This is a genomic window from Williamsia sp. R60 (genome assembly GCF_054063855.1).
Map to the genome: position 1 here is coordinate 115344 of NZ_JBSSGR010000004.1, position 57671 is coordinate 173014.

A 57671-nucleotide genomic window follows, 5' to 3' on the forward strand; every position below is an offset into this window, starting at 1 on the left:
CCGGTCAGCGCGAGCACACGACGTCCGGTGAGCAGCTGTGCCAGCTCGTCGATCCGTTGGGGCAGATCGGGGTCCGGTGCGGTGGGCTGGGCCGGTGTCCAGCGAATGGGGCGGGTTCGCACCTCGTCCAGAATACCCCGACCGCGACAGCACCCCGGTGACGAGAACTCGGCACCCCCGTCGGGGTGCCGAGTTTCTTGCTGGCTCGTCTCGGGTGACGGTCGGAGGGCCCGGGCATCTGACGCAATCGCACAAGCGCCAGCACAACGCTACCCAGCGAAGCCCGGGTTCAGGGCCCGCCATCCGGCGAACCGGTCAGGTGCCGACGGTGACCAGCGGGTAGACGCCGTTCTCGTCGTGGGTTTCGGTTCCGACCACCGGCGGATTGAACACACAGAGCATACGAAGCTCGGTGTCAGCGGTGACCGTATGCCGTTCGTGCCCGTTGAGGAGATACATCGTGCCCGGCCCGAGCGGGTACACCTCGCCGGTCTCGCGATCGGTGAGGGTCCCGGTGCCCTCCACCAGCCACACCGCTTCGACATGATTGGCGTAGTGGAACTCGTTGACCGAACCTGCCTTGATGGTCGTCTCGTGGAAGGAGAAGCCCACCTTGTCGCCGCCGAGGACGATGCGCTTGGAGCGCCAATTTCCGTTCTCCGCCTCGACATCACGTTCGGTGCCGGTGATTTCCTTGGTGGTACGTACGATCACGTGTAGTCCTTTCGCGCGCTTGGGTTTTCGTCGAGTCGGGCTGGCTCAGGCGCTGAGCACCTCGGCTGTGGCCTGGCCGAGGATCGCCAGCCCTTGATCGAGCTCTTCGATGGTGATGGTCAGCGGCGGCAGCAACTTGACGACCTGGTCTGACGGGCCGGAGGTCTCGACGAGCAGCCCACGGTCGTACGCGAGTGCGCACACCTTGCCCGCCTTTTCGGCGTCGTCGAACACCAGTCCCTGGACCATGCCCCGACCGCGGGTCGTGATGCCCTGGTGCGCGCTGCACAGCGAGATGAACGAGTCGCGGATCCGCTCACCTTTGGCGATGACCTCGTTCTCGAACTTGTCGTCCGACCAGTAGGTGTCGATCGCTTTCTTGGCGGTGACGAAGGCGGGGTTGTTGCCGCGGAAGGTGCCGTTGTGCTCGCCCGGTGCCCACACGTCGAGGTGCGGCTTGAACAGTGTCAGGGCCATGGGCATTCCGTAGCCGCTGATCGACTTCGACATCGTGACGATGTCGGGCTCGATGCCGGCGATCTCGAACGAGAAGAACGGTCCGGTCCGGCCACAGCCCATCTGGACGTCGTCGACGATCAAGAGGATCTCGCGCCGCTTGCACAGTTCGGCGAGGGCCCTGAGCCACTCCGGCCGGGCCACGTTGACGCCGCCTTCGCCCTGGACGGTCTCGACGATCACGGCTGCCGGACGGTTGAGACCGCTACCCGAGTCGTCGAGAACGCGCTCGAACCAGCTGAAGTCCTCGACGACACCATCGAAGTAGTTGTCGAACGGCATCGGAGTGGCGTGCACCAGGGGAATACCTGCGCCGGCGCGTTTCATCGAGTTGCCGGTGACCGAGAGTGCTCCCAGGGTCATACCGTGAAATGCGTTGGTGAAGTTGATGATCGATGTACGACCGGTCACCTTGCGGGCCAGCTTCAGAGCGCTCTCGACGGTGTTGGCACCGGTGGGTCCGGGGAACTGGACCTTGTAGTCGAGTCCGCGCGGCAGCAGGATCTTGTCCTGGAATGCCTGCAGGAACTCGCCTTTCGCGACGGTGGACATGTCCAGACCGTGGGTGATGCCGTCGTTCTCGATGTAGTCGAGCAGGGCCGACTTGAGGATCGGGTTGTTGTGCCCGTAGTTCAATGCACCGGCGCCGGCGAAGAAGTCGAGGTACTGCTTGCCGTCGCGGTCGGTGAGCCATGCGCCCTTGGCCTTTGTGAAAATTGCCGGCCAGCCGCGGCTGTAGCTACGAACCTCGGACTCGCGGGTCTCGAAGATGTTGCTGGAAAACGTTTCTTGGATGGATGCAGTCATGTCTGTCGTGTCCTCCGGGTGTGCCTGAAGCACAGTAGGGTGCGAAAAATACAGCTGTATTCCAACTGGTGACGATGTGGCGGCCGGGTCGGTCCCGGCTCTGCCGTGAAGTGACCACGGGTAGCGGTGGTCGAATGCGGTGTTGCTAACCGCGACAGATCAAGTCGAGCGTCGCGGTGCGACGGCGTACAGATCTTCTGGTTCGTGGTCGTCCGGGAAGTCGGCAGGGGAGAAGAAGCTCTCCTTGGTGATGTTCATGCCGCGGCGTTCGGCCAGGGCGGTGAACAGGGCCACCGACGCCTCGTTGTCCGGACTGATCGTTGTGTGCAGGGTGGTGATGCCGCGCGGCTCCAGCCGATCCATCAACTGGGACAGCATTTTTCCGGCCAGACCGAGCCCCCGTTGGTCGGCGTCGACAGCGACCTGCCAGACCATCACCACATCGGGGAGTTCGGGGCGAAGGTAACCGGTGACAAAGCCGACGACGCGTCCGTCCACTTCGGCGACCACCGATGTCTCGGCGTAATCCTTGCACCACAGAAGGTAGGCGTAACTCGAGTTCAGATCGAGAACTTGCGAGTCACGGGCGATTTCCCAGAGCCGGACTCCGTCGGAAACCTTTGGCGAACGAAATGCCACCGCGTCCGGCGCGGCGGTTAGGGTAGCGCTGATCTGAGTTGGGCTCATATCGAATTTGAAGTTAACAACGTGTCACACGAAAGTCACCCGGTTGTCGAAATTGGCCGCAAAAGCGCCGGTATAAGCCCTGTTCAACCCCGGTTTGTGAGGTGGCTCACAAAAACTTGCAGGCTGCAAGTAGTTGGGCCGCCCGACCCGGGTTCCGGGGCCGGGCCGGACACCCGAAACAATGGACGCATGACCCGCATCATCGCCGGCTCGGCCCGCGGTCGCCGACTGTCGGTGCCCGCCGCCGGCACCCGGCCGACCACGGACCGGGTGCGGGAATCGATGTTCAACATCTTGGCGGCCCGCATCGACTTCACCGGGCTGATCGTGCTCGATCTGTTCGCCGGAAGCGGTGCGCTGGGGCTCGAGGCGTTGTCGCGGGGGGCCGAATCGGTGACGTTCGTGGAGGCCGATGCCAAAGCGGTGAAGATCATCGAGGCGAATATCAGGGCGTCGGGGTTGTCGGGCGGGCGGGTGATCCGCCGCCGAGCGGCTGAACATCTCGAGCGCAGCGGCGGTGCCTACGACCTCGTGCTCGCCGACCCGCCCTACGATCTGCCCGAAGATGAGGTTGCGCACCTGGTTCGGCAGCTCGCGGACGGGGCGGTCTCCGACGGGGGACTGGCCGTGCTGGAGCGCGCTGCTCGCGCGGCTGACACCCGGTGGCCGTCCGAGTTCGATGACGTCATCATCCGCCGGTATGGGGAAACCCGAGTCGAAGTTGCCCTGTACCGCCCGCCACATGGGTGAGTCGGCTGCCCGCAGGCTGATAACTTGACTCCCATGTCGGGAGCTGTTTGTCCGGGTTCATTCGACCCGGTGACCTCGGGTCATCTGTTCGTCTTCGAGCGGGCCGCCGCCCGGTTCGATGAGCTGGTGATCACCGTGATGGTCAATCCGAAGAAGAGTGGTCTCTTCACGATCCCCGAACGCATTGCTCTCCTGAGGGAGACCACCTCGCACCTGCCCAACGTTCGGGTCGACAGCTGGCAGGGATTGCTCGTGGACTATGTGCGTTCGCAGGGGATGGACACGATCGTGAAGGGCCTGCGCGGCGCCGTGGATTTCGAATACGAGCTGCCGATGGCGCAGATGAACCGGGATCTCACCGGGGCCGAGACCATTTTCATGCTGACCGACCCGCGTCTGGCCCATGTCTCGAGCTCGCTGGTGAAGGAAGTCGCCACCCTCGGTGGACCGGTCACCGAGTTCCTGCCGCCGGTGGTCCACGAACAACTGCTCGCCAAACTCTCCGCTCGTTGACCGGTCGGTCCGGGCAGGCCGCCGAGCGGGTCAGATCCTGGTTTGGTACCACGACACGCCCCGTAGGTTGACGAGTCTCAGGCGTACCAGTGGGCACAATAGTCACAGAATTAACACCAACCACTGTTTGCACGCGGGCGGGGACCTAGTAGGTCACCGGCCGATGTCGCGACGAGGAGTGAGGTAGCTGTGTACCGGGTATTCGAAGCGCTGGACGAATTGGGCGCCATCGTCGAAGAAGCGCGCAGTGTGCCGATGACTGCGGGTTGCGTGGTTCCCAGAGGCGACGTGCTCGAATTGCTCGACGACGTCAAGGACGCCATCCCCGGCGACCTCGACGACGCGCAGGACGTCCTCGATCAGCGCGACAAGCTGATCGGCGACGCGCGGATGCGCGCCGACACCCTCGTCGGTGAGGCCACCGCGGAGTCCGATTCGTTGCTGGCGCATTCGCGTGCAGAGGCCGATCGCCTCCTGTCGGAGGCAAAAGCGCAGGCCGACCGCATGGTTGCCGAGGCACAGTCGCACTCGGGACAGCTGCTCGCGGACGCCACTGCCGAAGCCGAACGGGTGGCATCGGCGGCCCATCGTGAATACGAGTCCGTGACCGGTCGTGCGCACGCCGAGGCCGAACGCATGATCGCCTCGGGCAACGCGAACTACGAGCGCTCGGTGGCCGAGGGCATCGCCGAGCAGCAACGGCTAGTCTCCGAGACCGAGGTGGTCCAGGCTGCTCGTGCCGAGTCCGAGCGGGTCATCGACGCGGCACACGTCGAGTCCGATCGTCTGCGCGGCGAATGCGACATCTACGTGGACAACAAATTGGCCGAGTTCGAGGAACTCCTCACCGGGACGATTCGCTCGGTCAATCGTGGTCGGCAACAGCTTCGGACAGGCGCAGGCGTGCACGACTACGCCGAGCATGTTCACCGTGGGGATTTCGGCACCGGAATGGCGGTCTGACCACCGCGTCTTGATCGGCGGCGCGGCGCGGCGTCAGGATTGTCGCATGCAGTGATCAGGGGCGTATCGTGGTTCCCTGTGTCGCAGCGTGAGAGTAATTCAACCCGCCACGATCGCCCCGCCACCGGCCCGTTCAGTCTGGACATTCGCAGTCTCGGACGACGTGCCGGTTCGATGCAGGAGGTGCATCGTGCCATCACCTCTGCCCCTCGCATCGGGCTGGACATGATCGCGATCCCGGCCGGCAGTGACATCGACCTCGACTTGCGGCTCGAAGCCGTGTCCGAGGGTGTTCTGGTCACCGGGTGCGTCAGTGGTGAAACCGAAGGGCAATGTGTTCGCTGCCTCGAGCCGATCGCGGGAACGTCGAGCGTCTATCTGACCGAACTGTTCGCCTATCCGGACAGTGTGACCGACGAGACCACCGACGCCGACGAGGTACATCGCATCGTCGATGACACCATCGATCTCGAACAGGCCATCGTCGACGCGGTGGCGCTCGACCTCCCCAATACGCCGCTGTGCTCGCCTGACTGCCCCGGGCTGTGTCCCGAATGCGGTGTACGCCTGGCCGTTGCGGACCCCGGCCATCACCACGACAAGATCGACCCGCGGTGGGCTGGTCTTGCCGCGAAGTTCGCCGAGGAACCCGAGTCGAAGAAGTGACCGAAACCGACCGTGGTGCCGCGCAAGTGCACTCCGATCATGCCGATCTGCTTGCCGCACTGGATATCTCCCTGTCCGATGAGATGCTCACCCTGGCTCTGACCCATCGTTCCTACGCGTACGAACACGGTCGCCTGCCGACCAACGAACGGCTGGAGTTCCTCGGTGATTCGGTGTTGGGGGTGGTGATCACCGAGCAGCTGTACCGCACCCATCCCGATCGCCCCGAAGGCGAGCTGGCCAAGATCCGGGCGAGTGTGGTGAACATGCACGCCCTCGCCGATGTCGCGCGTGGACTCGGACCCGGCGGGCTGGGAGCTCACCTACGTCTGGGCCGCGGTGAAGAGATGACCGGTGGCCGGAACAAGGCCAGCATCCTGGCCGACGGCATGGAGGCGCTGATCGGTGCGGTCCATCTCGAGCACGGTCTCGAAACCGCTCGCGCGACCGTCCTGAAGCTTTTCGAGCCGGCACTGAACCGGTCTGCCGCCCTGGGCGCCGGACTCGACTGGAAGACCTCGTTGCAGGAACTGACCGCCGAGAAGGGACTGGGGGTGCCTGCCTACCAGATCACCTCGACCGGACCGGACCATTGCAAGGAGTTCACCGCGACGGTGGTTGTCGCGGGTGACCCGATGGGGTCAGGAGTCGGGCGGACCAAGAAAGAAGCCGAGCAACTCGCGGCCTCGACGGCCTGGAAGGCGATCTCCGGATCCGGAGACGATGCCTGAACTGCCCGAGGTGGAGGTCGTTCGGCGCGGTCTGCTCGCCCACGTGGTCGGTCGGCGCATCGTCTCCGTCGACGTCCTGCACCCACGGGCGGTCCGGCGGCATCTGGGCGGTCCACTCGACTTGACCGGCCTGCTGTCCGGGGCGACCGTCACGGCTGCGCGTCGTCGCGGCAAATACCTGTGGCTGCAAGCAAACCCGGCCGGTGGCGCCGACGCACTGGCTCTTGTCGTACACCTGGGAATGAGCGGTCAGATGCTGGTGCAGACCGCCGGTGCCGAGGACGAGAAACACCTGCGAATCCGGGCGACACTCGACGATGGCAAGGAACTCCGCTTCGTCGACCAACGCACATTCGGCGGCTGGATGGTCGACGACCTGGTCGAGCTGCCGTCTCATCGTTCGACCACCGGGGGGCCAGGGCCGGCGTCGATCACGCACATCGCGCCCGATCCGTTTGACCCGGACTACGACCCCGATGCCGTTGTCCGGCTGCTCAAGGCCAAGCACACCGAGGTCAAACGTGCGCTGCTGGATCAGACCGTGGTGTCGGGTGTGGGCAACATCTATGCCGACGAGGCATTGTGGCTCAGCAAGATTCATGGCAGGCGGCTCACCGACAAGTTGAGCGTCAAGGCATTACGGTCGGTGCTCGACAACGCCAAGGACGTGATGGAGCGAGCACTCGATCAAGGTGGGACGTCATTCGACGCCTTGTACGTCAACGTCAACGGACAGTCGGGCTACTTCGAACGCTCACTGAACGCTTACGGGCGTGAAGGGCAGCCCTGTCGTCGTTGCGGCGCGACGATGCGGCGGGAGGCGTTCATGAACCGCAGCTCGTTCAGTTGCCCACGCTGCCAGGTGCGTCCACGCATCTAGACCGTGATGACTAGGGCATCATCGGGGCATGACCCTGGATCTGACACCCGATGAATTGCTCACCACCACCCGAACGGTACGTAAACGCCTCGACCTGACGCGGCCGGTGCCCATCGAACTCGTCCGTGAATGTCTGGAGGTCGCGTTGCAGGCGCCGTCCGGTTCCAACCGGCAGGGCTGGCAGTGGCTGGTGATCACCGACCCGGAGCTGCGCGCGGCAGTCGGCCGGATCTACGGCGAATTGACCGAGGAATACCTGAACTCTCGCCATTCGGCCGCGGCCCTGTTCGCCGATGACCCGAACCGGGCGCCGGTTCAGCAGCGAGTCGGTGGCAGTGTGGCGTGGCTGGGTGAGCACATGGGCGAGGTGCCCGTTCTTGTCGTCCCGTGCATCAAGGCGGGCAAGACCCTGCCGCCGGACAATCAGGCCGGATTGTGGGGCTCCCTGCTGCCCGCTGCATGGAGTTACTGCCTGGCGGCGCGCGCTCGTGGCCTCGGAACAGCCTGGACCACACTGCATCTGCAACGTGAGGCCGAGGTTGCCGACCTGCTGGGCGTGCCGGCGGGATTTCACCAGGCGGCATTGATCCCGACGGCGTACTACACGGGTGAGACCTTCAAGCCGGCGCCGCGAGAACCGCTCGACAATGTGATCCACTTCGACCGGTGGTGAGCCGGCGGTCCGGGCCATGGCAAAGAACCTTCGCTGGAACCGGGACGCCGTAAAAAACTCGTGAAGACCGCAGGTCGCAACGTCGAAAGACCGTTAACGCCGTCGATCTGATCGGGCGGCGGATACATGCTTGCACCACCAGCCGGACTCGTCGAAGTAGTCCGGCACGTGTGCAGGAGTGGAACGTGGCAGATCTTGCCTTCATGGCAGCGGTTTTCGGGAGTTTTGCGTTGTGCCTCGTCGTGGTGCGGGTGGTCGCGGCGCGGGGTGACCGATGACCGCCGAGGGCGTGACCAATGTGGTGCTCGTGGTCGTCGCCATCGCCGTGGTGCTGTACCTGGCTGTCGCTCTCGTGTGTCCCGAGAGGTTCTGACCCGTGGACTCCACAATGGCCGCAGTTGCCCAGGTGGGCATCGTCATCCTCATCTTGGCCGCCGCGTACGTGCCGCTCGGTGACTACATGGCACGGGTGTTCCGGAGCAGCCGCGACCTCGCTCCTGAACGACTCATCTACCGACTGGCGCGGATCGACTCGGCACGTCAGCAGACCTGGGTCGGCTATGCGGTCGCCGTGCTTGCCTTCTCGTTCATCAGCGTTGTGTTCCTCTATGTCCTGCAACGGGTCCAGGGGATCCTGCCGTTCGGAGACGGCCGTCCGGGTGTCAGCCCGGCGATGGCCTTCAACACAGCCATCTCGTTTGTCGCCAACACCAACTGGCAGTCGTATTCGCCTGAAGTGGTGATGGGAAATCTGACGCAGATGATCGGTCTGGCCGTCCAGAACTTCTTGTCGGCCGCAGTCGGGCTGGCGGTCGCCATCGCGCTGATACGCGGCATCGTCGCCGCGGGCGGGGGCAAACTGGGCAACTTCTGGGTTGATCTGGTGCGCGGCACACTACGGATCTTGTTGCCGTTGGCCGGGCTGATGGCGCTTGTGTTGCTGACCCAGGGAGCGGTCCAGTCGCTGCGGAGCGGCTTCGACTTCGTAGGTCTCGACGGCTCGAACGGCCATAGCGTGATCGGCCCCTTCGCGTCCCAGGAAGCCATCAAGATGCTGGGCACCAACGGCGGCGGAACGCTCGCGGCCAACTCCGCCCATCCGTTCTCCAATCCGACACCTTTGAGCAATATCGCCGAGGTGATCGCGTTGCTGATCATCCCCGTGTGCCTCACCCGCACCTACTCGACTCTCGTCGGCGACCGCAGGCAGGGTGTGACCATCCTGGGTGTCATGTCCGTCATCTGGGCGTCCATGCTCGCACTCGTGTGGTTCTTCGAGTCGAAGACCAACGGCGTTGCAGCCCAGGCGGCCGGCGCGATGATGGAAGGCAAGGAGCAGCGGTTCGGCGTGGCCGGCTCGGCACTGTTCGCCGTCTCCACCACAGGAACCTCGACCGGCGCCGTCGATTCGGCACATGACAGCTTTTCGGCTGCCGGTGGCGGCGCACTGATCTGGAACATGTTGCTCGGCGAGGTCGCTCCGGGCGGTGCCGGCTCCGGGCTCTACGGCATGCTGATCCTGGCCATCATCGCGGTGTTCGTCGGTGGCCTACTGGTGGGCCGCGGTCCGGAGTTCCTGGGGAAGAAGATCGGCCAGGGCGAGATCACCATGGCTGCGTTGTACGTGCTGGTGATGCCCGCTCTGGTGCTCGTCGGAACGTCCATCACCGTGATCCTCGAGTCCACCAGCACTTTTCAGGGCAATGCAGGTGACCCCGGCACCCCGGGTTCGGTGCACGGCTTCTCCGAGGTGCTGTACGCCTACGCCTCAGCTGCGAACAACAATGGCAGCGCCTTCGGTGGTCTCACGGTCACCAGCGACTGGTTCCAGACCTCCTTGGGGGTGGCCATGCTGCTTGGCCGCTTCCTCCCGATGATCTTTGTGCTTGCACTCGCCGGCCGCCTCGCGGCTCAACGACGACCTGCGGTACCCGAGTCCTCTTCCGGGGGCGCAGTGGCGGTTCGGACTCGGGATCGGGTGGCGACGCTGCCCACCCACGGGCTGCTGTTCGGCGGATTACTCACCGGCACGGTACTTCTCGTTGCCGGACTCACATTCTTCCCAGCGATGGCGCTGGGACCGATCGCAGAGGCATTGGCATGAGCACGATCCTTGATGAACCCTTGCCGGAGACGGTATCCACCACCACGGCCGATCTGGTCGGCAGCGGAGCGTTCGATGCACGCCAGCTGATCAGCGCGGTGCCACAAGCCATCCGAAAGTTGAATCCCAAGGACCAAGCGCGTAATCCGGTGATGTTCGTCGTGTATCTCGGCGCGATCATCACCACTGTTCTGGCGGTGTGGCAGCCGTCCTGGTTCGCTTTCGGCGTGGTCTTCTGGCTGTGGTTCACGGTGCTGTTCGCGGGCCTGGCAGAGGCGGTTGCCGAGGGACGCGGCCGGGCGCAGGCGGCGAGCCTGCGAAAGGTGAAACAGGACACCATGGCTCGGCGAATCGCGCCCGACGGAGCGATCACCGAGATCTCAGGGGGCTCACTGGTCATCGGCGACCGGATCCTGGTGACTGCAGGCGAGGTGATCGCCGGTGACGGCGACGTCGTGGAGGGTATCGCCACCGTCGACGAGTCGGCCATCACCGGCGAATCAGCGCCTGTGGTAAGGGAATCCGGAGGTGATCGCTGCGCCGTGACCGGTGGCACCGTCGTGCTGTCGGATCGGATCGTCGTGCAGATCACGACGTCGCCGGGGGAGTCCTTCGTCGACCGGATGATCGCCCTGGTCGAAGGTGCCGAGCGTAAGAAGACCCCGAACGAGATCGCGCTCGACATCTTGCTGTCGAGTCTGACCATCATCTTCTTGCTCGCCGTGGTGGCAGCCGGGCCGATGCAGCAGTACGCAGGCCAGTCTCCGGACCCGATCAAACTCATCGCCCTGCTGGTGTGCCTGATCCCGACAACCATCGGTGCGTTGCTCTCGTCCATCGGCATCGCGGGCATGGACCGGTTGGTGCAGCGCAATGTGCTCGCGATGTCGGGCCGCGCCGTCGAGGCCGCCGGCGACATCGACACCTTGTTGATGGACAAGACCGGGACCATCACGTTCGGCAACCGCCGGGCCACCGCGCTGATCCCGGCACCTGGGATCAGCGACGAGGAGATGGCGCGAGAGGCCTGCCGATCGAGCCTGTCCGACGACACTCCCGAGGGGCGCAGCATCGTCGATCTCTGCCGCGACGACTTCGGCATCGACCCGATGTCGATCGACGCCGAGACCCGGCACGATCGTGTGGTGGTCCCGTTCACCGCGCACACCCGGATGTCCGGGGTCGATGTGCCGCGGGCGTCGGGTCTACGGAGCATTCGGAAAGGGGCTGCGGACTCACTCCTCGCCTGGGTCGGTGAGAACGGCGGAACCGTACCGGCCGAGGTGACCCGCGGGGTCGAGGAGATCGCATCGGCGGGAGGAACCCCGCTGGTGGTCGGAACCACGGCAGACGATCAACCCGCCCGCGTCATCGGTGTCATCGCTCTGTCGGATGTCGTCAAACCCGGTATGGCCCAGCGCTTCGAGCAACTCCGGGCGATGGGGATACGGACGGTCATGGTCACCGGTGACAACCCGTTGACCGCACGGGCCATCGCCGACGAGGCGGGTGTGGACGATTTCGTGGCCGAGGCGACCCCGGAAGACAAACTCGCACTGATCCGTCGCGAGCAGGCGGGTGGCCGACTGGTCGCGATGACCGGTGATGGCACGAATGACGCACCGGCACTTGCCCAGGCGGATGTCGGTCTTGCCATGAACACCGGGACGTCTGCGGCGAAGGAGGCAGGCAACATGGTGGATCTGGACTCCGATCCCACCAAGCTGATCGACGTCGTGGCCATCGGCAAGCAGTTGCTGATCACCCGCGGCGCGTTGACCACGTTCTCGCTGGCCAATGATCTCGCCAAGTATTTTGCGATCCTGCCCGCAATGTTCAGTGGCATCTACCCGCAGCTCGACACCCTCAACGTGATGGGATTGCACTCGGCCCAGTCGGCCATCACATCCGCCGTGATCTTCAATGCGCTGATCATCGTCGCGCTGATCCCACTCTCGCTCAAGGGGGTTCGGTACCGGCCATCGTCGGCCTCCTCATTGTTGGGCCGCAATCTGCTGGTCTACGGGCTCGGCGGTGTCATCACACCGTTCGTCGGCATCTGGCTGATCGACCTGGTAGTCCGTTTTCTCCCGGGAATGGGGTAGTTGTCATGAAGCTCGGTACGACATGGATCAGACAGAGCGTGGTTGCAGTGGCTGTACTGGTGATGATGACGGTGATACTCGGCGTGGTGTACCCGGCAGTGGTGTGGGGAGTCTCGCGTATCGACCGGTCGAGCGCCGAGGGGTCGGTGGTGACCGACAGCGCCGGCTGCAGGGTCGGCTCCGCCCTGATCGGGATCGATCCGCAGGCCGAACCCGGCCGGCCCGACGGTTACCTGCACGCGCGGGTGCTGGGGGCGGCCGATGATCCCATGGCCCCGGGCGACCCTGCTGCGTCTGCGGCGAGCAACCAGGGGCCGTCCAGCGTCACATTGGCGGGGTGGATCGAGTCACGGCGAGCGATCGTCGCCGAACGCGAGGACGTGCGTCCCGATCAGGTGCCGGTCGACGCGGTGACCGGTTCCGGTTCGAGCCTGGACCCGCACATCAGCCCGGCCTATGCCGATATCCAGGTGCCCCGCCTGGCGCGCGTGCACGGAATGCCCCCCGAACAGGTGCGCGAGGTGATCGACAGTCACACCGAGGGCAGGCAGCTCGGTGTCCTCGGGGCACCGCGGGTCAACGTGCTGGAAGTCAACCTCGCGCTGGGGCTGACCGCACCCGTCTGCGGCTAGGGTCGAATGATGGCGTCCACCACTCGCAGAGGAACCCTGGAGGTGTTCCTGGGATGCGCCCCCGGCGTGGGCAAGACGTACGAGATGCTGGCGCAGGCGCACACGCTCGCGGACGAGGGCGTCGATGTGGTTGTGGCAGTTGTCGAATCGCACGGCCGGACCGCAACGGAAGCGATGGTCGACGGTCTCGAGGTGATCGCGCGCACGGAGTACGAATACCGCCAGACCACGTTGTCCGAGATGGATCTGTCCGCGGTCCTCCATCGCAGGCCCCAGGTGGTGCTCGTCGACGAGCTCGCCCACACCAACGCGCCGGGGTCGGTGAACCGCAAACGATGGCAGGACATCGAGGCTCTGCGGGATGCGGGGATCGACGTGCTCTCCACCATCAACATCCAGCATCTGGAGAGTCTGAACGACGTGGTCGCACAGATCACGGGCGTCGTCCAGCGTGAGACCGTACCCGACGACGTGGTTCGCGGCGCCGACCAGATCGAACTGGTGGACATTTCGCCACAGGCTCTGCGACAACGACTTTCGGCCGGCAAGGTGTACCCCAGCGATCGTGCCGGCGGTGCGCTGGCCAGCTACTTCCGCCAGGGGAACCTGACGGCTCTGCGTGAACTCGCGTTGCTGTGGCTGGCCGACCAGGTCGACGACTCGCTGGCCGCCTACCGGTCGGCGCACGCGATCACCGACACCTGGGAGGCCCGCGAGCGGGTCGTGGTGGCGATCACGGGCGGCCCCGAATCGGCGACCCTACTTCGCCGGGCCAGTCGGATCGCGTCGCGGTCCAGTGCCGAACTGCTCGTCGTGCACGTGGTGCGCGGCGACGGCCTCGCCGATCCGGCGTCGGTTGACCTGTCCGGGCTGACCGACCTGGCCAAGGGATTCGGCGCGCAGGTGCACACCGTTGTCGGAGACGATGTACCGGAGACGCTGCTCGAGTTCGCCCGCGGTGTCAACGCAACCCAGCTGGTCTTGGGTACCTCTCGCAGATCCCGGTGGCAGCGCTTACTCGATGAGGGCGTCGGCAACACTGTCGTTCGCGAGTCGGGCAAGATCGACGTGCACATGGTGACCCATGAGGTGGCAGGCACTCGCAACCGGCTCGACATCCGCCAGTCCCGCCTCCACCACCCGCTGAGCTGGGTCGCCGCCGTGGTGGTTCCGGCGATGGCCGCCGGGGTGCTCGCGCTGCTCGACCGGTGGTTGGGACTGGCGAGTGATTCGGCGCTGTTCTTCGTGGTGGTGCTCGCGGTCTCGATGCTGGGGGGCATCGGCCCGGCAGCGCTGTCGGCCATCGTCTGCGGCTTGCTGCTGAACTTCCTGTTCACGACACCCCGATACAGCTTCACGATCAACGAGACGGACAACCTCATCACCATCGTCGTCATGTTGGTGATCGCGGTTGCCGTTGCCGCTCTTGTCGATTCGTCCACCGTCCGGCGTGTCCAAGCCCGCCGCGCCGGCCGCGAGGCGGAGTTGCTCGCCACCTTCGCCGGTGCGGTGCTCAGCGGTGAAGAGCCAGACGGACTCCTCGAACGCGTCCGCGAGACCTACGACCAGCGGGCCGTCAGTGTGGTCCGAACAGATGGCCGCGGGCCAGGTGTGGTGGAGGCCGCCGTGGGAGCCGACCCGCCGGCGCACCCCGACGAAGCCGATACCGTCTGCGCTGTGCCCGGGGGAGAGTTCGCCTTGCTCCTACGAGGCCCCACCCTCGGCGGTGGGGACCGACGAGTACTCGCTGCGGTTGCCATCCAGGCGGCGGGTGTGGTCAGGCAACGTGCGCTGGCCACCGAAGCGGCTGCAGCCAAGGCTCTCTCGGCCACCGACCAGCTCCGGCGTGCGCTCCTGTCGGCGGTCAGCCACGACCTGCGCACACCGCTCGCCGCGGTGAAGGCGTCGGTGTCGAGTCTCCGGAGCACCGACGTGGCGTTCAGCGCGGACGACACAGCGGAGCTGTTGGCCACCATCGAGGAGTCGACCGACCAGCTCACCGACGTGGTCGACAACCTCCTCGATTCCTCGCGACTGGCGGCAGGTGTGGTCAGCCCCGACATGCGGACGGTGTACGTGACCGAGGCCGTCGAACGTGCGATCGCCGGTATCGCGCGGTCGGATCGGGTGGGTGCCGAGCGGATCACGTTCAGCGACAACGAACTCTCGGCCCACGCAGATCCGGGACTGCTCGAACGGGTACTCGTGAACGTGGTGGACAACGCCTTACGCCACAGTGGGCCCACAGCTCCCGTGTCCATCGAGGCTGCGCTGACGGGAGATGATCCGGCGCGGTGCGAGATCTCTGTGGTCGACCACGGGCCGGGCGTGGCTGCGAACGACAGGGAGAAGATGTTCACCGCGTTCGGGCGCCTCGGCGACCGGAACCCCGGGGGTGGAGTCGGACTGGGGCTCTCGGTTGCACAGGGATTCGTCCAGGCCATGGACGGGACGATAGAGGCCGTCGACACCCCTGGTGGGGGTCTCACGATGGTGATCGGTCTGCAGACCGGACCGCCCGGGCAGGTGCGGTCATGAGTGACAAGATCCGGGTGCTCGTGGTCGACGACGAGCCGCAGATATTGCGCGCACTGCGCATCAATCTCAAGGCGCGAGGGTTCGACGTGACCACAGCCGCAAGCGGTACGGGTGCGTTGACCGCTGCGGCACAGACCAATCCGCAGGTGGTGATCCTCGATCTGGGCCTACCGGACATCGACGGTTTCGAGGTGCTCGCCGGCCTACGCGGATGGACCGATGTCCCGGTCATCGTGCTGTCGGCGCGTAGCGATTCCTCCGAGAAGGTGCAGGCATTGGACGCCGGCGCCGACGATTACGTGACCAAACCCTTTGGGATGGAGGAGTTCCTGGCCAGGCTTCGGGCCGCGGTGCGCCGAGGCACGTCGCCGGTGCGAGAAGCCGAGCACCCTGTGGTGGAAGCGGCATCGTTCACGGTGGACCTGCGTACCAAGCAGGTGACCCGCGCAGGGCAGGCCGTACACCTGACCCCGACCGAATGGGGGATCCTGGAAATGCTGGTGCGCAACGAGGGAAAACTCGTCGGACAGCCCGAGATCCTCAACGAGGTGTGGGGCCCGGCGTACCGAGGCCAGACGCACTACCTGCGGGTGTATCTGGCGGGGCTGAGAAGAAAACTCGAGCCTGATCCCACCCGTCCTCGCCACCTGCTCACCGAAGCGGGGATGGGTTACCGCTTCGTCCGCTGACCGGGCCTGATCGGTGGGCGGAATTGCACGCGGGCGCTCCGTGTTTAATTCGTACATGACCGTCACCGAACCAGTCACCACGGACCAGCAGACCACCGAGTTGTGGGTGGAGCGCACCGGAGCGCGCCGCTACACAGGGCGCAGCAGTCGCGGGGCCGAGGTCCTGATCGGCTCCGCCGATGTCGATGGCGTCTTCACCCCCGGCGAATTGCTCAAGATAGCTCTGGCCGCGTGCACGGGGATGAGCTCGGATAAGCCGCTGTCCCGTCGCCTCGGCGACGACTACGACGCGACCGTTCGCGTTTCCGGGGACGCCGATCGTGACAACGAGGTATATCCCCGCCTCGAGGAGGTTCTCGAAGTGGACCTGTCCGAACTTGAACCCGAGGCCGCGGAGCGACTTCTTGTTGTGGTGCAACGCGCGGTCGATGCGGTGTGCACCGTGGGGCGCACCCTCAAGGCCGGCACCGAGGTCGATCTGCGCATCGATACGGAGTAGCCGATGGGTTCCGATTCGCCCGGCGACGCCGGCGACACCGTCGACACCATCAGGCTCACCGCGTGGGTCCACGGGCACGTCCAGGGTGTCGGATTTCGTTGGTGGACCCGGGCCCGGGCTCTCGAACTGGGGTTGGTGGGTTCGGCGACCAATCACTCCGACGGCCGGGTGCTGATCGTCGCCGAAGGCCCGGAGGCCGCCTGTGGGCAGTTGATCGACCTCATCGAGGCAGGTCAGAGTCCTGGTCGCGTCGACACCGTCGTGGTGGATCGGAGCGCGCCGCGCGGTGGGTTGTCCGGATTCGTCGAACGGTGAACCGGCTCGCGGTCGGGCCTGGTCCAGTTGTCGCCGGGTACTGGGTACGCTGAAGCGCTGTGCACCTCAAGAGCCTGACCCTGAAGGGCTTCAAGTCCTTTGCGTCGGCAACCACTCTGCGTTTCGAACCGGGGATCACCTGCGTGGTCGGCCCCAACGGTTCGGGCAAGTCGAACGTCGTCGACGCGCTCACGTGGGTGATGGGGGAGCAGGGAGCGAAGGCGCTGCGCGGCGGCAAGATGGAGGACGTCATCTTCGCCGGCACCTCCGGTCGCGCCCCACTCGGGCGGGCCGAGGTGACCCTCACCATCGACAACTCCGATGGTGCACTGCCCATCGACTACTCCGAGGTGTCGGTGACCCGCCGGATGTTCCGCGACGGGGCCGGTGAGTACGAGATCAATGGCAGTTCGTGCCGTCTGATGGACGTGCAGGAGCTCCTCAGCGACTCCGGCATCGGTCGCGAGATGCACGTGATCGTGGGACAGGGACGCCTCGCCGCGATCCTGGAGTCGCGACCGGAGGAACGCCGGGCGTTCATCGAAGAAGCTGCCGGCGTTCTCAAACACCGCAAACGCAAGGAAAAGGCCGTCCGCAAGCTCGACTCGATGCAGGCCAACCTGGCACGGCTCGGTGACCTGACCGCGGAATTGCGCCGCCAACTCAAGCCGCTCGGTCGCCAGGCCGAGGTCGCCCGCCGTGCCCAGACAGTCCAGGCAGACCTGCGTGACGCCCAATTGCGGCTTGCGGCAGACGATCTCGTGACCCGTCGCTCCGAACTCGCCGAGCAGAGCACCAGCGAAGCCGAACTGCGCCGTCAGCAGGACGAGTACGCGCACCAACTCGATGAACTGAACGCTCAGGTGAGTGAGAACGAGGAACACCTGGCTCAGATCGTGCCCGCGGCGAACGAGGCCGGTCAGGCGTGGTTTGCCTTGTCGGCGTTGACCGAACGCGTCGGCGCCACGTGCCGGATCGCCGACGAGCGCAGCCGGTACCTCAGTGAACCCGTGCAGGCCGACTCCGGTCGCGACCCCGATGAACTCGAGCGCCAGGCAGCTGTCGCAGCGGAAGAAGAGACGGCACTGGCCGACGCGGTCGACGACGCGGCGCTGGTGCTCGACGAGGCCAAAGAGACTCTCACCGACCGGGAGCAGGCCGCGGCCGCTGCGACGCAGGCCCACCTCGCCGCGGTACGGGCAGTCGCCGACCGACGCGAAGGGCTGGCCCGACTGGAGGGCCAGGTCGACAATCTGCGCACGAAGGTCGAGTCGATCGATGCCGAGACCACACGCCTCGGTGCTGCCATCGACAACGCGGCCGCCAGAGCTGAAGCGGCACAACAGGAGTTCGAGGCCACCCAGGCCACCATCGCCGAACTCGACGCATCCGAACTCGGGCTCGACGAACATCATGAGCGCAGCGTCGCCGCGCTGAACCAGGCCAACGAGCGGGTGGCAGAACTACAGGCCGCAGAGCGGGCAGCAGAACAGCAGGTCACCTCGCTCAAGGCGCGCATCGATGCCCTCGCTGTGGGACTCGAACGCAAGGACGGCGGAGCCTGGCTGCTGGAGAACCGAGGCGGGTCGCTACTGGGCCCCATGTCGTCGCTCCTCAAAGTCGCCGACGGCTACGAAGCTGCGGTTGCCGCGGCGATGGGTCCGGCCGCCGACGCGGTAGCGACCGCCGATCTGCCGGCCGCCCGCACCGCGTTGTCAGCGTTGCGAGAGAACGAAGGTGGCCGAGCCGCGGTGCTCATCGGCGGGCTGGAGCCGGCAGGCCGGGGGACCGGATCGCTGCCGCCAGGTGCCACTTGGGCGCTCGATGTGGTCTCGGCACCCGCCGAACTGCGCGGCGCACTGGAACTGCTCCTCGGATACACCGTCATCGCCGACACCATCGACACCGCTGAACTCGTGCTCGATGCCGCCAAACCCGCTGTGCCACATCTCGGTTCACTCCGGGTGGTCACCGCCGACGGCGACCTCATCGGCGCCGGCTGGCGCAGTGGCGGCACCGGCGATCGACCGTCGACCATCGAGGTGCAGTCGGCGATCGATTCTGCCGCCGCCGAACTCCAAGGCGCCCAGCGGCGCAGCGAGGAACTGGTGGCGGCACTGGCCGGCGCCCTGACGCAGCAGACCGACCGTCGTGAAACGGCTGAACAGGCGTTGGCAGCTCTGCATGAATCCGATGCCCAGCTCGGTGCGGTCTACGAGCAACTCGCCCGGCTCGGTCAGACCGCGCGGGCAGCCCAGGAAGAGACGACCCGCCTCGTCGGTCAGCGTGCCAAGGCAGAACAGGGCCGAGCCGAGGCCATGGCCAAACTCGCCGAGTCGGAGGAGAGGCTGAGGCTCGCGCGCGACGACAGTGCTGTCGGCGACGAGGGGGACGACCTTCCTGACAGCGACCGCGACACCACTGCGGCTGCGGTCGCGGCGGCCCGCTCGGTGGAGATGGAAGCTCGACTGGCACTGCGCAGTGCCGAGGAGCGACTGTCGTCGGTGCGAGGCAAAGCGGATTCGCTGCGCCGCGCCGCCCGCGCCGAACGGGAGGCGCGGGCGAGGGCCGAACGCCAGAACCGTGCCCGGCGCCATGCCGCCGACGTGGCCGAGGTGGTTCTCGAACAGGGAAAACTGATCGCCGCGCGGCTCGACATCGCCGTGGCGCAAGCTCAGTCCCATCGCGACCGGCTGGAAGCCGAGCGAGCGTCGCGAACGCAGGCTCTTGATGTCGCCAAAAAGGCTGCGGCAGAGGTCGGGACCCAGCTGGCCGCACTGCGGGACGCGGTGCATCGCGACGAGGTGGCCAAGGCCCAGGTGTCGATGCGAATCGAACAGCTCGAAGAGCAGATCATGTCCGACTTCGCCATCAGTCCCGACGACCTGGTCGCCGAGTACGGTCCCGATGTCGCCCTGCCGCCGACCGATCTCGAGATCGCCGAGTACGAACAGGCCAAGGAACGCGGAGAGATCGTCGTGGCCCCGGCCCCCCTCCCGTACGACCGCGCCACCCAGCAGGCCCGTGCCAAGAAAGCGCAGCGGGACCTGAACACACTGGGCAAGGTCAACCCGCTGGCACTCGAAGAGTTCGCTGCGCTCGAAGAGCGCTACAACTTCCTCTCGACCCAACTCGAGGACGTCAAGAAGGCCCGCCAGGACTTGCTCGATGTGGTGCAGGACGTCGACAACCGCATCTTGCAGGTGTTCAGCGAGGCCTACGCCGATGTCGAGCGGGAGTTCGTCGAAGTCTTCAAAACCCTGTTCCCCGGCGGCGACGGGCGACTCGTGCTGACCGATCCGTCCAACATGCTGACCACCGGAATCGAGGTGGAGGCACGTCCACCGGGCAAGAAGGTGAAGCGTCTGTCTTTGCTGTCAGGTGGGGAGAAGTCACTGACGGCGGTGGCGATGCTGGTGGCGATCTTCCGCGCCCGACCGTCGCCCTTCTACGTGATGGACGAAGTCGAAGCCGCATTGGACGACACGAATCTGCGCCGGCTGATCACGTTGTTCGAGCAACTACGCGAGAAGTCGCAGCTCATCGTGATCACGCACCAGAAGCCCACGATGGAAGTCGCCGATGCCCTCTATGGCGTGAGCATGCAGGGAGACGGCATTACCACGGTGATCTCGCAACGCATGCGTGGGCAAGATGTGGGTGCCCCGGCCGGCTGATGTCCGGTTGGGCCGGGTTCACCCGACCCTGGCCAGCACCACCGAGAAGTCGCCCGCATGGTCGGTCCAGGTGTGAGTGTGCTCGAGCCCTTGGCGCGCCATTTCCTGGTGCAGCACATCGAGGTCGAACTTGGTGCTGATCTCGGTGAGGATCTCGGCCCCTGCCGGTAACTCCCACGTTCGTTCGATGGCGCCGAAATGGGCGACGACCTTCCGACGGGCACGCAACCACATCTCGATGCGATGTTCGGGGGGATTCCATCGGGCGATGTGCTCGAAGTCGTCCACGTACAGCCCCTGGGCGTCCAACCCGGTGCGCAACACCTCGATGACATTGCGATTGAAGTCGGCGGTCACCCCGGCCCGGTCGTTGTAGGCGGCGATGAGCCGACCGGTGTCCTTGATGAGGTCGGCGCCCAGGAGGAAGTAGTCGCCGGATTTCAGGGACCGCGCGATCCGACCGAAGAAGCTCGCCCGTTGGGTCTCGTCCAGATTGCCGATGGTCCCGCCGAGGAAGATGGCCATTCGCGGCCCGGGGTACGTGGACAGTGTCAGGTCGGGGTCGTTGAAGTCGCCGTGCAGTGGCTGCACCGAGATGGAGGGGAACTCGGCGGCGATCTGCTGTGCCGACGACGTGAGCATCTCGACGCTGACATCAAGGGGTACGTAGGTGAAACCGTCGTCGGGAGACGCGGCGTCATGCGCACCGGCGAATGACTGCAGGAGTAGCCGCGTCTTCTCGGACGTTCCCGATCCCAGTTCGATCATCGTGCGGGCGCCGGTTGTCGAGACGACCTCCGATCGATGCCGATCGAGGATCTCGGTTTCTCGGCGCGTCGGGTAGTACTCGGGTAGGCGAGTGATCTCGTCGAACAGCTCGCTGCCCCGTTTGTCGTACAACCAGCGCGCCGGCAGCACTGGTGGCTGCTGCCACAGGCCGGCTACGGCATCTTCGACAAGCCGCGGATTGATGGCCTCGCGTGACTCGGACACTGTCATCTCGCCAACCGCAGTCCGCTGAAGGCCCACCGAGACGCGGCGGGGAAGAAGTTACGGTAGGTGGCTCGCTGATGGCCCACGGGTGTCACAGCGCTTGCTCCGCGCAGCACGTGCTGGTCGCTCATGAACTTCCCGTTGTATTCGCCTACGGCCCCGTTCGCCGGAACGAAACCGGGGTAGGGGAGATACGCGCTTGCTGTCCATTCCCATACGTCGCCGATCATCGTGGCGCCTGCGGCGCGCGGATGACACCGACTGGGGTCCAACAGCGTGCCCTGCGGGGGAGCGAGCGTCAACGCGGCTGCCTCCCACTCGAACTCGGTGGGTAGGCGTGCTCCGGCCCACCGCGCGAACGCGTCTGCCTCGTAGAAGGAGACGTGCAGAACCGGTTCGGCATCGACCACCGGCCTACGCCCCGACAATGTGAACGTGGTCCACGTGCCGTCGTCGAGACTCCAATAGCCGGGCGCGTTCTGTCCGGTGGTCTGGACGTTGGCCCATCCGTCCGACAGCCACAGCTCCGAACGCCGGTAACCGTCGTCGGCCATGAACTCGCGCCATTCGGCGTTGGTGACAAGCCGGTTGGCGATCTGGAAGTCCTGGAGGAACACGGTGTGTCGTGGACCTTCGTTGTCGTAGGAGAAGCCGGATCCCGAGGCGCCGATGTCGGTGAGACCCCCGGACACCGAATGCCACTGCAGGGCAGTTGCTTCAGCAGGCTGCCCGTCGGGTGCCCGCTCGACGTATTGCGGCGCAAACGGATGGGTCGAGAACAGATGCTTGATGTCCATCAGCAGGAGTTCTTGATGCTGCTGTTCGTGGTTGCAGCCGAGTTCCACCAGGCGGAGGGCTTCCTCATCGAGTCGGCCATCCCTCATCGCCGACACCACCGCGGCGTCGACGTACTCCCGGTATCTGGTCACTTCCTCCACACCGGGGCGGGTCACCAGACCTCGGTGCGGGCGAGGGTGCCGCGCCCCGACGGCCTCGTAGTAGCTGTTGAACAGATATCGGAACGTCTCGTCGTACACCGTGTAGTCCGGGTCGGTTCGCAGGATGAACTCTTCGAAGAACCAGGTGACGTGCGCCCGATGCCATTTCGCCGGGCTCGCGTCGGTCATCGACTGCGGTACCTGGTCTTCCGGGGACAACGGATCAGTCAACGCATCGGTGAGGCCTCTGACGTCGAGAAAGTGGGAGGTGAGGGCGGATTGGTCGACCGTGATGCTCATGTTCGTCTCCTGGGAAGGGTCAGGGCGCAATGAGTATGGAGGAAGTGTCTGACAATCACGGTACGCGGTGACCGTGTCGTGGCCGTCGCAATTTCGCCCAGAGACGAAGCGGAGCGGAGCTCGACTCTTGGGCAGAGTCCAAGCGGAGCGGAGCCGGGTTCTGTGGCAGAGGGGATGTGAGACAACGTGGCCCGCATTGGGGGGTGCTGGTCGAACCACTCGGCGCGGTGGCCTGGCAGACTGAGCGCGTGAACACCACCGCCGTTATCGCGATCGTCGTTGTCGTAGTCGTGCTGCTGCTCGCCCTGGTGGCGACCGGTTTGGTGCTGTCTCGGCGACGGCGAATCTCGCTGCGCGACAGTGCCGATCGCACCCCGTCGGACGGGTCGCGGCAGGTCGACAAGTCCGGTGGGTACAAGGCCGGGGGAGGTTTCTCCTTCACGCAGGGCGGAGCGACCGCGCTGGCCGAACCGCCGAAGGCCGGTGACACGCCGACCATCGAGCGAACCGACACCGACGGTCAGCCCGGTGTCGGCGACGATGCAGCGATTCCCCGTGACGCGCCCAAGCGGGGTTACACCAACGTCCCTCTTCCCGAGCCGAAGGTCGACGAACCACAGTCGCCGGCCGTCGATGAACAGCCCGCGACAGAGGTTGGGGCCGCGGAACCGACCGTCATCGAGCCCGACATCGTCGACCCGGCGATCGTCGAACCGGAGGTCGTGGAGCCGGCCATCGTCGAGGATTCGGTAGTCGAAACGCCTCTGCGCGAGCCGCTCGCGCCCGCGGAGCCGATCCCGGACACGACCGTCGAACCCGCTCCACCGGGCCGGGTGCTCGATGACATCGCCCCCACCGCCGGTCGGCTGGGTCATCTGCGGGGCCGGCTCTCACGGTCACAGAACGCGTTCGGCAAGAGCATGCTGGGCCTGCTCGGTGCAGGTGATCTCGACGAGGACTCCTGGGAGGAGATCGAGGACACGCTGCTTCTCGCGGACATCGGGACGTCGGTGACCATGGCCGTCGTCGAGCAGCTCAGAACTGCGCTGGCCGCCAACCCCGTCAACAACGCGGCCGAGGTCCGTGCGTTGCTCCGCCGAGTGCTGATCGGACAGATCGAGCCCGACCTCGACCGGTCCATCCGTGCGCTTCCCCACGCGGGCACCCCGTCGGTGCTGCTGGTCGTCGGCGTCAACGGCACCGGTAAGACCACCACAACCGGCAAACTTGCGCGTGTCCTCGTCGCGGATGGCCGCCGAGTGCTGCTGGGGGCGGCGGATACGTTCCGCGCCGCCGCAGCCGACCAGCTGCAGACCTGGGCCGAGCGAGTCGGCGCCGAGGTCGTCAGAGGTAAAGAGGGAGCGGATCCAGCTGCGGTGGCGTTTGATGCCGTCGCCAAGGGCGTTGCCGAAGGCGTCGACGTGGTCATGATCGACACTGCCGGCCGACTGCACACCAAGACCGGCTTGATGGATGAGCTCGGCAAGGTCAAACGGGTCGTGGAGAAGAAGGCCGCGGTCGACGAGGTCCTGCTGGTCCTCGACGCCACCACAGGTCAGAACGGTCTGGCCCAGGCAAAGGTGTTCGCCGACGTCGTGTCCATCACCGGCGTGGTCCTCACGAAGCTGGACGGCACCGCCAAGGGTGGCATCGTCTTCCACGTACAGCGTGAACTGGGTGTGCCGGTCAAGCTCGTCGGACTCGGGGAGGGCGCAGATGATCTCGCGCCGTTCGAGCCAGAAGCGTTCGTGGACGCCCTGCTGGGCTGATCGCCGAACGGTTCCCGCTTCGTAGACGTCGACACAAGGTTGCCGACTTCTCCGATTTGCGTAGATTTCGGTCGCATCGTTCGGAGAGCCACCTGCGACGACATCTGGACGAAACACGGCTCCCAGCTCCGTTAACACAGCGGCAACGTGCTATCGCCACCACGGAAACATGGAGCAAGCAACCTTCTCGACAGGTCAACGGTGCGGCAAGAATGCCGCGGCGGGAACAGCTCGAGGAGGACTGAAGGTGGCGGATTATCCCGTTATGGATTTGCCGGATACAGGTGATACGGCATGGATGTTGGCGAGCTCCGCGCTCGTATTGCTGATGACGCCTGGTTTGGCGTTCTTCTACGGTGGCATGGTCCGTGCGAAGAGCGTTCTCAACATGCTCATGATGAGCGTGATCTCGATGGGCATCGTCACGGTGCTCTGGTCGTTGTACGGCTTCTCGGTCGCATTCGGAGAGGACAAGGGCAACTTCATCGGTGACCCGACGCAGTACTTCGGACTCGACGGCGTCATCAGTGGCAATGCGTCCGCCGAAGTTCTGGCCGACCCGGCCACTGGCACCGAAGCCGCCGATGCCGTCACCATCCCGATGTTCGGCACGATCCCGCTCGCACTGTTTGTCGCCTTCCAGCTGATGTTCGCCATCCTCACCGTGGCCTTGGTCTCCGGCGCGGTCGCTGACCGCATGAAGTTCAGTGCTTGGGCCGCCTTCACCGCGCTGTGGTCGACCTTCGTCTACTTCCCGGTGGCTCACTGGGTGTTCGCGTTCGACGGCTACACCGGTGAGACCGGTGGCTGGATCGCCAACAAGCTCAAGGTGATCGACTTCGCCGGTGGCACCGCGGTCCACATCAACGCCGGTATCGCCGGCCTGGTTCTCGCGGTCATCCTCGGCAGGCGTCAAGGCTGGCCCGGTACCCCGATGCGCCCGCACAACCTGCCGTTCGTGATGCTCGGCGCCGGCCTGCTCTGGTTCGGCTGGTACGGATTCAACGCGGGTTCAGCGGTGTCCGCCAACGGAACTGCGGCGAGCACCTTCTTGACCACGACGATCGCCACGGCAGCGGCAATGCTCTGCTGGTTGCTCGTGGAGCGGATCCGTGACGGTCACGCCACCACACTCGGCGCGGCGTCGGGCATCGTTGCCGGCCTCGTTGCCATCACCCCGGCCTGTAGCGCCGTGAACACCTGGGGCGCCTTGATCATCGGCGCGGTCGCCGGCATCCTCTGTGCGCTGGCCGTCGGTCTCAAGTACAAGCTCGGCTACGACGACTCGCTCGACGTCGTCGGTGTCCACCTCGTCGGTGGCCTTGTCGGCACCATCCTGATCGGGTTCGTCGCAGTCGCCGACACCTACTCCGGTGTGGACGGTCTGTTCTTCGGCGGCGGCGTCGACCAGCTCTGGCGCCAGGTCGTCGGTGGGCTCGCAGTGCTTGCCTACTCGGCGGTTGTCACCGCGATCATCGCGCTCATCTTGAAGTTCACCATCGGTCTCAAACTCGACCCCGAAGCCGAGTCCGAGGGTGCCGACGAATCCGAACATGCTGAATCCGCGTACGATTTTGCATCACTGGGCGGGTCCAGCACGCAATTTGGTCACAGCGTTCCAGTGGCCGCAACGGCCAAGGAGGGATGATCTAAGTGAAGCTCATTACCGCAATCGTGAAGCCATTCACGCTTGAAGACGTCAAGGCGGGACTGGAACAAGCCGGTGTCGTAGGAATGACGGTCAGCGAAGTCCAGGGTTATGGACGTCAGAAAGGCCACACCGAGGTGTACCGCGGTGCGGAGTACTCGGTGGACTTCGTCCCCAAGGTCCGCGTGGAGGTCGTCGTCGACGACGCCGCCGTGGACAAGGTGGTCGACGTGATCGTGGAAGCGGCCCGAACCGGCAAGATCGGTGACGGCAAGGTGTGGGTGTCGCCGGTGGAAGCGGTTGTCCGGGTTCGTACCGGAGAACGCGGCGGCGACGCGCTGTAAGACACAGTGCCATTCGTACGTGGCGGTCGCGGTCCTGCCTCCGAGGATCCCTCGGGTGCAGGACCGCAGCCGTCTCATCTGACACCTGCTGCGGCGACCGATCTGGTCACGGCCCGCAAGCAACTGCTCAGCCGGGTGGACGGGCACAAGCGCGTCGACGCCCCGGCTTTACGCCGGGTCCTGGTGGACCTGCACGACTTCTGGCTCGCCACGAAGGCGGCCGAGATCGGGATCAAACCGGGTAGCGGCTTCGCCATCGTCGCGGTCGGGGGCCTGGGCAGACAAGAGCTACTTCCGCACTCGGATCTGGATCTGATCCTGCTCCACGACGAGATGGATCCGGCGCTGGTCGCCGAGACCGCGGATCAGATCTGGTATCCGCTCTGGGACGCCCACATCAAGCTCGACCACAGTGTGCGCACCGTCCCGCAGGCACTCCAGGTGGCTGCGAGTGACATGACCGCGGCGCTGGGCCTGCTGGAGGCCCGGCACATCGCCGGCGACGAGGAGCTGTCGAAGCTGCTGATCGGCGGAGTGCGGCAGCAGTGGCGCACCGACATCCGCTCGCGATTTCCTGCGCTGGTCGACCAGGCGCGAGAACGGTGGCGGCGCAGTGGCGACATCGCGCACCGCGCCGAGCCCGACCTCAAGTACGGTCGCGGCGGTCTACGTGATGTGCACATGCTCGACGCGCTGGCGATCGCCCAGCTCACCGACGGTATGGCGACGTTGCGCCCGGACTCACCCGGCGGAGGGCTGCGACAGGCGTACACCCGGTTGCTCGACGTGCGCACCGAACTCCACCGGATCACCGGGCGACCCCGTGAACAGCTCCGGGCCCAAGATGCCGACGAGATCGGCGCCGCACTGCGCATCGGGGACCGGTTCGATCTCGCCCGAACCATCAGCGACAGCGCGCGCACCATCAGTTACGCCGTGGACGTCGGTTTACGGACATCGTCCAACTCGCTTCCGCGCAAAGGGCTTTCGAAACTCCGCCGATCTCCGATCCGTCGTCCGCTGGACGAGGGGGTGGTCGAGCACAACGGCGAGGTGGTCCTCGCGCGCAGTGCCCTGCCCAGCAAGGACCCGGGCCTGATCTTGCGGGTTGCCGCAGCATCCGCCCGGACCGGGCTGCCGATGGCTGCGTCCACGCTCGCCCGGCTTGCCGATTTCGCGCCCGAGCTGCGTGAACCGTGGCCCGCCGATGCCCTCTCGGACCTGCTCGTCCTGCTCGGCACAGGGCCGCACATGATCGCTCCCATCGAAGCGCTCGACCGAACCGGCCTGTGGGGCAGGCTGATCCCCGAATGGGGAGCAGTGCGAGATCTCCCGCCTCGCGACCCCATCCACACCTGGACCGTGGATCGGCATCTCGTCGAGACCGCCGCCAACGCGGGTTCCATGACGACGCGGGTGTCGCGGCCTGACCTTCTTGTCCTCGGCGCGCTCATCCACGACCTCGGCAAGGGACGCGGCGCCGACCACAGCGTTGTCGGCGCCGAGTTGGCGAACCAGGTGGGAAACCGTATCGGCTTGTGGCCCGACGACGTCATGATCCTGTCGAAGATGGTCCGGTACCACCTACTGCTACCGGAGGTGGCCACCCGTCGAGATCTTGATGACCCGGCGACGGTGCAGGGGGTGGTCGACACCCTCGGCGGGTCGAAGGTGCTGCTGGAATTGCTCGCCGCCCTCGCCGAGGCCGATTCGCTGGCCACCGGACCCGGCGTCTGGGGTGACTGGAAGTCCTCACTCATCGGGGAACTCGTGCGCCGATGCCTGCGCCTGCTCGACCGAGGTGAGCTGCCGGTTCCCGAACCGCTCACCGCCGAGTTGACCGAGCTCGCCGAGGCCGGCGGTGTCAGTGTCGAACTCGTGTCCACCGACAATCCGCACACGTTCTCGGTCACGATGATCGCACCGGAGCAGCCGGGATTGCTGTCGCGGATGTCCGGCGTGCTGGCGTTGCGGGGTCTGCGTCTGCTCAGTGCCTCGGTACAGACCCATGCGGGCAGTGCCGTCAACACCTTCCTGGTGTCACCGCTGTTCGGTGAGCCTCCCGAGGTCGGTCTGCTCCGACAGCAACTCATCCAGGCGGTCGACGGTGGCATCGACGTGATCGCCCGGCTCGATGTGCGTGAGCGTGAGACACCCGTGCCGACCCCGCCCGAGCAGGTGGGCGGGTCCGAGGACGCGTCCGTTCCGGCCGTGCCCGCGCTCTTCGCCCAGGCCCCTCCGAAGGTGCTCTGGTTCGACGGATACGACGACAACAGCCTGATCCTGGAACTGAGGGCCAGTGACCGGCTCGGTCTGCTGGCGCGGGTGAGTGCCGTGCTCGAACACCACGGTGCGAACATCACCTGGGCCAAGGTCGCCACCCTCGGCGGTTCGGTGGTCGATTCGTTCTGCATCCGTCTGCCGGGCGACGGATCCTCCACTCGGGATCGACTCGAGGCGGCGATCCTGGCGGTGGTACCGCCGCCGGCGCCGCCACGCGAACCAGAGGAGGACTCCGGTAAATCCGGGGTGCCGATAGGCTAGGGGGATGTTCGACTCCCTCTCCGGCCGGTTGGCCGATGTACTGACCGATCTGCGCGGCAAGGGCAAGCTGTCCGACGCGGACATCGACCGTACTTGTCGCGAGATCCGTCTCGCCCTGCTCGAAGCAGACGTCTCCCTCCCGGTGGTCCGCGGATTCATCAGCCGCATCAAGGAACGGGCGAAGGGCGCCGAGGTCTCTGGTGCCCTGAACCCGGCCCAGCAGGTCGTCAAGATCGTCAACGAGGAACTCGTGACCATCCTCGGCGGCGAGACCCGCCGGATCAGGTTCGCCAAGACGCCGCCGACGGTGATCATGCTCGCAGGTCTGCAAGGTGCCGGTAAGACGACGCTCGCGGGCAAACTGGCGTCCTGGCTCAAGAAGCAAGGGCACACGCCCATGCTCGTGGCGTGTGACCTCCAGCGTCCCGGCGCCGTGACCCAGCTGCAGGTCGTCGGTGAGCGGGCCGGGGTACCGGTGTTCGCGCCACACCCCGGCACCAGTGTCGGCGGCACCGGCGAGCTGGGCGTCTCTTCGGGCGACTCGTTGACCGAGCCGGTCGAGGTGGCCCGCGCGGGTGTCGCCGAGGCCAAGACCAAGCTTCACGACATCGTGATCGTCGACACCGCAGGCCGGCTCGGCATCGACGAAGAGTTGATGCGTCAGGCCAAGGGAATCCGGGACGCCGTACAGCCCGACGAGGTGCTCTTCGTCCTCGACGCGATGATCGGTCAGGACGCGGTGGCGACCGCAGAGGCGTTTGCCGAAGGTGTCGACTTCACCGGCGTGGTGTTGACCAAACTCGACGGTGATGCGCGCGGCGGTGCCGCGCTGTCGGTCCGAGAGATGACCGGTCGTCCCATCATGTTCGCCTCGTCCGGCGAGAAACTCGAAGACTTCGACGTCTTCCATCCCGACCGCATGTCGAGCCGGATCCTGGGTATGGGCGACGTGCTCAGTCTCATCGAACAGGCCGAAGAGCACTGGGACGCGCAGCAGGCCGAGGCCGCGGCCACCAAGATCACTCAGGGCGAGCTCACCCTCGAGGACTTCCTCGAGCAGATGCTGATGATCCGGAAGATGGGGCCGATCGGCAACCTGCTGGGCATGCTGCCCGGTGCCGGTCAGATGAAAGATGTGCTGTCGCAGGTCGATGACAAACAGCTCGACAAGGTGCAGGCCATCATCCGGGGCATGACGCCCGCCGAGCGCGAGAACCCCAAGATCATCAACGGGTCCCGGCGTGCCCGGATCGCAAACGGTTCGGGTGTCACCGTCAGTGACGTGAACCAACTGGTCGACCGTTTCTTCGATGCACGAAAGATGATGTCGCAGATGGCGGGCCGGATGGGCGGGATGCCCGGCGGGAACCGGAAGGTCAACCGGAAGAAGGGCAAGAAAGGCAAGAAGGGCGGACGGGGCCCGACACCTCCCAAGGTGCGCGGCGGTATGCCCGGGATGGGTGGCATGCCGGGTATGCCGGCCGGGTTCCCGGACCTGTCGAACATGCCCGCCGGTCTTGATCAGTTGCCGCCCGGACTCGAGGGGATCGACGTCAGCCAGTTCCAGCGGCCGAAGAAGAAGTAGCGGTAGCGGGCGCGATGTCGTTGCCGCAGTTGCATTTTCGTGGACGTAGCGTCGGCTCCGGTGACCCCGTCGAGTTCTGGGTCGATGGCGGGTTGATCACGAGGTCTCCGGTCGCCGGGGCAACCACGATCACCGATGGTGGCTGGATCATGCCCGGACTGGTGGACGCGCACAACCACGTGGGGATCGCGCCTGGTCTCGGTGTCACCATCGAACAGGCCCGGTCATTTGCTCACCAGGATCTGCGGGCGGGAGCAACGCTGATCCGGGAGGTCGGCTCGCCGCTCGACACCCACCCACTCGATGACGACCCGACCTGCCCCCGATTCATCCGCGCCGGGAAACACATCGCGCGACCGAAACGGTATCTGCGCGACTACGGCGTCGACCTCGACGACGTGACAGATCTGCCGGCGGAGGTCGCTCGTCAGGCCCGCGCGGGCGATGGGTGGGTCAAACTCGTCGGCGACTGGATCGACCGGGACCTCGGCGACCTCGCGCCGCTGTGGCCCGATGACGTGCTTCTCGAAGCCGTCTCGGTTGCTCATGACCTCGGCGCGAAGGTCACCGCCCACGTCTTCGGCGCACAGGCGTTGCACGGTCTGATCGATGCCGGAATCGACTGCATCGAACACGGCACAGGACTCGACGACGACCTCATCGCACGCATGGCCGAACGCAATATCGCTCTGGTGCCGACCATGATCCAGGTGGAGAACTTCCCGTCGATCGCCGACGGGGCGGATCGTTTCCCCGCCTATCAGAAGCACATGCGAAAGCTGTATGCCGACGCGCCGGTGACCTTCGCCAAGGCCATCGAGGCCGGGGTCGCCGTGTACGCCGGCACCGATGCGGGCGGGTTCGTCGAACACGGCCGCATCGTCGACGAGATCGTGGCTCTGTCGACCGTGGGTCTGAGCCCGGCGCAGGCCGTCGACGCCGCGTGCTCGGCGGCACGCACCTGGCTCGATGCAGGCGCACTCGCCGATGGTGATCGTGCAGATGTCCTTGTGCTAGAAGCGGATCCGCTCAGAGATCTCGCCGCGCTGCGTGCGCCCGCCGCCATCGTCTGCGGTGGGCACGTGGTCTGATCTCAGGGTTCACGACGTGGCGCGGACGTGCGCTCGCTCGCCTTGTGTGCCGAAGAGGCACAGCATCTCGGCGGCCTCGGTCCCCGCGGCTCCCATCCAGTGCGGAACGTGGGTGTCGAATTCGGCCGCTTCACCGGCCTTCAGCTCGAGGTCCTGCTCTCCGAGGATCAGCCGGACCCGACCGGACAGTACATAGAGCCACTCGTAACCCTCATGCGTTTGCGGAGTGGGAACCTGGGGGCCGTGCGCGGGCGGGATGATCTGTTTGAAGGCCTGGATACCGCCGGCCCGCCGGGTCAGCGGAATGAAGGTGCGACCATGCCGTTTGATCGGACGCAGATGAATCCGGGGATCACCGGTCGCCGGCGCCCCGACGAGTTCGTCCAGCGGAATGCCGTGCACCTTGGCCAGCGGGAGCAGCAATTCGAGTGTGGGCTTGCGGCCTCCGGATTCGAGCCGTGACAGGGTGCTCTCCGAGATGCCGGTGGCCTCGGACAGATCGGCGAGGGTGATGTCACGTTCCTTGCGCAGTGCTCGCAATCGTGGGCCGACCGTCGTGAGGGCTTGTTGGAGTTCGTCTTCCATGCCTCGACATCGTCGTCCTCGTTTGCCGATTCGGCAAGGGTTATTGCCGAGCAGTTCGGGGTAGTCACGTGGAATGAGTACCGGAGAGCAGCTTGTCGACGAATACGAGGTAGTCGTCGTGGGCGGCGGGGCAGCCGGACTGAGTGCTGCCCTGGTGCTGGGTCGCTCCCGGCGGTCGGTCCTTGTCCTCGACTCGGGCCAGCCCCGGAACGCTCCCGCTGCCGGGGTGCACGGGCTGCTGACCCGAGACGGGATATCGCCGGAAGAATATGTGGCGATCGGGCGTGAAGAGGTCCGGAGCTACGGCGGACACGTGGTGGATGCTGAGGCGCAGGTCGTCAGAGGCGATGTCGATCACGGCTTCGTGGTCGTTCTGGGCGACGGTCGAGAGGTGCGAGCCCGTCGGGTGCTCGTCACCACAGGCCTCATGGACGAACTGCCCGACATACCCGGTGTGTCCGAGCAATGGGGGACAGGCGTTCTGCACTGTCCCTACTGCCACGGCTGGGAGGTTCGTGACCAGGCGATCGGCGTGCTGGCAGTCACCGAGCAGGCAGCGCACCAGGCGTTGTTGTTCCGGCAGTGGAGTGCCGACGTCATCTTGTTCGTCAACGACTCCGTGCGACCCACCGATGAGGAATCGGCACAGCTCGCGGCCCGGGGTGTCCGCGTCGTCGAGGGCCGAGTTGCGGCAGTCGAGTCGTCTGACGGGCGGTTGACCGGGGTGCGGATGGCGGACGGGACGGTCTGTGAGCGGGAGGTGATCGTGGTGATGCCCCGGTTCATCGCACGCGCCGACTTCCTCGTCGACCTGGGTCTGACTCTGACCGACCACCCCAAGGGGGCCGGGCGGTACATCGAGGCGGATGAGACCGGTCTGACCAACGTCCCCGGGGTGTATGTCGCGGGCAACGTGGCGAATCTGATGGCTCAGGTCGGTGGTGCGGCGGCCGACGGTGCGGTTGCGGCGTCCGCGATCAACATGGAACTGGTCACCGAGGACGCCCGCGCCGCCGTCGCGGCTGCGGGCTGACAGACCCATCGTCGGTGCGGTGTTCTCGACGGATTTCTTCTCGGGGCCATCCCTCTGGCAGAATGGGACGCTGGTTCGCCGGACCCGGCTAGACACCGACCGGCGGTCACACCACCGAACAGCAAAACCGGGCGCCCCAACGATGGGGCGTCGCCGAATTGCACTGTGACCATAGAAGGAAGTAACTCGTGTCTGTCAAGATCAAGCTCACCCGCCTCGGCAAGATCCGCAATCCCCAGTACCGCATCGTCGTCGCCGACGCCCGCACCCGTCGCAACGGCCGGGCCATCGAGACCATCGGTCGTTACCACCCCAAGGAAGAGCCGAGCCTGATCGAGGTCGACTCCGAGCGTGCGCAGTACTGGCTGGGAGTCGGCGCACAGCCGACCGAGCCCGTTGCAGCACTGCTGAAGATCACCGGTGACTGGCAGAAGCACAAGGGACTGCCGGGCGCCGAGGGCACGCTGCGTGTTGCCGAGCCCAAGCCCAGCAAGCAGGACCTGTTCAACGCCGCACTCGCCGCCGCTGACAACGGACCGTCCGCCGAGGCCACCACACCGAAGAAGAAGGCCGCCAAGAAGGCTGACGATTCCTCGAAGGCCGACGCCCCCAAGGCAGAGGCAGCCGCTGCCGACGAGGCCCCAGCCGAGGCCGCTGACAAGTGAGTGTTGTCGTCGCCGACGCCGTCGAACACCTCGTTCGCGGCATCGTTGCCAACCCCGACGACGTCCGCGTCGAACTGGTCACCGGACGGCGAGGACGTTTTGTCGAGGTTCACGTGAATCCCGAGGACCTCGGTAAGGTCATCGGTCGCAATGGCCGTACGGCCACTGCTCTGCGCACTCTGGTCACCGGAATCGGTGGCCGGGGCGTTCGTGTCGACATCGTCGACACCGACCGCTGACGCAGGCACCGAAAAGCGACGACGATGGACCTGGTAATCGGCCGCGTCACCAAAACGCACGGCGTGCGCGGTGAACTGGTGGTCGACGTCCGCACCGACGATCCGGAAGAGCGCTTTGCCATCGGGCAGAAGCTGCGAGGCCGTCTGTCCACCGGTAAGAACACCTTCGTCGAGAACAGCTACACGGTGACAGCCGCCCGGAACCACTCCGGGCGGCTGTTGCTGTCTGTTGCCGAGGTCGGGGACCGCGACTCGGCCATGGCGCTACGCGGACTGCTGTTCTTGATCGACGCCGACGAGGTTTCGTCCGGCGACGATCCGGACGAGTTCTATGACCATGAACTGCAAGGGGTTCCGGTGCGCACCGTCGATGGCGACGACGTCGGTGTGGTCGCCGATGTGGTGCACCTGCCCGCCGGTGACCTGTTGTCGGTGACCACTGACGAAGGCCGCGAGATCCTGATCCCGTTTGTCACAGCGATCGTGCCGACGGTGAGCCGGAGCCTGATCGAAATCGACCCACCCGACGGTCTGCTGGATCCGGAATGACGGACGAGGCGGGGCCTGCCATCCGTATCGGGGTGATCTCGATCTTCCCCGACTATCTCGAGCCCATGCGAATGGCATTGCTGGGCAAGGCGATCGACAGGGGGATCGTCGCACTCGACACCTACGATCTGCGCGACTGGACGCACGACGTACACCGCGCCGTCGACGATTCCCCCTATGGGGGCGGGCCTGGAATGGTCATGAAGCCCACGGTGTGGGGACCCTGTCTCGACGACGTGTGTCCAGACGACGCGCTTCTCGTGGTGCCCACTCCCGCAGGCGTCCCTTTCACCCAGGCAACCGCGCAGGCGTGGAGCCGCGAGAAGCACATCGTCTTCGCCTGTGGCCGGTATGAGGGGATAGATCAGCGGGTGATCGATGACGCCGCCAAACGCGTTCGTGTGCAGGAGGTCTCGATCGGCGACTTCGTCCTCATCGGGGGTGAGGTGGCCGTCATCGCGATGGTGGAGGCCACCGTTCGCCTGATCGACGGCGTACTGGGAAACGCGTCCTCGCATCAGCAGGACTCGTTCTCCGACGGCCTCCTGGAAGGGCCCAGTTACACCAGGCCGCCGGTGTGGCGCGGGCTCGAGGTACCCGAGGTCCTCCGCGGCGGTGACCACGCCAAACAGCAACAGTGGCGCCGCGAACAATCCCTCGCCCGCACAAGGGAGCGTCGACCCGACCTCCTACCTCCTGAGCAGTAGGACCACACCGCGCTGCCACCGATCGAGCGTTGGCCACCCGACTCGGGTTAACATCTGCGACGCGAGGGGGGACGTTGATGGGGATCGAGCCCGGGCAGGTGGATATCGGCAACAGCGCGTTGGCGGCTGTGCTGATCGAGGTGGATGAACAGCGCGACCGTCTTCGTGTGCTGGCCGAGGAGATGCGCGGGACAACCGTCGAGGCGACATCAAAGGACCGCCTCATCACGGTGGTGATCAACGCGCGGGGATTGCTCACCGACCTGTCGATCGACCCTCTGGCGATGCGACGTTACCGCGCTGGTCAGCTCGCCGATGAGATCGCTCTCCTGGTGCGGCGCGCTGACGACGAGCTCTCCGAACGGAGGAACCGGTTGGCCGGGGAACTCGTCCAACACCAAGGCCCAGGGTATTCGGATCTTTACTGACGGCGGCTGGGTTGAGGGATGCGGCAGCGGGGGAGCAGGCCAATGTACGGAACCGGATCGTTTCGGCTCGATGACGCAGCAGCGCGTGCAGGTGCTGACGAGTTCGCTTCGCTGATCGGCGAGATCGACTCGATCCGCGAAGAAGTTGCTGCCGTCGACGCCGAGCTGAGGGCATGCTGCTCGTCCCACGTCGGTGGCGCCATCTTCATGGTCGGCGCAGCGCACCTCTCACACGCGACCGCATCGGTTCTGGATCAGCTCCGAACATCCCTGGCGGACCATGTCGACGACATCGGCCGCGCATGCACCGCCCTGCAGTCCGCCGATATCGGCGTGCCCCTTCCTGCACCTGGAGCCGAGCGGTGCTGACCACGCCGGGTGAGCAGGTCGAACGGCTCCTGCGCGATGCCTGGCCGGCGATCGACCCAGACATGATCGGTCGGTCGGTTGAACGGTATCGTGTTGTGGCGCAACGGCTTTTCGCCCTGCAGTCCGCCATCGAGGCGGCTACCGCAGAGGTCGCCGCCGCAATGGACGGACGGACAGGCAGCGCCCTGGCGGCGAAGGCGACCGCCCTCGCGGACCACGCGGCAACGGCAGCGCATCTGGTCGGCGCCGAATCAGACCTCGCAGCCCGATTCTCTGACTTGGTGGTACTGACCCACGAGCGACTCACCGTGGCCGCGGCAATGGCGGATCGAGACCTGCAGGCGGCGCAGGTGGTAGATGTGACGACGGGCGACATCATCGCGGCCATGGGCGCCGAACACGCCGCTGCCACCGTGCTGGCCGCCGTCGCCGGCGATTTCGAATCCGGTAGTCGCGAACTCGCTGACACCGCTGCGGCCCACGCCGCTGAGCAGCGTGACAGCGAACACGGCCAGACAACGGGCAACGCCGCCGGCGCACCGATGATGCCCGGCGCCCTGATGGGGGCAGGCTCGGCAATGGCCGCGGCAGCCGGGAAGATGCGCGGCGGCGACCTGCCCTCTGCCACGGATGTCTCGGCCGCAGACGTCTCGATGTTGCAGACCCGGGCCGCGCAGCTGTCCTCGATGCAGCCACCCGAGGTGGCGCCATGGATCCGAATCGCCGTCGGACTCGGGCAAGACCACGACGGACGCCGCGTGGTCGTGGTGGGTACCAGTGAACCCGGCGGCTACCTTCGGCCGGGAACGGTGCCCGAACCGAACGAGGTCGTCGTCGGTGACGGCAGGTCCCCTGAACTGGTGATCGTCGACTATCTCGCCGCCCGGGACCTCGTCCCGTTGGCGGTCTGCGCCACCACACCTCCCACTCCCGAGGTCCGGTCGCAGCTCGCAGAGGCCGGTGTCACCACATCGTCGGGCTACGAGGGTACCGGCCAGGGGGACGGACAATGAGTGCTCACCGCATCGATGTCCTGGCGTCGGGGGTTGCCGGACTTGTGGATCGGGTGAACCCCCGGCACATCAGCCGAACCGGCCTACTCGCTGCGGTGATGGCCCTCGACGCTGCGTCGGTACGTACCGAGGGTCCGGTCACCGACGCGCTGAGCTGCTGGAGAAACGGCAGACCATTGAGCCCGGCACAGAAGCTGGCCATCGCATCCCTTCGAGGGCGGTTCGATGCGGCAGCTTTTGCAGCGTCTCATGCAGGCCGGTCAGCCGAGTACCGGACAGAGTTCGCACGAGCGCGAGCGCTCGCAGCCGTGGAGTTCGGAACCGCGGGCACGGGGCGGGAAGGGCTGCGCGAAGTGGTGTGTGAGGCGGCCGCAGCGATGGGGTCTACGTCTTTGGTCGCAAACCTCCTGCGCGACCACGTCGGCGACTAATCTCAGCGGATGGGCCATTGGTTCCGAGAATCGATCATCGACAACGGCCGATTACCGCTCTTCATGGCGTACATCGGCTTCATCCTCGGGTTTCTCGGAATCCGGATCAGCGTCCGACTGATCCGTGCCGAGGTCAGCTGGTGGTTCAACAACGTCACCCCCGGTGGCATGCACATCCATCACGTCGTCTTCGGGACCGTGCTGACGATGCTGTCGGGGCTCGGGCTGATAGCGCTCGCCATCAACGGGTCACAGACCACCCTGTCCATCTTCGCCGCGTTGTTCGGTATCGGTGCCGCGCTGGTGCTCGACGAGTTCGCGCTCATCTTCTATCTACGGGATGTCTACTGGGCGGAAGAAGGCCGCGCGTCGATCGACGCTGTCTTCGTGGCGGTCGCAGTGATGGGACTGGTTCTCCTCGGGTTCCACCCGCTCGACTGGGCGGGTGTCGACACTGCGGACGTGGTGTCGATCGTGGTGGCCGTCGTCTATTCCGCGTTTGTGCTCCTGCTCGCAGGGGTCGTGCTGCTCAAGGGCAAGATCTGGACAGGGCTGATCGGACTGTTCATCTTCCCTCTTCTTCTGGTGGCGTCGATACGACTCGCACGCCCGACGTCGCCGTGGGCACGTTGGCGTTACACAAAACGCCCGAAGAAGATGAACGCTGCGGTGAAACGCGAGCGGCGGGTGCGCAGGCCCTTGATCCGCGCGAAGATCTTTCTTCAGGACCTCATGGCAGGCAAACCCGACGTTGCGCACGCGAAGTCCGGCGCCGAGGCGGAACTGGACGCCACCGTGCACGCGGCACCGGCCCCGGGCGAATCGGGGGAGCTGGTGCTCGCCGCCGCGATTTCGTCCGTCGGGGGTGGTTCTGGCACAATTGACCAGTTGCCGTTTGACGGTCAGACGCCGGGCCCGCCCGAGTCGGCTGATTCGTCGCGGAGACCACACGAATCGGAGCACGAACCGGTCGAGCCGCACACCTGAATTGTCCAGGACGAAAGCCGCCAGGTTCCTCTACTCACGCCATCAGCAAGATTGGAACCGACATCATGAACACACTGGATTTCTTGGACAACAAGTCCCTGCGCGACGACATCCCCGACTTCCGCGCCGGCGACACCCTCAACGTCCACGTCAAGGTCATCGAGGGCTCCAAAGAACGTGTCCAGGTGTTCAAGGGCGTCGTGATCCGTCGTCAGGGCGGCGGCATCCGTGAGACCTTCACCGTTCGCAAGGTGTCGTTCGGTGTCGGTGTGGAGCGCACCTTCCCCGTGCACAGCCCGAACATTGCCAAGCTCGAGGTCGTCACCCGCGGCGATGTCCGCCGGGCGAAGCTGTACTACCTGCGCGACCTGCGCGGCAAGGCAGCCAAGATCAAAGAAAAGCGCTGACCTACTAGGCTTGCGGCGTGGTAAACACCCCCCGCAATCCTGAGGGTTCAGACCCTTACAGCGACGAGCCGTACGACAGTCGGCACGCAGACCCGGACCGTGCGGTCGACCCCGATCGGCAAGCACGTCCGTGGCGCCGGATCGACGGCACCGCCGATGTCGCACCGAAGAAGAAGGCGTCGCTGCTACGCGAGACCGCGATCATCCTGATCTGTGTGCTCGCGCTGACGTGGGTTCTCCAGACGTTCATCGGACGGCAGTACGTGATCCCGTCCGAATCGATGGAGAACACACTGCACGGCTGCACCGGATGCACCAACGACCGGATCGTCATCGACAAGTTGGTGTACCGGTGGAGCGACCCGGAGGCCGGCGACGTCGTGGTGTTCAAAGCACCCACGTCATCGTGGGACCAGGGCTGGAAATCACCGCGGTCGTCCAACACGGTCATCCGCGGCGCCCAGAACGCCATGTCGTGGTTCGGGTTCGCCCCTCCGGACGAGAACAACCTCGTCAAGCGGATCATCGCCACGGGCGGTCAGCGGGTGGAGTGCCGCAACGCGGATCGCACCGGCGTCAAGGTGAACGGTCAGCCCCTCGACGAGCCGTACATCGACCTGAAGCTTCAGGAAGAGAACGCTCAGATGCGTCCCGGCGACCTCAAAGACGATACGGGTCAGCTCAATTCGTGCTTCGGCGCAGACTTCGGCCCAATCGACGTACCCGAGGGGTTCGTCTGGGTGATGGGCGACAACCGCGGTAATTCGGCCGACTCCCGGTACCACCAGGACGACGAATTGCGTGGCATGGTGCCCGTCGACGACATACGCGGCAAAGTCCGCTACATCATCTACCCGTTCTCGCGCATCGGCGGTGTCGACTCCGTCGACCCCCAGAAGTAGGCAACCGGTGGCGACCACCTGGCCTCCTCGCGTGGTGATACGGCGAGCCGCCGGCTTGCGCACCCTTGAAGCAGCGCTGTACCGCAGCGGGCTCGGGCCCGTCGCCGGCGTGGACGAGGCAGGGCGGGGAGCGTGTGCCGGACCACTGGTGGTCGCTGCGTGCATCCTCAAGCCGACGCAGCTGATCTCTCTCGCCGATCTCGATGACTCGAAGAAGCTGACGGCGAAGACCCGCGACAAGTTGTACAAGTCCGTGACCCGGCACGCTGTTGCCTGGAGTGCAGTGGTCATCGACGCAGACGAAGTCGACCGGCTGGGTATCCATGTGGTCAACATCGAGGGAATGCGACGAGCCGTCGCCGGGCTCGGTGTCCAGCCGGGTTATGTGCTGTCGGATGGTTTCCGGGTTCCAGGGCTCACCGCGCCCTCCCTGCCGGTGATCGGAGGCGACGGCGCGGCCGCGTGTATCGCTGCCGCCAGCATCATCGCGAAGGTCACCAGGGACAGGATCATGGTCGACATGGACACGTCGTTGCCCGGATATGGGTTCGCGGTCCACAAGGGCTACAGCACCGAGATGCACATGCAGTGTCTCGACGAGCTCGGCCCGTCCCCACAACACAGGATGTCGTATCGCAATGTGCGGCTACGGGTGCGCGTGGGCGAGACCGCAGGACGTTAGGCTGAGGGAATGAGCGCCGAAGATCTCGAGAAGTACGAAACCGAGATGGAACTGTCCCTGTACCGCGAGTACAAGGACATCGTCGGTCAATTCACCTACGTGGTCGAGACGGAACGTCGGTTCTATCTGGCCAACGCGGTCGAGATGGTGCCCCGAAATGCGGACGGCGAGGTCTACTTCGAGGTCCGTATGAGTGACGCCTGGGTCTGGGACATGTACCGCCCTGCTCGGTTCGTGAAACAGGTACGGGTGATCACGTTCAAGGACGTCAACATCGAGGAACTGGAAAAGCAGGATCTGCGTCTGCCCGAGGACGGTGTGCTCGGCGACTAGCCGGGTACGGCTTCGGTTCGTCGCAGCAGGAGGCTGATCATCGCGAGGGCAAGAGCCGTTGCCGCGATCGCCCACAAGATGATCGACAGTGCAGCGAGAAATGAGTGCGCGGCGGCTTCCCGTGCGGCGGTCTTGAGTTCCCGTGCGGCAGCAGCGGCCACCGTTGCTCGCACATCGCCCGGTGTCGCCGGCTTCTGAGCGTCGGTTGCACCGCACCCAGGCGGGGTCTGTTCCGGATGTGCCGACGACAGCTGCAGATTCGCGCACCGAGAGAACTCATCGACCACCACTGGCCGGAACGGGGGAGCCACCGAGGTGGTCTCCAACCCCCGCGACAGTGAGGAGGCGGCCTGATCCACCGCCGACGGCGATTGTGCGGCAACCTGATTGAAGAACGCGATGCTGATCACGGCAAGCCCGATCGAGCACCCGATCTGCTGGATGGTGGGAATGGAACCGGATGCCGAGCCCACATTGGATTCGGTGGTCCCGGACAAGATTGTCGCCTGCAGTGGCGCGACGAACAAACCGGTGCCCACACCGCCGATCAGCAGTGGCGTCACGAGCACCGCGATGTCCAGTGAGCCACCCGCAGGATCGATGATCATGGCGGTCCAGCCGAGAGACACTGCGAACGCGACCATTCCCAGCGCCAGGGTCCGGGCGCCGATGCGGCCGACCAAGATGGGGGAGATCAACGAACCCACGGCGGCACCGACCGCGAAAGGGAAGGTCAATACGCCTGTTCGAAGCGCCGAGTAGCCGAGACCGAATTGGGCTGCGATGGACACGGTGAAAAAGAACGCGGCGAAGACGCTGAAGAACGCCAGCGACAACACGGCGCCGACCGTGAAGTTCCGGTTGTGGAACAGATCGAGTCGCAGCAGGGGGCTGCCGCCGCGGCGCTCGAGTCGGCGCTCGTAGAACACGAATGCCGTCAGGAGCACGATCGAGACGACAAGCATCACGAGAAGCCATATCGGCCAGTCTTTCTCGCGCCCGAGCGCCAAGGGATAGATGAGCAGGAAGAGTCCCGCGCTCGAGAGCACCATCCCCGTCACGTCCAACGGCTCCCGTTCGCCGGGTTTGACGTCCGGCAGATAGCGAAAGGCGAGGACGCAGGCGATCATCCCGAGCGGCAGGTTGACGAGGAAGATCGTCCGCCAGCCCAGGTCGAAGATGTCGGCGGCGATGAGACCGCCCCCGAGCATGGGGCCCAGCATCGCTGCCACCCCCGCGGTGGCGCCGTACATCCCGAACACCACGCCGTGTTTGACCCGCGGGAACAACACGGAGATGATCGCGATCGTCTGTGCCGACGCCGCCGCGGCGCTGACGCCTTGTGCGCCGCGTAGCGCAATCAACTCGGTTGCCCCGGTGGCGGTTCCGCACAGTACCGACGTCACGGTGAAGCCGGCGAGTGCAATCAGGAACACCCGGCGCCTGCCGAACATCTCACCCAGACGTGAACTCGTCATCAGGGTGCAGGCGAACGCGAGCGTGTACACCGTGGCGACGAGGAGCTGCGCCGAATAGGACGCGTCCAGGTCGGTGGCCAGACTCGGCAGTGCGATGTTGACGATGGTGGTGTCCACCATCTGCATGAACACCGCGATCAGGCAGGCTGCAAATGCCAGCCAGGCCCGCCGCGGGGCGATCTCGGCTTGTTGTGGCTGTAGCGCAACAGATTCCGGTAGAGACACTGCTATGTCGCCAGGGCCGCCACCGACGGGCTGTAGTCGCCGTGCGCAGCAATGGTGGTGAAGATCTCCGACAGCCGGTCGACGTACAACTTGATCGAAGCGTGTGCCTCATCGGTGTCCGGGAAGAGCAGACTGATCGTCGTCGCATCGTTGAAGCGGTTGATCCAGAGGAAGACTTCTTCTGAGCTTCCCCGGTTACCGAACAGCCCGGTGTTGATGGCGTCGAACAGATCGACGCCCGGCAGCTTTCGGACGTCGATGTACGAGACCATCGGCACCGACCACCCAGGGGCGACATTGACCCCGTGGTCTGGTCCGGCAAGTTGCAGCACGCGGTGGAACGAGACGTCGGTCAGCTCTTTGCCCGAGTCGTACGAGGCCTGAGCGGCTCCGACGATGGACGTGAAGGTCGAGGATTCGTCGACGGTGACCGGCACGGGGATGAGACTGGTGAACCAGCCGATCGAGCTGAACTCGGCGGGGGTGGAGCGTGTGCTCTTGGGGGTCAGGCCGAAGTAGTTCGACGCTCCGGTGAACTCATAGCTGGCCAGAGCGGCAACCGCGAGCACTCCGGGGGTGAATGCGGCGCCGTGGTCACGGCACACCGTCGCGAACTTCTCGGCATCGGCTTCGCTGAACAACGTCGTCGACAGGTGGGCGGTGCGCGCATAGCCGGCACTGGCGACGCCCAGGTCGAGTGGGAAGGTCGGGAGCCGACCCGCGTTCGAGTGGACCAGATCGATCCAGCGCTGTACGTGAGGCGACTCCAACGTCAACGCGGCAGAGCCCGCGCGTTCTCTGGCGCAATATTCGACATAACTGCCGACGTCGGCCAGACCGCTCGGTGTTCCCTGGCTCTCACTCGAATACAGCTGCAGGAGTTCGACAACGGTGAGTGCGGACGAGATGCCGTCGGTCACCAAGTGGTCGAACGCCGCGTACAAAGTGAAACCGGTCTCGTGTTCGATGGTGCCGAATGTGAAGCAATCCCAGTTGAACGGTCCGGGAGTCTCGGTCTCGACGTGCGCGCGAATTGCGTCGGGGGAGTCGAACTCGCCGTGTGGGGTGGGTCGGAAGTCGATGACGCTGGGGTCCACCACATGCCGAACGATCGATCCGTCGGTTTCGCATGAGAACCAGCTGTGAAAGGTGTCGTGGCGCCCGAGGAACGTGTTGATCGTCCGGGTCATGGCATCGACGTCGAGCGGAGTCTGAAAGTCGAACGCCACCAGGCACAATCGGGAGAACCGGAAGCCCACTGTCTCGTTCCGGGCGGCGGTCAGAAGATACTCTTCTTGCTGATGTGAGGCCGGGGTGGGATGCACCGGAGCGCCCTTCGCCTCATCCAGCGAGGCCGGGGACGCAACCCAGCTCGTGAGTCGGCCCGTGGCTGGTTCCCACTCGTTGATCAGACCGAAATTGACCATGTTCAGCTCCTGTCGAAGTAGCGCAAAAGCGCACTGGTGGCCGGGGCGAATGGTGAAACGCTGCACTGACTGCGAGCAGGCGGCTTTCTGTGTGCGGCAATTCGCAACACAAAATGCCAAATGCATTTCAAGTAATTTGTTCGACATCCGCGCTACGACGTCTGAAAGACGCCTCGGCCCGACCCTTTGTCGCGTTGTCGTGCACCCGTGAAACTACAGCGAAGATTAGCGGATGACAACAGCTGTTGAGAAATAAAGATCTAACACAACAAAAAATCTTCCTTAAGATCTATGCGGGTTGTACCGTCTGCGTCCCGTGGCGCAGTGGCGCCGTGGTTGGATGTGCCAAAGTCGTGGCGGCGCCATGGGTTCTGACGTGCCCAACTGTCGGGTGAACCCTGTGTGCCGCACCAGAGAGGATTCTCGTGAAGTGGCACATCGGTGGTACACCTCGTCTCGCAAATCGAAATGTAGAAACCGCTGTTGTCACATTTGTGGCGGCCGTATTGGTCTTGACAGTATTCGGCCCGGGATCGGCAATTGCCGAACCTGACGGCCAACCAATTGTCGGCGACCCGACATCGGCCGACGGTTCTCGGGTGGTGAACACGGTCGAACAGGTCGACGGGGTCGTGGACGTGACCGTGAGGTCGGCCGCGATGGGGGCGGACCTGATGGTCAAGGTGCTGCCGGCACAGGACCGGTCGAGTCCTGCGCCCACGATGTACCTGCTCAACGGAGCAGCTGGTGGCGACGGTGGAAGCAGCTGGTTCGATCAGACCGACATCGCATCTTTCTTCAAGGGCCGCAACGTGAATGTGGTGGTGCCGATGGGTGGGGCGGCGAGTTACTTCGCGGACTGGCGCAATGACGACCCGAAACTCGGTCGCCAGAAGTGGGCCACCTATTTGACCGAGGAGCTACCGCCGCTGATGGATGCGCTCCTGAACGGCAACGGGCGCAACGCGATCGCGGGTATCTCGATGGCCGGGACCTCGGTGTTCCAGCTGGCCCTGAAGTCCCCTGATCTGTACCGCGCCGTCGGATCGTACAGCGGTTGCGCAATGACCAGCGACCCCGAAGGCCAGGCCTACGTCCGACTGACCGTCGAGATCCGTGGCGGCGGGAACACGGTGAACATGTGGGGCCCACCGACCGATCCCGAGTGGGTTCGCAACGACCCGTATGTGAATGCCGAGAAGTTGCGCGGCAAAGCCATCTACATCTCGAACGGTACGGGTCTGCCCGGCCAGTACGACGTGATCGACGGGCCCGGCATCAACGGAAACGGATCCAAGCTCGCCGAGCAGATCGCGGTCGGCGCGGTCATCGAGACGGCTACCAACCGCTGCACACTCAAGATGCGTGACCGATTGCAGCAGTTGGGGATTCCCGCCACAGTCGATCTGCGATCAACCGGCACCCACAGCTGGGGTTACTGGCAAGACGATCTCCACAAGTCCTGGCCGATAATCAACGCGGCCCTGACCCGATAGCCGGCGTCGGGGCTGACTGTGCGGCCGACTGGCGGTCGATCTGACGTCGTCGGTGGTTGCGCAGAGCGAGGGTCAGACCGGCGAGTGCCCCCGAGATCGCCGCCAGGGTCCACAGAACGGCTGTGAAGGCCGCCAAGAAGGTGTGCGAGGCTGCCTGGCGGGCCGCTGCGCTGACGTCCGGTTCGGCTTGGGCTGCGACCGCGGAACGAGGCCCGTCCGCGTATGGCTGGATGGCATCGTCTGCGCCGGGACACCCCGGTCCGGGGGTGTCCGGGTGTGCTGAACCCAACTGGGCGGCGGCGCAGCGACCGAACTCGCGAACGACAAACGGCCGCGCGAGTGGAGCAACCTCGGACGTGCCGAGACTGTGCGACAGACTGGTCTGCGCTTCCTGCACAGCCTGTTCCGATTGCGCGGCAACTGCTGTGAAGAAAAGCAGGCTGATCACCGCCATCCCCACGGATGCTCCGATCTGCTGGACGGTGGGGATGGTCCCCGAGGCGGAACCGACAGTCCGCTCTGAGGTGTCCGAGAGCATCGTCGCCTGCAACGGCGCGACGAACAGTCCCATGGCCACGCCGCCGACGGCCAACGGGAGGATGATCGACGACACCTCGATGCCGGCGGCGGGGTCGATGATCACGGCCGTGTAGACGAGTGACCCGCCGAACAAGACGGCTCCCGTCGTCAGCGTCAGTGCCCCGATCCTTCTGACGAGCAGCGCCGAGACAACCGAACCGACCGCGGCGCCGATGGCAAAAGGGAGGGTGAGCAGGCCGGTCCGCAACGGTGAGAATCCAAGGCCGAATTGTGCGGTCACCGAGACGGTGAAGAAGAATGCGGCAAACACACCCAAGAACAGCAGCGACAGGACTGATCCGACGGCGAACGACCTACTGGTGAACAGCTGGAGGTCCAGCAGCGGATAGCCGCCCCGTCTGCCGAGGCGGTGCTCGTGAACGATGAAGAGGCACAGCACCACCACCGACCCCACCAGCATCCACAAATGCCAGGTCGGCCAGCCCCTCTCGCGCCCCATGGCCAGTGGGAGAACGAGCAGGAACAATCCGGTCGTCGACAGCGCGACTCCCGGGAGATCGAGGCCCGGACGGGTGGTGGCATGAAGGGCCGGAAGACATCGATGGCCCACGACGCAGGCGATCAGGCCGAGGGGGAGGTTGACGAGGAAGATCATGCGCCAGCCAAGACCCCACACGTCTGCTGAGATGAGGAGACCCCCGAGCGTCGGTCCGAGCATGGCGGCGACTCCGGCCGTCGCGCCATAGATGCCGAACACCGCTGGATGCCGGGACTTGGGGAACGAGGCCGAGATGATGGCGATGGTCTGGGCCGATGCCAGTGCCGCGCAAGCGCCCTGAACGGCTCTCAACACGATGAGTTCTGTTGCGCCGGTTGCGGTCCCGCACAGCACGGATACCACCGTGAACCCTGCGAGAGCGCCGATGAACAGTCGTCGACGGCCCCACCGTTCGCCCAGGCGAGAAGCGGTCAGAAGAAAGCACGCGAAAGCCAGTGTGTACGCGCTGAGTACAAGCAATTGCTCGCCAGACGAGGCGTGGAGTCCGGACCCGAGACTGGGCAGGGCAATGTTCACGATCGTCATGTCGACCATCTGCATGGACACTGCGATGAGACAACAGGCCAGAGCCGGCCACGATGCTCTCCTCGAAGACGCCCCCTGTGGATCTTTTGTGCGACAAGGAGTGGTGGGAGCAGGAACCGGAGCTCGTGGTCTCAACCTGTCACCTGACGAACACCTGGGCTGGGTGCGTAGTCGCCCTCGGAGATGATCGTCTTGAAGATCTGCCCTACCCGGTCCACATAGATGTCCACCGATGCCCGGGCCTGCGCGGTGTCAGGGAACAGCAGGCTCATGGATGTCTCATCGGCGAATCGATTGACCCACGTGTACACCTCGTCCGATGTACCGCGGTTACCGTAGAACCTCGCGTTGATGGACTCGAACTCGGAGACGCCCGGTAGTCGACGTGCGTCCATGATCGAGACCATCGGCACCGACCATCCGGGTTCGGTCCTGACGCCGAGGTCGGGTTCATCGGAGACGAGTTCGAGCACTCGGTGGAACGAGACGTCGGACAGTTTGCGTCCGGCCAGGTAGGCAACCTGTGCTTGGCGAACCAGGGTTTTGAACGTCGACGACTCATCGATGTCGATCGGCACGGGAATCAGACTGGTGAACCAGCCGACCGCGCTGAACTCCGCGGGAGTCGTCCGTGTGCTCTTGGGCGTGATCGCCAGATAACGACGATCGCCTGTGAACTCGTGCGCAGCGAGGCCGGCGACGGTGAGTACCGCCGCGATGAACCCTGCGCGGCTGTCCCGGCAGATCCGGACCAGTGTCTTCGCGTCCTGTTCGTCGAACAATGTGACCGTCAGGTGTGCGCTCCGCGCGTTTTCTGTACTTTCCTGGCCGAGGTCCAGCGGAAAGGTCGGAAGGCGGCCACCATTGGCCTGGACGAGTTCGATCCATCGCTGCACAGGCGGGGAGTCCAGCGACAGCTGAGCCGATGCTGTTCGTTCCCGATGGCAGTAATCGATGTAGCTGCCGGGCGGAGCGAGATCGTTGTCGCGGCCGAGCCGCGCATTGTCATAGAGGGCAATGGCGTCGACAAGTGAAATCGCCTGTGAAATCGGGTCGGAGTGCAGGTGGTCGATGGCGGCATACATGGTGAACCCGCAGTCGTGTTCGATGGTGCCGAATGTGAAGCAATCCCACTCGAATGGGCCCGGCGTCTCTCGTTGTACCAGTTCCCTTATCTCGTCAGGGTCCCCGATGACATCGTGGTGATGCGGAATGAAATCGATTGTCGTGGGATCGATGACCCGGCGGACGACGGAGTCATCGGGTTCGATGGAGAACCAACTGAGGTGAGTGTCGTGCCGCCGGAGAAAAGCGTTGACGGCGGTGGTCATGGCGGCGTGATCAAGCGTGTGATCTTGATCGAAGGTGCCGACATACAGCCGCGACGACCTGATCTGCGAGTTCTGCCGACAAGCTGCAGTCCGCAGATACTCTTCCTGTTGGTGTGAGGGTGGCGTGGGGTGGATGGGCGCCTGCTGTGCCTGTGTGATCGATGCCAGTGACGCCGACCAAATGGTCACTCTGCCAGCGGGTGGCTTCCAATCATCGATGAGACCGAAATTGACCATGTCATCTCCTGGACGTCCTGACCGAAAACGCGGAGGCAGTCAAAAGGCGCCGACAAATCATGCCGACTGTAGTGCTGCGTTTTTGGCTCGAGACGTCGTATTGTCCGTAATGTCTACGCCCCCGAAGACAATTTGATGTCATTGTGTTCTGAGTGCCTAACAACGACGCGGCTCTCGTCGATGACGGTACAGATTCCCTGGTGGTCGGGCAACCGGAATGCTCAGAAACTATTGCGTGTGAACGATCCTTTTCATACAAATGCATTTCCAAAAGTGCGGATCTGTTCGCAATTGAACCCGGTGGGAATGTCGGGTCCGCTGCCATTCGGTCGATATTCACGATGCGTAATTGCCTATTGCATTCGGGTTTGTCCACAGTGTGTGGTTTGTGCACAGGGTGGTGGTGGTTGGCGTGTTGTGGGGTCTGTGGGTGGGTGTTGGTTTGGGATGTTCTCGGTATGGATCAGTCGGGTGGGGGTGTGCGTCGTTCGCGGCGTGAGGTGGGTCAGTTGGGGGAGGACGCCGCGGCGGAGTATCTCGTGGGTTTGGGGTGGGCCCTAGTGCAGCGGAATTGGCGTTGTCGTTATGGGGAGTTGGATGTGATCGCGATTGATGGTGATGCGTTGGTGGTGGTGGAGGTCAAGACGCGGACCGGGTCGTTGTACGGCGATGTGGCGGAGGCGGTGACGGTGGCCAAGTATCAGCGTATGCGCCGGTTGGCGGGGGTGTGGCTGCGTGAGCAGGGGCGGCGTTGGCCGGTGGTGCGTTTTGATGTGGTTGCCGTGCAACTTGATTCGAAGGACTCGGTGTCGATTTCACATTTGCGTGGGGTGTTCTGAGGTGAAGTTGGGGCGGGTGCGGTCGGTGGCGATCAATGGTGTCGAGGGTGTGGTGGTGGAGATCGAGGCGTCGATCGGTCAGGGTCTGCCGGGTGTGCATCTGGTGGGGCTGGGGGATGCGGCGTTGAAGGAGGCGAAGGATCGTGTGCGTGCGGCGATCACCAACACTGCTGCGGCGAGTAAGGGTGCTGACGGGGGCGAGGGCGCTGTTGCGAAGTGGCCGGAGGGTCGTATCACGTTGGCGTTGTCGCCTGCGACGTTGCCCAAGTCGGGGTCGATGTACGACTTGGCGTTGGCTTTGGCGGTGCTGGCGGCGGGGAATGATTATGCGCCTGCGTATTTGGAGAAGTCTGTGTTTCTGGGCGAGTTGGCGCTCGACGGGCGGGTTCGGCCGGTGCGTGGGGTGTTGCCTGCGGTGGTGGCGGCTCGGCAGGCGGGTTTCACTCATGCGGTGGTGCCGTTGGGCAATGTTGCCGAGGCGGGGTTGGTGTCGGGGATCGAGGTGGGTGGGGCGAGTCATCTGCGGGAGGTGCTTGCTTGGCTCAAGGGAACGTTTGTGCTGGACACGGTGGGTCCGCGGGAGCCGGTCCGGTCGGTGGTGGCGGGGCCGGATCTGTGTGATGTGGTGGGTCAGGATGAGGCGCGGTATGCGATGGAGGTTGCTGCTGCGGGGGCGCATCATCTGTTGTTGACGGGGCCGCCGGGGATCGGGAAGACGATGCTGGCGCGGCGGTTGCCGGGGATCTTGCCGCCGTTGAACGAGGCCGAGGCGTTGGAGGTCACGGCGATTCATTCGATTGCCGGTGGGTTGCCGGCTGATCACCCGTTGATTCGTGATGCGCCGTTCATCGCTCCGCATCACTCGACGACGGTGACTGCGATGATCGGCGGTGGTACGGGGATGGCCAAACCCGGTGCGGTGTCGCGGGCGCACCGCGGCGTCCTGTTCCTCGACGAGTGCGCGGAGCTCGGTGTCAAGGTGCTCGAGACATTGCGAACTCCGTTGGAGGACGGTGAGGTTCGAGTGGCGCGCCGAGACGGGGTCGCTCGATTTCCTGCCCGCTTTCAGCTGATCCTGGCGGCTAACCCGTGCCCGTGCGCTCCGGCGAACGATGTGGACTGTGTGTGCTCGCCCACTGCCCGTCGTCGCTATCTCGGCAAGCTGTCGGGGCCGCTCATGGATCGGGTCGACATCCGGGTTCGCATGGATCCTCCCGGGACAGCGGCCCTGGCGGGCGGGCCCGCGGAATCGAGTGCTGTTGTCCGCGAACGTGTGATGGCGGCACGGGCCGCTGCTCGCGAGCGCTGGCTCGCCCACGGGTGGCAGACGAATGCCGAGGTGCCGGGGTCGGTACTGCGGCGGGGCGATTTTCGCTTGCCGGGTTCAGTGGTCAGACCGATCGAACTGTTCCTGCGAGACGGGCGGGTTACCGCACGCGGAGCGGACCGGGCACTTCGGTTGGCATGGACCCTCGCCGATCTCTCCGGCGCCGAACAGCCGACCGAAAACCATGTGGCGCAGGCGTTGATGTTCCGCGATCGCGGATACAACTGAGGGGACAACATGCTCGACGACAACACACGACTCGACTGGGCATACCTCGCCGGTGTGGCCGAGCCACCGAACGCCGCTCTGCACAAGCTGATTGCGGAGGTGGGCGTGACCGAGGCGGCGCGCGCGGTGTCGCGGCAGTCGGTGCCGCACGGCCACGAAGAGGTACTGCGGGCGACGGCGGCTCGCCACCAGGTCAACACCGCCGAGGAAGACCTGTCCGCGATCGCCCGTCTCGGTGGCAGGCTGGTGACACCCGCTGACGACGAATGGCCCGGATGGCAGCTTCTCGCGCTGGGCCGAGCGGACACCGCGGCCAGAGGCGGTGAGCCCTTGGCGCTGTGGGCCCGTGGGCCGGCAAGGCTCGACGGCGCCGTCGACCGCTCGGTGGCGTTGGTCGGTTCCCGGGCGGCGTCAGGCTATGGCGAGCACGTCACGTCGTCACTCACCGGCGGTCTCGTCGGCGAAGGGTGGTCGGTGATCTCCGGAGGTGCCTACGGCATCGATGGTGTGGCGCACCGGTGTGCGTTGGCCGCGGACGGGACGACGGTGGCCGTGCTCGCATGCGGACTCGACCGTGACTACCCGGCCGGTCACGCAAGGTTGATCGCCGAGATAGCTCGCACCGGAGTGGTGGTCAGCGAATACCGCCCGGGCACATCGGCGGCCAAGCATCGCTTCTTGACCCGGAACCGTCTGGTGGCGGCACTGTCGCGGGCGGTCGTCGTGGTGGAGGCAGGCGGGCGCAGCGGCGCGGCCAACACAGCCGCGTGGACTCGGAAGCTGGGGCTGCCTCTCGGTGCGGTGCCAGGACCGGTCACATCGGCGACTTCCATCGGATGCCACCGGATGATTGCCGACGGTGTGGCGCAACTGGTGACCAGTTCAGGCGACATCATCAGGCTGGCCGAGCCCGACGGTGTGACGGGTTCGGAAGCCCGCGCGTCGTCAGTGCGACCGACCGACGGCCTCGACGAAACCCAGCAACGAACCTACGACGCGGTGCCGGCGCGTGGATCACTGACCATCGGCGAAATTGCTTTTACCAGTGGACTCGACGTCCGCCAAGTGCGCTCTGCGCTGGCCGTCCTGGAAACGCGAGGCCTGCTGAGCACCAACGGATCCGGGTGGAGACTGGCCGGATCGCGGTGAGTACCTCAGGGCCGCCGGGGAACGCCGATGACGGTTCGTAGGAGCAGATCGGCGACCGCGGTCGGTAGAGCCCCCACCATTGTCGCCTGAACCTTGTTCGCAGCGCCGACCACATAACGGGCCCGCGGCCGCCGCGCCGTCAAGGCCGATTCGATGGTGGCGGCAACAGTGTCCGCAGGAACCGCCACCTTCTGCGAGAGGGGAATCGACTTGCGGTATCCGGCAATGTGTTTGGCGTAGAGGCTGCGGTGTTCGCGCGACATGTCACTCACCAGGCTTTCGAGAGTGGATTCGGCGTCGCGCCAGATGTCGGTGTCGGTCTGGCCTGGTTCGATCAGCACGACGGGGATCTTCCACGGCCGCAATTCCATTCGAAGCACGTCCGCCATGCCTTCGAGAGCGAACTTCGACGCGTTGTAGGCACCCGTCATCGGGGTGGCGATCCGGCCGCTGACCGACGACACGAACAGCACTCGTCCACGGGAGGCCCTGAGCCGGGGCAGCAACGCGCGGGTGACGGCATGCTGGCCGATGACGTTGACATCGAGTTGGTGTCGGAGCTGTTCGGGTGAGACGGCTTCCACCGGACCGCCGACGACGATGCCGGCATTGTTGACAACCGCGTCCAGCTCGGCAGGCAACACGCGGTCGAGGTCTGCCACGTGGTCGGCGTCGGTGATGTCGAGGACCACGGGTGTGATCAACGCGGGAGCCAGCGCGCGCAACTCCTCGCCGGCGCCGTCGTCACGCACTCCTGCGAACACAGTCCAGCCCGCATTCGCGAGGCGCTGGGTGGTCGCGCGTCCGATACCGCGAGAGGCGCCGGTGATCAATATGGTGGGCATGGCAGCGACGGTATATCGGATCGCCGAACTTAGGGTCACCTACCTTTCCGGTACCGTGGGTTCGAATGCGATGAGAGGACCAACGCGTGGCCAAGAAGCTCAACACCATGACGGTGCAACGGACCGAACAACTCACCCCTCACATGGTGAGGGTGTATCTCGGCGGTCCCGGGTTCGAAGAGTTCACACCGGTGGACGACACCGACATGTACGTCAAGATCCTGTTCCCGCCTGAGGGTGTCCGGTATCCCGAACCGTTTGATCTCGAGCGGATCAGGGAGGAGTTCGAGCCAGGTCAACAACCGGTCCTGCGGACGTACACGGTGCGAAGGGTCGACACAGTGGCCCGCGAAGTGGCGATCGATTTCGTGGTGCACGGCACCGAAGGGCTCGCGGGGCCATGGGCGGCGTCCACACAGCCAGGCGATGTGGTGCGGTTCTTGGGCCCTGGCAGTGGATACCGCCCCAGAACCGACGTCGACTGGCATCTGCTCGCTTCCGATGAAGCGGGATTGCCGGCGCTCGCCGCAGCCCTGGAATCGATGCCCGATGGCGCGGTCGTGAAGGCCTTCATCGAGGTCGCCGGGCCGGGCGATCACGTCGACATCGCAGCCCCCGACACCGCGGAGATCACCTGGTTGCACCGGGGTGGCTCGTCGGATGAGGTGGGGGACGACAAAGCCGGCGCCAACGCTCCCATCGTCGCGGCCGTCAAACAGGCAGAGTGGCTGCCGGGCACGGTTCAGGTCTTCATCCACGGCGAAGCAGAGGCGGTCATGCACAATCTGCGCGCCTATGTCAGGAAAGAGCGCGGCGTCCCGGCATCGCACGCTTCCATCTCCGGGTACTGGCGTCGTGGACGGACAGAAGAGGGTTTCCGGCAATGGAAAGCCGAACTCAAAAAGAAGGAAGAGGCCGCCGGCAGCGCAGTCTGACCCGTTGATGCCCGCGCACGGGTGCGATCGGGACACAAAAGCTGCACGGTCGGGTGTGGCGTCTTGCAGTAGAGGTCCGAGATCGCTTGGCTGAGTCGGTGAGTGCCGCGATCATCGACGAGTACGAGAGCTACCTGCGCCTCGAATGCGGGCACAGCGACCACACCGTGCGCGCCTACCTCGGTGACATCCGGTCGCTGATCAGTTTCGCGGGTGCCCGCGGCATCGCACCGACGGCAATCGATCTGGGTCTGCTGCGTGCCTGGCTCGCGGCACACAGCAAGGCGGGGGCAGCCCGGACCACCATCGCGCGCCAGGCTTCGTCGGCAAAACGCTTCACGGCCTGGGCAACCCGCGAAGGTACCCTCGCCGCAGATCCGGGCACCCGACTCCAGGCCCCCCGGGCTCATCGCACCCTTCCAGGGGTGTTGAGCGCGGAGCAGGCGGAAGCGGCCATGCAACCGGCGCGCGCCGACGATCCGCAGAACCCGTCCGACCCGGCTGACCCCATCGGCCAGCGGAACCGACTGATCGTCGAATTGTTGTACGCCACAGGCATTCGGGTGGGGGAGCTGTGCGGCCTGGATATCGGGGACGTCGACACGGGACGCAACGTCGTCAGGGTCATCGGTAAGGGCAACAAGGAACGGACGGTGCCGTTCGGCGCCCCCGCAGCCGCCGCGTTGAACACGTGGCTGAGATCAGGGCGGCCGGCGCTGGCGAAACCCAAGGCGGGCAACGCATTGCTCGTCGGGGCCAAGGGCGGACGACTTGATCAGCGGATGGCCCGCACGGTGGTCCACCAGATACTGCGGAGCCTGCCCGACACCCCTGACCTCGGCCCTCACGGATTGCGCCACAGTGCGGCGACCCATCTCCTCGAAGGAGGCGCCGACCTTCGCGTGGTGCAGGAACTGCTGGGCCACGCGAGCCTTGCGACAACGCAGCTGTACACCCACGTCAGTGTCGAACGCCTTCGTAAGGTCCACGATCAGGCGCACCCCAGGGCTTGAGGCCCGCCCGCCTCACGCGTCGCCTGTCTCGAGGGGCTTCAGGCGCACCCGCACAACGCCGAGCAAGGCCAGCGGATCGAGGTATGTTGCCGACGCTCCGGCTCCGCGACGGGCGCCCCAATGCAGGCACGGGCGAGCGCAGCCCTCATGGCCGGGCTCGAGCACACCGATCGGCGAGCCGCGGGCCACCGGCATACCGGCGCGCACCGAGGACTTCACCGGTTCATACGTGGTCAACAAACCGTCCGGGTGCCGAATCGACACCACCGGCTTTCCCGCGACGGGACCCGCGAAATGCACCACCCCGTCGCCTGCCGAATAGACGGTGGCGCCTGCCGCCGCGGCAAGGTCGACACCGCGGTGACCGGGCAGCCAGCGCTGCGTGGGCGGCTCGAAGGTGTGTAGCACTTGTGGGGTCGGAATCAGCGGCCAGGTGAACCCGCGCGACGGAGCCGAGGCGGGTGCGGCGCGTGCTGCCGGCTGCGACTGCAGCGCGAGCAGCGGTACGGCGGCCACGATCACGCCCAGCAGCGCTGCCACGCGGCACAGTGCCCACCAGAAAGCCATGGATCCGAGCCTGCTGGATGTGTCAGCCGATCGCGCGATGAGCTGCGAAGATGTGCATGAAAGATCTTTCTGTCCACAACGCTCGCCGAGGCCTTGACATCGGGCCCGCTTCGGTGAGGGAAGCGATTTCGTGTCGGGCCCCCACGCGCGTAGACTCATGTGGCGCTCTCGCTGCGGCGGGAGTGACTTCGCGCGTCTGCAGTCGGCCAGCGTCATGCCGGCCGAGACAGCGTGTGGGCAGTCCTCGTCGGTGATCGTTCTTCACCGGGGGTTCCACACGTGCCAGGCGCCAGGGCCGACGACCAACCGGGCGCCGGCATGAACTGCAATGAAAGTGAATTATGGCTGTCGTAACCATGAAGCAGCTGCTGGACAGCGGCGCTCATTTCGGGCATCAGACCCGTCGTTGGAATCCGAAGATGAAGCGATTCATCTTCACCGATCGCAACGGCATCTACATCATCGACCTGCAGCAGACACTGACGTACATCGACAAGGCGTACGAGTTCGTCAAGGAGACGGTTGCCCACGGTGGCACCATCCTCTTCGTCGGAACCAAGAAGCAGGCTCAGGAATCCATCGCCTCCGAATCGCTGCGCGTGGGCATGCCCTACGTGAACCAGCGCTGGCTCGGCGGCATGCTCACCAACTTCTCCACCGTGCACAAGCGCCTCCAGCGCCTCAAGGAACTCGAGGCCATGGAGCAGACCGGCGGTTTCGAAGGTCGCACCAAGAAGGAAATCCTCATGCTCACGCGTGAGATGACCAAGCTGGATCGCACCCTCGGTGGTATCCGGGACATGTCGAAGGTCCCTTCGGCGATCTGGGTTGTCGACACCAACAAGGAGCACCTCGCGGTCTCCGAGGCTCGCAAGCTGAACATCCCGGTGATCGCCATCCTCGACACCAACTGCGATCCGGACCTCGTCGACTACCCGATCCCGGGTAATGATGACGCCATCCGCAGCGCCGCACTCCTCACCCGCGTCGTCGCTTCGGCGGTCGCCGAGGGCCTGCAGGCTCGCGCCGGTCAGAGTGCCGATGCCGACGCCAAGCCCGAAGGTGGCGCCACCGAGCCGCTCGCCGAATGGGAGCAGGAACTGCTCACCCAGGCGACCACACCGGCCGCAGGCACCGAGGAAGCTGCCCCGGCGCAGGCCGAAACCCCCGCGCAGGCCTGATCCCTCCGGCTTTCGCATCACCCCCGACACAATCGACAGGAGGCTCGCCCACCCATGGCGAATTACACCGCCGCTGACGTCAAGCGGCTCCGTGACCTCACCGGCGCGGGCATGCTCGACTGCAAGAACGCGCTGGCCAACAACGACGGCGATTTCGACAAGGCCGTCGAAGAACTGCGGATCAAGGGCGCCAAGGACGTCGGCAAGCGTGCCGAGCGGTCCACCGCCGAAGGTCTGATCGCCGCCAAAGACGGTGCGATGATCGAGATCAACTCCGAGACGGACTTCGTGGCCAAGAACGACGAGTTCCAGGCGCTGGCCGCTCAGGTTCTCGACGCTGCTGTCGCCGCCAAGACGTCCGACGTGGAGGCCCTCAAGGCCACCAGCGTCGGCGACAAGACGGTCGACGAGCTGATCCAGGAGCTCTCCGCCAAGATCGGCGAGAAGCTGGTCTTGAACCGGGTCTCGTACCACGAGGGCAATGTGGCGTCCTACCTGCACAAGCGGGCTTCGGATCTCCCGCCTGCCGTCGGCGTCCTGGTGGAGTACACCGGCGACACCCCCGAGGCTGCGGAAGCTGCTCGTGGAGCAGCCATGCAGGTTGCTGCGTTGCGCGCCAAGTACGCCTCGCGCGACGAGGTGCCCGAGGACGTGGTCGCTTCCGAGCGTCGCATCGCCGAGCAGACCGCTCGCGAGGAGGGCAAGCCCGAACAGGCACTGCCCAAGATCGTCGAAGGCCGGCTCAACGGATTCTTCAAAGACGTCGTG

General features: G+C 65.2%; 58 protein-coding genes (2 of these 58 cut by a window edge). 45 read left to right on the plus strand and 13 right to left on the minus strand.

Features of this window, described 5'->3' with window-relative positions; genetic code table 11:
• From ACVWY6_RS19450 to ectA, 4 genes are all read right to left on the minus strand, one after another.
• Nucleotides 1–122 carry the 5' portion of a Sir2 family NAD-dependent protein deacetylase gene (locus ACVWY6_RS19450; RefSeq protein ID WP_457540344.1) on the minus strand. Its footprint begins 793 nt before the window's first position, so 122 of the gene's 915 nt are visible here — the first part of the coding sequence; its start codon is at nt 120–122; its stop codon lies off the left edge, out of view.
• Between the two features lie 193 nt (nt 123–315).
• On the minus strand, nt 316–714 hold the full coding sequence (locus tag ACVWY6_RS19455) for an ectoine synthase (protein WP_030163704.1): 399 nt from the start codon (nt 712–714) through the stop codon (nt 316–318).
• A 45-nt stretch (nt 715–759) separates the two neighbouring features.
• Complete coding sequence (gene ectB, locus ACVWY6_RS19460) at nt 760–2037, minus strand: diaminobutyrate--2-oxoglutarate transaminase (RefSeq protein ID WP_116915542.1); 1278 nt, start codon at nt 2035–2037, stop codon at nt 760–762.
• Between the two features lie 159 nt (nt 2038–2196).
• Nucleotides 2197–2724 (minus strand): diaminobutyrate acetyltransferase, encoded by a 528-nt coding sequence (gene ectA / locus ACVWY6_RS19465; RefSeq protein WP_457540347.1) that lies wholly within the window; start codon nt 2722–2724, stop codon nt 2197–2199.
• Between the two features lie 189 nt (nt 2725–2913).
• Here ectA and rsmD point away from each other — a divergent pair, with 189 nt between their 5' ends.
• The 16 genes from rsmD to smc all read left to right on the plus strand — a co-directional run bounded on the left by rsmD (nt 2914) and on the right by smc (nt 20459).
• On the plus strand, nt 2914–3474 hold the full coding sequence (gene rsmD, locus ACVWY6_RS19470) for a 16S rRNA (guanine(966)-N(2))-methyltransferase RsmD (protein ID WP_457540349.1): 561 nt from the start codon (nt 2914–2916) through the stop codon (nt 3472–3474).
• A gap of 33 nt (nt 3475–3507) precedes the next feature.
• Entirely contained in the window at nt 3508–3987 is a 480-nt protein-coding gene (gene coaD / locus ACVWY6_RS19475) for a pantetheine-phosphate adenylyltransferase (protein WP_317713885.1), read from the plus strand.
• Between the two features lie 189 nt (nt 3988–4176).
• The gene (locus ACVWY6_RS19480) at nt 4177–4950 is read left to right on the plus strand and encodes a DivIVA domain-containing protein (protein ID WP_023960366.1); all 774 of its coding nucleotides are present in this window, start codon (nt 4177–4179) and stop codon (nt 4948–4950) included.
• Between the two features lie 174 nt (nt 4951–5124).
• Nucleotides 5125–5616 (plus strand): YceD family protein, encoded by a 492-nt coding sequence (locus tag ACVWY6_RS19485; RefSeq protein WP_084248278.1) that lies wholly within the window; start codon nt 5125–5127, stop codon nt 5614–5616.
• The gene (gene rnc / locus ACVWY6_RS19490; RefSeq protein WP_030163695.1) at nt 5613–6347 is read left to right on the plus strand and encodes a ribonuclease III; all 735 of its coding nucleotides are present in this window, start codon (nt 5613–5615) and stop codon (nt 6345–6347) included. The genes ACVWY6_RS19485 and rnc overlap by 4 nt, the downstream gene beginning before the upstream one ends.
• The gene (gene mutM, locus ACVWY6_RS19495; protein ID WP_457540353.1) at nt 6340–7227 is read left to right on the plus strand and encodes a bifunctional DNA-formamidopyrimidine glycosylase/DNA-(apurinic or apyrimidinic site) lyase; all 888 of its coding nucleotides are present in this window, start codon (nt 6340–6342) and stop codon (nt 7225–7227) included. The genes rnc and mutM overlap by 8 nt, the downstream gene beginning before the upstream one ends.
• A gap of 28 nt (nt 7228–7255) precedes the next feature.
• Nucleotides 7256–7900, plus strand: a complete 645-nt coding sequence (locus ACVWY6_RS19500; RefSeq protein WP_457540355.1) for a nitroreductase family protein — start codon at nt 7256–7258, stop codon at nt 7898–7900.
• Between the two features lie 274 nt (nt 7901–8174).
• Nucleotides 8175–8273 carry a potassium-transporting ATPase subunit F gene (locus ACVWY6_RS19505; protein WP_023960355.1) on the plus strand — a complete coding sequence of 33 codons (99 nt, stop codon included), beginning with the start codon at nt 8175–8177 and terminating at the stop codon, nt 8271–8273.
• 3 nt (nt 8274–8276) lie between these two features.
• On the plus strand, nt 8277–10004 hold the full coding sequence (kdpA, locus tag ACVWY6_RS19510; RefSeq protein WP_457540358.1) for a potassium-transporting ATPase subunit KdpA: 1728 nt from the start codon (nt 8277–8279) through the stop codon (nt 10002–10004).
• Nucleotides 10001–12109, plus strand: a complete 2109-nt coding sequence (gene kdpB, locus ACVWY6_RS19515; RefSeq protein ID WP_457540360.1) for a potassium-transporting ATPase subunit KdpB — start codon at nt 10001–10003, stop codon at nt 12107–12109. The genes kdpA and kdpB overlap by 4 nt, the downstream gene beginning before the upstream one ends.
• A 5-nt stretch (nt 12110–12114) precedes the next feature.
• Nucleotides 12115–12741 (plus strand): potassium-transporting ATPase subunit C, encoded by a 627-nt coding sequence (locus ACVWY6_RS19520; protein WP_457540362.1) that lies wholly within the window; start codon nt 12115–12117, stop codon nt 12739–12741.
• A 6-nt stretch (nt 12742–12747) separates the two neighbouring features.
• Complete coding sequence (locus tag ACVWY6_RS19525; RefSeq protein ID WP_457540364.1) at nt 12748–15279, plus strand: DUF4118 domain-containing protein; 2532 nt, start codon at nt 12748–12750, stop codon at nt 15277–15279.
• Nucleotides 15276–15968 carry a response regulator gene (locus ACVWY6_RS19530; protein ID WP_116915535.1) on the plus strand — a complete coding sequence of 231 codons (693 nt, stop codon included), beginning with the start codon at nt 15276–15278 and terminating at the stop codon, nt 15966–15968. The genes ACVWY6_RS19525 and ACVWY6_RS19530 overlap by 4 nt, the downstream gene beginning before the upstream one ends.
• A gap of 55 nt (nt 15969–16023) precedes the next feature.
• The gene (locus ACVWY6_RS19535) at nt 16024–16467 is read left to right on the plus strand and encodes an OsmC family protein (RefSeq protein ID WP_457540367.1); all 444 of its coding nucleotides are present in this window, start codon (nt 16024–16026) and stop codon (nt 16465–16467) included.
• Between the two features lie 3 nt (nt 16468–16470).
• A complete protein-coding gene (locus ACVWY6_RS19540) occupies nt 16471–16782 on the plus strand; it encodes an acylphosphatase (protein ID WP_457540369.1) in 312 nt (103 codons plus the stop codon).
• Nucleotides 16783–16841: 59 nt separating this feature from the next.
• Nucleotides 16842–20459 (plus strand): chromosome segregation protein SMC, encoded by a 3618-nt coding sequence (gene smc, locus ACVWY6_RS19545; RefSeq protein WP_457540371.1) that lies wholly within the window; start codon nt 16842–16844, stop codon nt 20457–20459.
• 18 nt (nt 20460–20477) lie between these two features.
• Here the strand turns inward: smc and egtD are convergent, their stop codons facing one another.
• Nucleotides 20478–21458 (minus strand): L-histidine N(alpha)-methyltransferase, encoded by a 981-nt coding sequence (egtD, locus tag ACVWY6_RS19550; RefSeq protein ID WP_457540373.1) that lies wholly within the window; start codon nt 21456–21458, stop codon nt 20478–20480.
• Entirely contained in the window at nt 21455–22690 is a 1236-nt protein-coding gene (egtB, locus tag ACVWY6_RS19555; RefSeq protein ID WP_457540375.1) for an ergothioneine biosynthesis protein EgtB, read from the minus strand. The genes egtD and egtB overlap by 4 nt, the downstream gene beginning before the upstream one ends.
• Nucleotides 22691–22938: 248 nt before the next feature.
• On the opposite strand from egtB, the gene ftsY reads away from it, so the two are divergent.
• The 6 genes from ftsY (at nt 22939) to ACVWY6_RS19585 (ending at nt 31671) form a co-directional block, all read left to right on the plus strand.
• Entirely contained in the window at nt 22939–24459 is a 1521-nt protein-coding gene (gene ftsY / locus ACVWY6_RS19560) for a signal recognition particle-docking protein FtsY (RefSeq protein ID WP_031332801.1), read from the plus strand.
• Nucleotides 24460–24724: 265 nt separating this feature from the next.
• Nucleotides 24725–26107, plus strand: a complete 1383-nt coding sequence (locus ACVWY6_RS19565) for an ammonium transporter (RefSeq protein ID WP_457540377.1) — start codon at nt 24725–24727, stop codon at nt 26105–26107.
• A gap of 5 nt (nt 26108–26112) precedes the next feature.
• Nucleotides 26113–26451: a P-II family nitrogen regulator gene (locus ACVWY6_RS19570; RefSeq protein ID WP_023960328.1), complete on the plus strand. Its 339-nt coding sequence runs from the start codon at nt 26113–26115 to the stop codon at nt 26449–26451.
• A gap of 6 nt (nt 26452–26457) precedes the next feature.
• Nucleotides 26458–28995 carry a [protein-PII] uridylyltransferase gene (locus tag ACVWY6_RS19575; protein WP_023960326.1) on the plus strand — a complete coding sequence of 846 codons (2538 nt, stop codon included), beginning with the start codon at nt 26458–26460 and terminating at the stop codon, nt 28993–28995.
• Nucleotides 28996–28999: 4 nt separating this feature from the next.
• A complete protein-coding gene (ffh, locus tag ACVWY6_RS19580) occupies nt 29000–30580 on the plus strand; it encodes a signal recognition particle protein (RefSeq protein ID WP_030163662.1) in 1581 nt (526 codons plus the stop codon).
• A gap of 14 nt (nt 30581–30594) precedes the next feature.
• Entirely contained in the window at nt 30595–31671 is a 1077-nt protein-coding gene (locus ACVWY6_RS19585) for an amidohydrolase family protein (protein WP_457540381.1), read from the plus strand.
• 9 nt (nt 31672–31680) lie between these two features.
• Here the strand turns inward: ACVWY6_RS19585 and ACVWY6_RS19590 are convergent, their stop codons facing one another.
• Nucleotides 31681–32256 carry a helix-turn-helix domain-containing protein gene (locus tag ACVWY6_RS19590; RefSeq protein ID WP_023960322.1) on the minus strand — a complete coding sequence of 192 codons (576 nt, stop codon included), beginning with the start codon at nt 32254–32256 and terminating at the stop codon, nt 31681–31683.
• Between the two features lie 73 nt (nt 32257–32329).
• On the opposite strand from ACVWY6_RS19590, the gene ACVWY6_RS19595 reads away from it, so the two are divergent.
• From ACVWY6_RS19595 to ACVWY6_RS19660, 14 genes are all read left to right on the plus strand, one after another.
• On the plus strand, nt 32330–33289 hold the full coding sequence (locus ACVWY6_RS19595; RefSeq protein WP_457540383.1) for an NAD(P)/FAD-dependent oxidoreductase: 960 nt from the start codon (nt 32330–32332) through the stop codon (nt 33287–33289).
• 188 nt (nt 33290–33477) lie between these two features.
• On the plus strand, nt 33478–33954 hold the full coding sequence (gene rpsP, locus ACVWY6_RS19600) for a 30S ribosomal protein S16 (RefSeq protein WP_023960319.1): 477 nt from the start codon (nt 33478–33480) through the stop codon (nt 33952–33954).
• Entirely contained in the window at nt 33951–34193 is a 243-nt protein-coding gene (locus ACVWY6_RS19605; RefSeq protein ID WP_020107279.1) for an RNA-binding protein, read from the plus strand. Before rpsP ends, ACVWY6_RS19605 begins: the two co-directional genes overlap by 4 nt.
• 24 nt (nt 34194–34217) lie before the next feature.
• The gene (rimM, locus tag ACVWY6_RS19610; protein WP_062797751.1) at nt 34218–34742 is read left to right on the plus strand and encodes a ribosome maturation factor RimM; all 525 of its coding nucleotides are present in this window, start codon (nt 34218–34220) and stop codon (nt 34740–34742) included.
• Between the two features lie 20 nt (nt 34743–34762).
• Nucleotides 34763–35449 (plus strand): tRNA (guanosine(37)-N1)-methyltransferase TrmD, encoded by a 687-nt coding sequence (gene trmD, locus ACVWY6_RS19615; RefSeq protein WP_457541152.1) that lies wholly within the window; start codon nt 34763–34765, stop codon nt 35447–35449.
• A 77-nt stretch (nt 35450–35526) separates the two neighbouring features.
• The gene (locus ACVWY6_RS19620; RefSeq protein WP_457540386.1) at nt 35527–35877 is read left to right on the plus strand and encodes a YbaB/EbfC family nucleoid-associated protein; all 351 of its coding nucleotides are present in this window, start codon (nt 35527–35529) and stop codon (nt 35875–35877) included.
• 42 nt (nt 35878–35919) lie between these two features.
• Nucleotides 35920–36246: a hypothetical protein gene (locus ACVWY6_RS19625; RefSeq protein ID WP_457540388.1), complete on the plus strand. Its 327-nt coding sequence runs from the start codon at nt 35920–35922 to the stop codon at nt 36244–36246.
• Nucleotides 36240–37259: a hypothetical protein gene (locus ACVWY6_RS19630; RefSeq protein ID WP_457540390.1), complete on the plus strand. Its 1020-nt coding sequence runs from the start codon at nt 36240–36242 to the stop codon at nt 37257–37259. The genes ACVWY6_RS19625 and ACVWY6_RS19630 overlap by 7 nt, the downstream gene beginning before the upstream one ends.
• The gene (locus ACVWY6_RS19635; RefSeq protein ID WP_030163645.1) at nt 37256–37690 is read left to right on the plus strand and encodes a hypothetical protein; all 435 of its coding nucleotides are present in this window, start codon (nt 37256–37258) and stop codon (nt 37688–37690) included. Before ACVWY6_RS19630 ends, ACVWY6_RS19635 begins: the two co-directional genes overlap by 4 nt.
• Nucleotides 37691–37699: 9 nt before the next feature.
• Complete coding sequence (locus ACVWY6_RS19640) at nt 37700–38677, plus strand: hypothetical protein (protein WP_116915523.1); 978 nt, start codon at nt 37700–37702, stop codon at nt 38675–38677.
• Between the two features lie 65 nt (nt 38678–38742).
• Nucleotides 38743–39084 carry a 50S ribosomal protein L19 gene (rplS, locus tag ACVWY6_RS19645; protein WP_023960301.1) on the plus strand — a complete coding sequence of 114 codons (342 nt, stop codon included), beginning with the start codon at nt 38743–38745 and terminating at the stop codon, nt 39082–39084.
• 17 nt (nt 39085–39101) lie between these two features.
• Nucleotides 39102–39986 carry a signal peptidase I gene (lepB, locus tag ACVWY6_RS19650; RefSeq protein WP_457540392.1) on the plus strand — a complete coding sequence of 295 codons (885 nt, stop codon included), beginning with the start codon at nt 39102–39104 and terminating at the stop codon, nt 39984–39986.
• Between the two features lie 7 nt (nt 39987–39993).
• On the plus strand, nt 39994–40668 hold the full coding sequence (locus ACVWY6_RS19655; protein ID WP_023960297.1) for a ribonuclease HII: 675 nt from the start codon (nt 39994–39996) through the stop codon (nt 40666–40668).
• 9 nt (nt 40669–40677) lie between these two features.
• On the plus strand, nt 40678–41001 hold the full coding sequence (locus tag ACVWY6_RS19660) for a DUF2469 domain-containing protein (protein WP_023960295.1): 324 nt from the start codon (nt 40678–40680) through the stop codon (nt 40999–41001).
• Here the strand turns inward: ACVWY6_RS19660 and ACVWY6_RS19665 are convergent.
• Together ACVWY6_RS19665 and ACVWY6_RS19670 are read right to left on the minus strand one after the other, a co-directional pair.
• Entirely contained in the window at nt 40998–42704 is a 1707-nt protein-coding gene (locus tag ACVWY6_RS19665) for a DHA2 family efflux MFS transporter permease subunit (RefSeq protein ID WP_457540394.1), read from the minus strand. The two genes, ACVWY6_RS19660 and ACVWY6_RS19665, sit on opposite strands and share 4 nt — an antisense overlap.
• A gap of 2 nt (nt 42705–42706) precedes the next feature.
• Nucleotides 42707–44131, minus strand: coding sequence for a condensation domain-containing protein (locus ACVWY6_RS19670; protein WP_457540396.1), 1425 nt, complete (start codon nt 44129–44131; stop codon nt 42707–42709).
• Between the two features lie 65 nt (nt 44132–44196).
• Here ACVWY6_RS19670 and ACVWY6_RS19675 point away from each other — a divergent pair, with 65 nt between their 5' ends.
• Nucleotides 44197–44367 carry a hypothetical protein gene (locus tag ACVWY6_RS19675; RefSeq protein WP_120802746.1) on the plus strand — a complete coding sequence of 57 codons (171 nt, stop codon included), beginning with the start codon at nt 44197–44199 and terminating at the stop codon, nt 44365–44367.
• Nucleotides 44368–44637: 270 nt separating this feature from the next.
• On the plus strand, nt 44638–45627 hold the full coding sequence (locus tag ACVWY6_RS19680) for an alpha/beta hydrolase (protein WP_457540398.1): 990 nt from the start codon (nt 44638–44640) through the stop codon (nt 45625–45627).
• Here the strand turns inward: ACVWY6_RS19680 and ACVWY6_RS19685 are convergent.
• Together ACVWY6_RS19685 and ACVWY6_RS19690 are read right to left on the minus strand one after the other, a co-directional pair.
• Complete coding sequence (locus tag ACVWY6_RS19685) at nt 45605–47386, minus strand: MFS transporter (RefSeq protein ID WP_457540400.1); 1782 nt, start codon at nt 47384–47386, stop codon at nt 45605–45607. The two genes, ACVWY6_RS19680 and ACVWY6_RS19685, sit on opposite strands and share 23 nt — an antisense overlap.
• On the minus strand, nt 47383–48819 hold the full coding sequence (locus tag ACVWY6_RS19690) for a condensation domain-containing protein (protein WP_457540402.1): 1437 nt from the start codon (nt 48817–48819) through the stop codon (nt 47383–47385). Before ACVWY6_RS19690 ends, ACVWY6_RS19685 begins: the two co-directional genes overlap by 4 nt.
• A 458-nt stretch (nt 48820–49277) precedes the next feature.
• Here ACVWY6_RS19690 and ACVWY6_RS19695 point away from each other — a divergent pair, with 458 nt between their 5' ends.
• From ACVWY6_RS19695 to dprA, 3 genes are read left to right on the plus strand one after another with little or no spacing between them, the layout of a single operon-like run.
• Nucleotides 49278–49658 (plus strand): YraN family protein, encoded by a 381-nt coding sequence (locus tag ACVWY6_RS19695; RefSeq protein ID WP_457540403.1) that lies wholly within the window; start codon nt 49278–49280, stop codon nt 49656–49658.
• Between the two features lies 1 nt (nt 49659).
• Entirely contained in the window at nt 49660–51213 is a 1554-nt protein-coding gene (locus ACVWY6_RS19700; RefSeq protein ID WP_457540405.1) for a YifB family Mg chelatase-like AAA ATPase, read from the plus strand.
• A 9-nt stretch (nt 51214–51222) separates the two neighbouring features.
• The gene (gene dprA, locus ACVWY6_RS19705) at nt 51223–52362 is read left to right on the plus strand and encodes a DNA-processing protein DprA (protein ID WP_400730577.1); all 1140 of its coding nucleotides are present in this window, start codon (nt 51223–51225) and stop codon (nt 52360–52362) included.
• A 5-nt stretch (nt 52363–52367) separates the two neighbouring features.
• Here the strand turns inward: dprA and ACVWY6_RS19710 are convergent, their stop codons facing one another.
• Nucleotides 52368–53207, minus strand: a complete 840-nt coding sequence (locus ACVWY6_RS19710) for an SDR family oxidoreductase (RefSeq protein ID WP_457540407.1) — start codon at nt 53205–53207, stop codon at nt 52368–52370.
• A gap of 86 nt (nt 53208–53293) precedes the next feature.
• Here ACVWY6_RS19710 and ACVWY6_RS19715 point away from each other — a divergent pair, with 86 nt between their 5' ends.
• A complete protein-coding gene (locus tag ACVWY6_RS19715; protein ID WP_457540409.1) occupies nt 53294–54142 on the plus strand; it encodes a siderophore-interacting protein in 849 nt (282 codons plus the stop codon).
• Nucleotides 54143–54240: 98 nt separating this feature from the next.
• Nucleotides 54241–55155, plus strand: coding sequence for a tyrosine recombinase XerC (locus ACVWY6_RS19720; protein WP_457540411.1), 915 nt, complete (start codon nt 54241–54243; stop codon nt 55153–55155).
• 12 nt (nt 55156–55167) lie between these two features.
• Here ACVWY6_RS19720 and ACVWY6_RS19725 read toward each other — a convergent pair whose 3' ends face one another.
• Entirely contained in the window at nt 55168–55722 is a 555-nt protein-coding gene (locus ACVWY6_RS19725) for a M23 family metallopeptidase (RefSeq protein ID WP_457540413.1), read from the minus strand.
• A gap of 341 nt (nt 55723–56063) precedes the next feature.
• On the opposite strand from ACVWY6_RS19725, the gene rpsB reads away from it, so the two are divergent.
• Entirely contained in the window at nt 56064–56903 is an 840-nt protein-coding gene (gene rpsB, locus ACVWY6_RS19730) for a 30S ribosomal protein S2 (RefSeq protein ID WP_030163598.1), read from the plus strand.
• Between the two features lie 54 nt (nt 56904–56957).
• Nucleotides 56958–57671 carry the 5' portion of a translation elongation factor Ts gene (tsf, locus tag ACVWY6_RS19735; protein WP_023963953.1) on the plus strand. The gene runs 111 nt beyond the window's last position, so the window shows 714 of its 825 coding nt (coding positions 1–714); its start codon is at nt 56958–56960; its stop codon lies beyond the right edge, outside the window.

Bases quoted from the DNA above. Each gene is read 5' to 3' on its own strand.
- ectB (WP_116915542.1), bottom strand. From the start codon at position 2,037: ATGACTGCATCCATCCAAGAAACGTTTTCCAGCAACATCTTCGAGACC.
- ectA (WP_457540347.1), bottom strand. From the start codon at position 2,724: ATGAGCCCAACTCAGATCAGCGCTACCCTAACCGCCGCGCCGGACGCG.
- rsmD (WP_457540349.1), top strand. From the start codon at position 2,914: ATGACCCGCATCATCGCCGGCTCGGCCCGCGGTCGCCGACTGTCGGTG.
- coaD (WP_317713885.1), top strand. From the start codon at position 3,508: ATGTCGGGAGCTGTTTGTCCGGGTTCATTCGACCCGGTGACCTCGGGT.
- ACVWY6_RS19485 (WP_084248278.1), top strand. From the start codon at position 5,125: ATGCAGGAGGTGCATCGTGCCATCACCTCTGCCCCTCGCATCGGGCTG.
- mutM (WP_457540353.1), top strand. From the start codon at position 6,340: ATGCCTGAACTGCCCGAGGTGGAGGTCGTTCGGCGCGGTCTGCTCGCC.
- ACVWY6_RS19500 (WP_457540355.1), top strand. From the start codon at position 7,256: ATGACCCTGGATCTGACACCCGATGAATTGCTCACCACCACCCGAACG.
- ACVWY6_RS19505 (WP_023960355.1), top strand. From the start codon at position 8,175: ATGACCGCCGAGGGCGTGACCAATGTGGTGCTCGTGGTCGTCGCCATC.
- kdpB (WP_457540360.1), top strand. From the start codon at position 10,001: ATGAGCACGATCCTTGATGAACCCTTGCCGGAGACGGTATCCACCACC.
- ACVWY6_RS19520 (WP_457540362.1), top strand. From the start codon at position 12,115: ATGAAGCTCGGTACGACATGGATCAGACAGAGCGTGGTTGCAGTGGCT.
- ACVWY6_RS19525 (WP_457540364.1), top strand. From the start codon at position 12,748: ATGATGGCGTCCACCACTCGCAGAGGAACCCTGGAGGTGTTCCTGGGA.
- ACVWY6_RS19530 (WP_116915535.1), top strand. From the start codon at position 15,276: ATGAGTGACAAGATCCGGGTGCTCGTGGTCGACGACGAGCCGCAGATA.
- ACVWY6_RS19535 (WP_457540367.1), top strand. From the start codon at position 16,024: ATGACCGTCACCGAACCAGTCACCACGGACCAGCAGACCACCGAGTTG.
- ACVWY6_RS19540 (WP_457540369.1), top strand. From the start codon at position 16,471: ATGGGTTCCGATTCGCCCGGCGACGCCGGCGACACCGTCGACACCATC.
- egtD (WP_457540373.1), bottom strand. From the start codon at position 21,458: ATGACAGTGTCCGAGTCACGCGAGGCCATCAATCCGCGGCTTGTCGAA.
- egtB (WP_457540375.1), bottom strand. From the start codon at position 22,690: ATGAGCATCACGGTCGACCAATCCGCCCTCACCTCCCACTTTCTCGAC.
- ACVWY6_RS19565 (WP_457540377.1), top strand. From the start codon at position 24,725: ATGGATTTGCCGGATACAGGTGATACGGCATGGATGTTGGCGAGCTCC.
- ffh (WP_030163662.1), top strand. From the start codon at position 29,000: ATGTTCGACTCCCTCTCCGGCCGGTTGGCCGATGTACTGACCGATCTG.
- ACVWY6_RS19585 (WP_457540381.1), top strand. From the start codon at position 30,595: ATGTCGTTGCCGCAGTTGCATTTTCGTGGACGTAGCGTCGGCTCCGGT.
- ACVWY6_RS19590 (WP_023960322.1), bottom strand. From the start codon at position 32,256: ATGGAAGACGAACTCCAACAAGCCCTCACGACGGTCGGCCCACGATTG.
- ACVWY6_RS19595 (WP_457540383.1), top strand. From the start codon at position 32,330: ATGAGTACCGGAGAGCAGCTTGTCGACGAATACGAGGTAGTCGTCGTG.
- rimM (WP_062797751.1), top strand. From the start codon at position 34,218: ATGGACCTGGTAATCGGCCGCGTCACCAAAACGCACGGCGTGCGCGGT.
- ACVWY6_RS19620 (WP_457540386.1), top strand. From the start codon at position 35,527: ATGGGGATCGAGCCCGGGCAGGTGGATATCGGCAACAGCGCGTTGGCG.
- ACVWY6_RS19625 (WP_457540388.1), top strand. From the start codon at position 35,920: ATGTACGGAACCGGATCGTTTCGGCTCGATGACGCAGCAGCGCGTGCA.
- ACVWY6_RS19635 (WP_030163645.1), top strand. From the start codon at position 37,256: ATGAGTGCTCACCGCATCGATGTCCTGGCGTCGGGGGTTGCCGGACTT.
- ACVWY6_RS19640 (WP_116915523.1), top strand. From the start codon at position 37,700: ATGGGCCATTGGTTCCGAGAATCGATCATCGACAACGGCCGATTACCG.
- rplS (WP_023960301.1), top strand. From the start codon at position 38,743: ATGAACACACTGGATTTCTTGGACAACAAGTCCCTGCGCGACGACATC.
- ACVWY6_RS19660 (WP_023960295.1), top strand. From the start codon at position 40,678: ATGAGCGCCGAAGATCTCGAGAAGTACGAAACCGAGATGGAACTGTCC.
- ACVWY6_RS19670 (WP_457540396.1), bottom strand. From the start codon at position 44,131: ATGGTCAATTTCGGTCTGATCAACGAGTGGGAACCAGCCACGGGCCGA.
- ACVWY6_RS19690 (WP_457540402.1), bottom strand. From the start codon at position 48,819: ATGGTCAATTTCGGTCTCATCGATGATTGGAAGCCACCCGCTGGCAGA.
- ACVWY6_RS19695 (WP_457540403.1), top strand. From the start codon at position 49,278: ATGGATCAGTCGGGTGGGGGTGTGCGTCGTTCGCGGCGTGAGGTGGGT.
- dprA (WP_400730577.1), top strand. From the start codon at position 51,223: ATGCTCGACGACAACACACGACTCGACTGGGCATACCTCGCCGGTGTG.
- ACVWY6_RS19710 (WP_457540407.1), bottom strand. From the start codon at position 53,207: ATGCCCACCATATTGATCACCGGCGCCTCTCGCGGTATCGGACGCGCG.
- ACVWY6_RS19725 (WP_457540413.1), bottom strand. From the start codon at position 55,722: ATGGCTTTCTGGTGGGCACTGTGCCGCGTGGCAGCGCTGCTGGGCGTG.
- rpsB (WP_030163598.1), top strand. From the start codon at position 56,064: ATGGCTGTCGTAACCATGAAGCAGCTGCTGGACAGCGGCGCTCATTTC.